General features: G+C 48.2%; 59 protein-coding genes and 1 riboswitch (2 of these 60 running past the window's edge). Of the genes, 44 read left to right on the top strand and 15 right to left on the bottom strand.

Annotation, left to right across the window (positions count from 1 at the left end):
• A protein-coding gene (locus tag QWY22_RS15950; protein ID WP_300981807.1) for an ABC-F family ATP-binding cassette domain-containing protein crosses the window boundary here: on the bottom strand, window positions 1-117 show its beginning. It extends 1,443 nt beyond the left edge of the window; 117 of the gene's 1,560 nt are visible here — the first part of the coding sequence; it begins with the start codon at window positions 115-117; the stop codon falls past the left edge of the window.
• A 404-nt stretch (window positions 118-521) separates the two neighbouring features.
• Complete coding sequence (locus tag QWY22_RS15945) at window positions 522-731, bottom strand: SE1832 family protein (RefSeq protein ID WP_051413680.1); 210 nt, start codon at window positions 729-731, stop codon at window positions 522-524.
• A gap of 166 nt (window positions 732-897) precedes the next feature.
• Between QWY22_RS15945 and QWY22_RS15940 the strand changes: the two genes are divergently transcribed.
• Together QWY22_RS15940 and QWY22_RS15935 are read left to right on the top strand one after the other, a co-directional pair.
• Window positions 898-2,715 carry a cation:proton antiporter gene (locus QWY22_RS15940; RefSeq protein ID WP_300984411.1) on the top strand — a complete coding sequence of 606 codons (1,818 nt, stop codon included), beginning with the start codon at window positions 898-900 and terminating at the stop codon, window positions 2,713-2,715.
• Between the two features lie 130 nt (window positions 2,716-2,845).
• Window positions 2,846-3,409 (top strand): NADPH-dependent FMN reductase, encoded by a 564-nt coding sequence (locus tag QWY22_RS15935; RefSeq protein ID WP_300981805.1) that lies wholly within the window; start codon window positions 2,846-2,848, stop codon window positions 3,407-3,409.
• A 150-nt stretch (window positions 3,410-3,559) separates the two neighbouring features.
• Here the strand turns inward: QWY22_RS15935 and QWY22_RS15930 are convergent, their stop codons facing one another.
• Window positions 3,560-4,546: a nuclease-related domain-containing protein gene (locus tag QWY22_RS15930; protein WP_300981803.1), complete on the bottom strand. Its 987-nt coding sequence runs from the start codon at window positions 4,544-4,546 to the stop codon at window positions 3,560-3,562.
• A 197-nt stretch (window positions 4,547-4,743) separates the two neighbouring features.
• Between QWY22_RS15930 and QWY22_RS15925 the strand changes: the two genes are divergently transcribed.
• The 9 genes from QWY22_RS15925 (at window position 4,744) to QWY22_RS15885 (ending at window position 15,500) form a co-directional block, all read left to right on the top strand.
• Window positions 4,744-6,918 carry a DNA topoisomerase III gene (locus QWY22_RS15925; protein WP_300981801.1) on the top strand — a complete coding sequence of 725 codons (2,175 nt, stop codon included), beginning with the start codon at window positions 4,744-4,746 and terminating at the stop codon, window positions 6,916-6,918.
• Between the two features lie 58 nt (window positions 6,919-6,976).
• Window positions 6,977-7,462 carry a Cys-tRNA(Pro) deacylase gene (gene ybaK / locus QWY22_RS15920; protein WP_300981800.1) on the top strand — a complete coding sequence of 162 codons (486 nt, stop codon included), beginning with the start codon at window positions 6,977-6,979 and terminating at the stop codon, window positions 7,460-7,462.
• 74 nt (window positions 7,463-7,536) lie between these two features.
• Window positions 7,537-8,178: a YczE/YyaS/YitT family protein gene (locus QWY22_RS15915; protein WP_300981798.1), complete on the top strand. Its 642-nt coding sequence runs from the start codon at window positions 7,537-7,539 to the stop codon at window positions 8,176-8,178.
• A 102-nt stretch (window positions 8,179-8,280) separates the two neighbouring features.
• Window positions 8,281-8,931 (top strand): class I SAM-dependent DNA methyltransferase, encoded by a 651-nt coding sequence (locus tag QWY22_RS15910; RefSeq protein ID WP_300981797.1) that lies wholly within the window; start codon window positions 8,281-8,283, stop codon window positions 8,929-8,931.
• 414 nt (window positions 8,932-9,345) lie between these two features.
• Window positions 9,346-9,819: an S-ribosylhomocysteine lyase gene (locus tag QWY22_RS15905; protein WP_300981795.1), complete on the top strand. Its 474-nt coding sequence runs from the start codon at window positions 9,346-9,348 to the stop codon at window positions 9,817-9,819.
• A gap of 11 nt (window positions 9,820-9,830) precedes the next feature.
• Window positions 9,831-10,751 (top strand): PLP-dependent cysteine synthase family protein, encoded by a 921-nt coding sequence (locus QWY22_RS15900; RefSeq protein WP_300981794.1) that lies wholly within the window; start codon window positions 9,831-9,833, stop codon window positions 10,749-10,751.
• An 11-nt stretch (window positions 10,752-10,762) separates the two neighbouring features.
• Window positions 10,763-11,896, top strand: a complete 1,134-nt coding sequence (locus QWY22_RS15895) for a bifunctional cystathionine gamma-lyase/homocysteine desulfhydrase (RefSeq protein ID WP_300981793.1) — start codon at window positions 10,763-10,765, stop codon at window positions 11,894-11,896.
• A gap of 217 nt (window positions 11,897-12,113) precedes the next feature.
• The gene (locus QWY22_RS15890) at window positions 12,114-14,216 is read left to right on the top strand and encodes a M6 family metallopeptidase (RefSeq protein WP_300981792.1); all 2,103 of its coding nucleotides are present in this window, start codon (window positions 12,114-12,116) and stop codon (window positions 14,214-14,216) included.
• A 93-nt stretch (window positions 14,217-14,309) separates the two neighbouring features.
• Window positions 14,310-15,500: a glycine C-acetyltransferase gene (locus QWY22_RS15885; protein WP_224076710.1), complete on the top strand. Its 1,191-nt coding sequence runs from the start codon at window positions 14,310-14,312 to the stop codon at window positions 15,498-15,500.
• 188 nt (window positions 15,501-15,688) lie between these two features.
• Here the strand turns inward: QWY22_RS15885 and QWY22_RS15880 are convergent, their stop codons facing one another.
• The 4 genes from QWY22_RS15880 to QWY22_RS15865 all read right to left on the bottom strand — a co-directional run bounded on the left by QWY22_RS15880 (window position 15,689) and on the right by QWY22_RS15865 (window position 19,320).
• On the bottom strand, window positions 15,689-16,864 hold the full coding sequence (locus tag QWY22_RS15880) for a M20 metallopeptidase family protein (protein WP_300981791.1): 1,176 nt from the start codon (window positions 16,862-16,864) through the stop codon (window positions 15,689-15,691).
• Between the two features lie 155 nt (window positions 16,865-17,019).
• Window positions 17,020-17,769 (bottom strand): amino acid ABC transporter ATP-binding protein, encoded by a 750-nt coding sequence (locus QWY22_RS15875; protein ID WP_074511666.1) that lies wholly within the window; start codon window positions 17,767-17,769, stop codon window positions 17,020-17,022.
• Window positions 17,770-17,804: 35 nt separating this feature from the next.
• The gene (locus tag QWY22_RS15870; RefSeq protein ID WP_300981790.1) at window positions 17,805-18,506 is read right to left on the bottom strand and encodes an amino acid ABC transporter permease; all 702 of its coding nucleotides are present in this window, start codon (window positions 18,504-18,506) and stop codon (window positions 17,805-17,807) included.
• Entirely contained in the window at window positions 18,493-19,320 is an 828-nt protein-coding gene (locus QWY22_RS15865) for an amino acid ABC transporter substrate-binding protein (RefSeq protein WP_300981789.1), read from the bottom strand. The genes QWY22_RS15870 and QWY22_RS15865 overlap by 14 nt, the downstream gene beginning before the upstream one ends.
• A 391-nt stretch (window positions 19,321-19,711) precedes the next feature.
• Here QWY22_RS15865 and QWY22_RS15860 point away from each other — a divergent pair, with 391 nt between their 5' ends.
• Complete coding sequence (locus QWY22_RS15860) at window positions 19,712-20,656, top strand: L-threonine 3-dehydrogenase (RefSeq protein WP_300981788.1); 945 nt, start codon at window positions 19,712-19,714, stop codon at window positions 20,654-20,656.
• Between the two features lie 101 nt (window positions 20,657-20,757).
• Here QWY22_RS15860 and QWY22_RS15855 read toward each other — a convergent pair whose 3' ends face one another.
• The 3 genes from QWY22_RS15855 to QWY22_RS15845 all read right to left on the bottom strand — a co-directional run bounded on the left by QWY22_RS15855 (window position 20,758) and on the right by QWY22_RS15845 (window position 23,325).
• Entirely contained in the window at window positions 20,758-22,113 is a 1,356-nt protein-coding gene (locus tag QWY22_RS15855; protein ID WP_300981787.1) for a YjiH family protein, read from the bottom strand.
• Between the two features lie 157 nt (window positions 22,114-22,270).
• Window positions 22,271-22,960, bottom strand: a complete 690-nt coding sequence (bshB2, locus tag QWY22_RS15850) for a bacillithiol biosynthesis deacetylase BshB2 (protein WP_300981785.1) — start codon at window positions 22,958-22,960, stop codon at window positions 22,271-22,273.
• Window positions 22,961-22,974: 14 nt separating this feature from the next.
• The gene (locus tag QWY22_RS15845; RefSeq protein ID WP_036802957.1) at window positions 22,975-23,325 is read right to left on the bottom strand and encodes a YojF family protein; all 351 of its coding nucleotides are present in this window, start codon (window positions 23,323-23,325) and stop codon (window positions 22,975-22,977) included.
• 146 nt (window positions 23,326-23,471) lie between these two features.
• Between QWY22_RS15845 and QWY22_RS15840 the strand changes: the two genes are divergently transcribed.
• The gene (locus QWY22_RS15840) at window positions 23,472-24,335 is read left to right on the top strand and encodes an ABC transporter permease subunit (RefSeq protein WP_436836764.1); all 864 of its coding nucleotides are present in this window, start codon (window positions 23,472-23,474) and stop codon (window positions 24,333-24,335) included.
• The gene (locus tag QWY22_RS15835; RefSeq protein ID WP_300981783.1) at window positions 24,336-25,346 is read left to right on the top strand and encodes an ABC transporter permease; all 1,011 of its coding nucleotides are present in this window, start codon (window positions 24,336-24,338) and stop codon (window positions 25,344-25,346) included. It begins immediately after the preceding gene.
• 46 nt (window positions 25,347-25,392) lie between these two features.
• Here the strand turns inward: QWY22_RS15835 and pdxK are convergent, their stop codons facing one another.
• Together pdxK and QWY22_RS15825 are read right to left on the bottom strand one after the other, a co-directional pair.
• Window positions 25,393-26,226: a pyridoxine/pyridoxal/pyridoxamine kinase gene (gene pdxK / locus QWY22_RS15830; RefSeq protein ID WP_300981782.1), complete on the bottom strand. Its 834-nt coding sequence runs from the start codon at window positions 26,224-26,226 to the stop codon at window positions 25,393-25,395.
• Window positions 26,227-26,286: 60 nt separating this feature from the next.
• Window positions 26,287-26,541 carry a hypothetical protein gene (locus tag QWY22_RS15825; protein ID WP_300981781.1) on the bottom strand — a complete coding sequence of 85 codons (255 nt, stop codon included), beginning with the start codon at window positions 26,539-26,541 and terminating at the stop codon, window positions 26,287-26,289.
• 71 nt (window positions 26,542-26,612) lie between these two features.
• On the opposite strand from QWY22_RS15825, the gene QWY22_RS15820 reads away from it, so the two are divergent.
• From QWY22_RS15820 to QWY22_RS15805, 4 genes are read left to right on the top strand one after another with little or no spacing between them, the layout of a single operon-like run.
• A complete protein-coding gene (locus QWY22_RS15820) occupies window positions 26,613-27,332 on the top strand; it encodes a DUF4230 domain-containing protein (RefSeq protein ID WP_300981780.1) in 720 nt (239 codons plus the stop codon).
• A gap of 12 nt (window positions 27,333-27,344) precedes the next feature.
• Window positions 27,345-28,019, top strand: coding sequence for a uracil-DNA glycosylase (locus QWY22_RS15815; protein WP_300981779.1), 675 nt, complete (start codon window positions 27,345-27,347; stop codon window positions 28,017-28,019).
• 58 nt (window positions 28,020-28,077) lie between these two features.
• Window positions 28,078-28,335, top strand: coding sequence for a YwdI family protein (locus tag QWY22_RS15810; protein WP_300981778.1), 258 nt, complete (start codon window positions 28,078-28,080; stop codon window positions 28,333-28,335).
• Window positions 28,336-28,353: 18 nt separating this feature from the next.
• A complete protein-coding gene (locus tag QWY22_RS15805) occupies window positions 28,354-28,731 on the top strand; it encodes a DUF423 domain-containing protein (RefSeq protein ID WP_300981777.1) in 378 nt (125 codons plus the stop codon).
• A 65-nt stretch (window positions 28,732-28,796) separates the two neighbouring features.
• Here QWY22_RS15805 and QWY22_RS15800 read toward each other — a convergent pair whose 3' ends face one another.
• Together QWY22_RS15800 and hemQ are read right to left on the bottom strand one after the other, a co-directional pair.
• Window positions 28,797-29,813, bottom strand: coding sequence for a beta-carotene 15,15'-monooxygenase (locus tag QWY22_RS15800; RefSeq protein WP_300981775.1), 1,017 nt, complete (start codon window positions 29,811-29,813; stop codon window positions 28,797-28,799).
• 340 nt (window positions 29,814-30,153) lie between these two features.
• Entirely contained in the window at window positions 30,154-30,903 is a 750-nt protein-coding gene (gene hemQ, locus QWY22_RS15795) for a hydrogen peroxide-dependent heme synthase (RefSeq protein WP_300981774.1), read from the bottom strand.
• Between the two features lie 173 nt (window positions 30,904-31,076).
• Between hemQ and lipL the strand changes: the two genes are divergently transcribed.
• Genes lipL through QWY22_RS15780 form a run of 3 tightly spaced genes read left to right on the top strand, consistent with a single transcriptional unit; the run spans window position 31,077 to window position 33,768 of the window.
• Entirely contained in the window at window positions 31,077-31,895 is an 819-nt protein-coding gene (gene lipL, locus QWY22_RS15790) for an octanoyl-[GcvH]:protein N-octanoyltransferase (protein WP_300981773.1), read from the top strand.
• A 58-nt stretch (window positions 31,896-31,953) separates the two neighbouring features.
• Window positions 31,954-33,258: an HD domain-containing protein gene (locus QWY22_RS15785; RefSeq protein WP_036802930.1), complete on the top strand. Its 1,305-nt coding sequence runs from the start codon at window positions 31,954-31,956 to the stop codon at window positions 33,256-33,258.
• A complete protein-coding gene (locus tag QWY22_RS15780; protein WP_300981772.1) occupies window positions 33,259-33,768 on the top strand; it encodes a YwgA family protein in 510 nt (169 codons plus the stop codon).
• A 28-nt stretch (window positions 33,769-33,796) separates the two neighbouring features.
• Here the strand turns inward: QWY22_RS15780 and thmT are convergent, their stop codons facing one another.
• Entirely contained in the window at window positions 33,797-33,985 is a 189-nt protein-coding gene (gene thmT, locus QWY22_RS15775) for a 2-hydroxymuconate tautomerase (RefSeq protein WP_036802926.1), read from the bottom strand.
• Between the two features lie 121 nt (window positions 33,986-34,106).
• On the opposite strand from thmT, the gene QWY22_RS15770 reads away from it, so the two are divergent.
• The 23 genes from QWY22_RS15770 to QWY22_RS15660 all read left to right on the top strand — a co-directional run.
• The gene (locus QWY22_RS15770) at window positions 34,107-34,622 is read left to right on the top strand and encodes a YwhD family protein (protein ID WP_074511640.1); all 516 of its coding nucleotides are present in this window, start codon (window positions 34,107-34,109) and stop codon (window positions 34,620-34,622) included.
• A gap of 458 nt (window positions 34,623-35,080) precedes the next feature.
• Window positions 35,081-35,914, top strand: a complete 834-nt coding sequence (speE, locus tag QWY22_RS15765; RefSeq protein WP_036802922.1) for a spermidine synthase — start codon at window positions 35,081-35,083, stop codon at window positions 35,912-35,914.
• A 1-nt stretch (window position 35,915) separates the two neighbouring features.
• Window positions 35,916-36,788, top strand: a complete 873-nt coding sequence (gene speB / locus QWY22_RS15760; protein WP_036802920.1) for an agmatinase — start codon at window positions 35,916-35,918, stop codon at window positions 36,786-36,788.
• A gap of 543 nt (window positions 36,789-37,331) precedes the next feature.
• Entirely contained in the window at window positions 37,332-37,829 is a 498-nt protein-coding gene (locus QWY22_RS15755; protein WP_036809666.1) for an antibiotic biosynthesis monooxygenase family protein, read from the top strand.
• Window positions 37,830-37,982: 153 nt separating this feature from the next.
• Window positions 37,983-38,393 carry a YwiB family protein gene (locus tag QWY22_RS15750; RefSeq protein ID WP_036809668.1) on the top strand — a complete coding sequence of 137 codons (411 nt, stop codon included), beginning with the start codon at window positions 37,983-37,985 and terminating at the stop codon, window positions 38,391-38,393.
• On the top strand, window positions 38,390-40,051 hold the full coding sequence (argS, locus tag QWY22_RS15745; RefSeq protein WP_300981771.1) for an arginine--tRNA ligase: 1,662 nt from the start codon (window positions 38,390-38,392) through the stop codon (window positions 40,049-40,051). Before QWY22_RS15750 ends, argS begins: the two co-directional genes overlap by 4 nt.
• A gap of 41 nt (window positions 40,052-40,092) precedes the next feature.
• Window positions 40,093-40,279, top strand: a riboswitch (cobalamin riboswitch).
• A 117-nt stretch (window positions 40,280-40,396) separates the two neighbouring features.
• Entirely contained in the window at window positions 40,397-41,371 is a 975-nt protein-coding gene (locus tag QWY22_RS15740; RefSeq protein ID WP_300981770.1) for an ABC transporter substrate-binding protein, read from the top strand.
• A gap of 34 nt (window positions 41,372-41,405) precedes the next feature.
• Window positions 41,406-42,356 (top strand): FecCD family ABC transporter permease, encoded by a 951-nt coding sequence (locus QWY22_RS15735; RefSeq protein ID WP_407072326.1) that lies wholly within the window; start codon window positions 41,406-41,408, stop codon window positions 42,354-42,356.
• Window position 42,357: 1 nt separating this feature from the next.
• Complete coding sequence (locus QWY22_RS15730) at window positions 42,358-43,821, top strand: adenosylcobinamide amidohydrolase (RefSeq protein WP_300981768.1); 1,464 nt, start codon at window positions 42,358-42,360, stop codon at window positions 43,819-43,821.
• A complete protein-coding gene (cbiB, locus tag QWY22_RS15725) occupies window positions 43,815-44,768 on the top strand; it encodes an adenosylcobinamide-phosphate synthase CbiB (RefSeq protein WP_300981767.1) in 954 nt (317 codons plus the stop codon). Before QWY22_RS15730 ends, cbiB begins: the two co-directional genes overlap by 7 nt.
• Entirely contained in the window at window positions 44,755-45,834 is a 1,080-nt protein-coding gene (gene cobD, locus QWY22_RS15720) for a threonine-phosphate decarboxylase CobD (protein WP_300981766.1), read from the top strand. The genes cbiB and cobD overlap by 14 nt, the downstream gene beginning before the upstream one ends.
• The gene (locus QWY22_RS15715; protein WP_300981765.1) at window positions 45,816-46,364 is read left to right on the top strand and encodes a bifunctional adenosylcobinamide kinase/adenosylcobinamide-phosphate guanylyltransferase; all 549 of its coding nucleotides are present in this window, start codon (window positions 45,816-45,818) and stop codon (window positions 46,362-46,364) included. Before cobD ends, QWY22_RS15715 begins: the two co-directional genes overlap by 19 nt.
• A gap of 4 nt (window positions 46,365-46,368) precedes the next feature.
• Complete coding sequence (locus QWY22_RS15710; protein ID WP_300984410.1) at window positions 46,369-47,823, top strand: cobyric acid synthase; 1,455 nt, start codon at window positions 46,369-46,371, stop codon at window positions 47,821-47,823.
• Window positions 47,820-48,590, top strand: coding sequence for an adenosylcobinamide-GDP ribazoletransferase (gene cobS / locus QWY22_RS15705; protein WP_300981764.1), 771 nt, complete (start codon window positions 47,820-47,822; stop codon window positions 48,588-48,590). The genes QWY22_RS15710 and cobS overlap by 4 nt, the downstream gene beginning before the upstream one ends.
• Window positions 48,563-49,147: a histidine phosphatase family protein gene (locus QWY22_RS15700; protein WP_300981763.1), complete on the top strand. Its 585-nt coding sequence runs from the start codon at window positions 48,563-48,565 to the stop codon at window positions 49,145-49,147. The genes cobS and QWY22_RS15700 overlap by 28 nt, the downstream gene beginning before the upstream one ends.
• The gene (locus QWY22_RS15695; RefSeq protein WP_300981762.1) at window positions 49,099-49,524 is read left to right on the top strand and encodes a bifunctional adenosylcobinamide kinase/adenosylcobinamide-phosphate guanylyltransferase; all 426 of its coding nucleotides are present in this window, start codon (window positions 49,099-49,101) and stop codon (window positions 49,522-49,524) included. Before QWY22_RS15700 ends, QWY22_RS15695 begins: the two co-directional genes overlap by 49 nt.
• A complete protein-coding gene (locus tag QWY22_RS15690; protein ID WP_300981760.1) occupies window positions 49,499-50,086 on the top strand; it encodes a cob(I)yrinic acid a,c-diamide adenosyltransferase in 588 nt (195 codons plus the stop codon). The genes QWY22_RS15695 and QWY22_RS15690 overlap by 26 nt, the downstream gene beginning before the upstream one ends.
• On the top strand, window positions 50,079-50,561 hold the full coding sequence (locus tag QWY22_RS15685; RefSeq protein ID WP_300981759.1) for an ECF transporter S component: 483 nt from the start codon (window positions 50,079-50,081) through the stop codon (window positions 50,559-50,561). The genes QWY22_RS15690 and QWY22_RS15685 overlap by 8 nt, the downstream gene beginning before the upstream one ends.
• On the top strand, window positions 50,561-51,244 hold the full coding sequence (locus tag QWY22_RS15680) for an alpha-ribazole-5-phosphate synthase (RefSeq protein WP_300981758.1): 684 nt from the start codon (window positions 50,561-50,563) through the stop codon (window positions 51,242-51,244). The genes QWY22_RS15685 and QWY22_RS15680 overlap by 1 nt, the downstream gene beginning before the upstream one ends.
• Window positions 51,245-51,492: 248 nt before the next feature.
• Window positions 51,493-53,631, top strand: a complete 2,139-nt coding sequence (locus QWY22_RS15675) for a (Fe-S)-binding protein (RefSeq protein ID WP_053167041.1) — start codon at window positions 51,493-51,495, stop codon at window positions 53,629-53,631.
• Between the two features lie 388 nt (window positions 53,632-54,019).
• Window positions 54,020-55,216 carry an acetyl-CoA C-acetyltransferase gene (locus QWY22_RS15670; protein ID WP_300981757.1) on the top strand — a complete coding sequence of 399 codons (1,197 nt, stop codon included), beginning with the start codon at window positions 54,020-54,022 and terminating at the stop codon, window positions 55,214-55,216.
• Between the two features lie 2 nt (window positions 55,217-55,218).
• A complete protein-coding gene (locus QWY22_RS15665) occupies window positions 55,219-56,070 on the top strand; it encodes a 3-hydroxybutyryl-CoA dehydrogenase (RefSeq protein ID WP_300981756.1) in 852 nt (283 codons plus the stop codon).
• Window positions 56,071-56,086: 16 nt separating this feature from the next.
• On the top strand, window positions 56,087-56,971 hold the 5' portion of the coding sequence (locus tag QWY22_RS15660; protein ID WP_300984409.1) for an acyl-CoA dehydrogenase. Its footprint extends 252 nt past the window's final position; the window shows 885 of its 1,137 coding nt (coding positions 1-885); it begins with the start codon at window positions 56,087-56,089; the stop codon falls past the right edge of the window.

The raw sequence follows: 56,971 nt of genomic DNA, 5'->3' as shown, positions 1-56,971 counted from the left end.
GCCATTTGCTCCGACAAGGCCGACGTGTTCGCCTTCAACCAAACGGAACGACACATCATTGAAAAGCGTGCGGTCGCCGAACGTGTGGCTTAAATTCTCTACTGTTAATAAACTCATTTATAGTATTCCTCCATATTTTAAAAAGTATAAGTGCCATAGAAAAGCGGAAGCGCCTGTTCAGCTCCGACCGGCGTAAGACGATTTGGCAAAGCGGCGTATTTCCAGCCGCACAGCCAAAGTGGCTTACGACCCGAGGAGCTAGGCGCTACAGCTAGACATCAAGAAAAGCGGAAGCGCCTGTTTAGCTCCGACCGGCGTAAGACGATTTGGCAAAGCGGCGTATTTCCAGCCGCACAGCCAAAGTGGCTTACGACCCGAGGAGCTAGGCGCTGCAGCTGGACATCAAGAAAAGCGGAAGCGCCTGTTCAGCTCCGGCAAGTACTAGAATCCAGACAGTGCAAACTAATTGGGGTCTTTGAGGGATAAGAGAAAAAGGGGATGCGCAAAAAAAAATTCGCGGGCTACAGTTCCGCGAGTTTCTTGTTCAATTCCGCAAGGCGTTGTTCCATTTTCTCCAAGCGCTCTTCCGCTTGTTCTACCATCCGTGCATGTCCAGTTGTTTCGAGTTTCTCGATATCGCCTTGGTGGCGTATATAGTCACTCTTCAAATCAGCAATTTCAAATTCAATTTCCTGTCTGTTCACTAGATTCACCCTTAGATTTTTTTCCATTGTAACATAAAAACCGATTTTTTAAATCCCTGGCGGCTCAGTTCTCGCTTTTCATATCACCGGCAAACCCTCTATAATGGTCAAATGAGTCTGGGACATAGAAAAAAATTCACCAAAAGTTGTGAAAAGGAGGGTCACTGTTATCGATTCTTTATTATTTGATGTCATGCTGGTGCTGTTCCTCGGCGTCTTGTCACAATGGATTGCGTGGCGCTTGCAGTTGCCGGCGATTGTCCTCATGTCGATTGCGGGCCTTCTTGTCGGTCCGCTGCTCGGCGTCATTTCGCCATCAGAAAGTTTTGGCGACTTATTCAGCCCGCTGATTTCCTTAGCGGTAGCGATTATTTTATTTGAAGGAAGCTTGAATTTAAACTTTAAGGAAATCAAAAGCTTCAGCAAGCCGGTTTTGCGGATTGTCACATTCGGCGCTTTCATCGCCTGGATTGCCGGGTCGCTTGCTGCCCATTATCTGGCAGGATTGTCCATTGCGGTTTCGTTCGTCATCGGCGGTTTGTTTATTGTGACCGGACCGACGGTGATTCTGCCTTTATTGCGGCAGGCAAAACTGAAAGCCCGCCCTGCGGCCATTTTAAAATGGGAAGGCATCGTGGTCGATCCGTTCGGCGCTTTGCTGGCCTTATTCGCTTTTCAATTTGTGCTGTTCGCCATGGGCGAAGAATCAGCGGCGGCATTCGGCTTGTTCTTTTTAGCGGCGCTGTTTGCAGTGCTGCTCGGAATGGGCGCCGGATGGGGAATGGGGCGGATGTTCGAAAAAGGGCAGATTCCCGAATACCTTAAATCGCCAATGGTGTTTGCCTTTGTGCTATTGGTGTTCACCATCTCAGATATGGTGATGCATGAAACCGGCTTGCTGGCCGTTACGGCAATGGGCATCATGATGGCCAATATGAACATTACGTCCATCAACGAAATGCGCCATTTTAAAGAAAATATTTCTGTCCTCCTGATTTCCAGCATTTTCGTCATGCTGACCGCCTCGCTCAGTTTGGATGTGCTGATTGAAATCTTTAATGTGCGCATCATCGCCTTTGTCCTGGCGATGCTCTTTGTGGTCCGGCCACTGTCGATATGGCTTTCGACGATCGGCACCGATTTGACAGTTCAGGAAAAGACCTTGATCGGCTGGATCGCGCCGCGCGGAATCGTCGCATTGACTGTGTCCGGTTATTTCGCCACTACGCTTCTTGACGCAGGCTTTGAAGATGCGGAGCTGTTAACGGCGCTGACTTTTGCTTTAGTCTTTTCAACCGTCATAGCGCATGGCTTTTCCATCAGCTGGCTCGGCAAAAAATTAGGCCTTACCTCCTCCGTGGAACCCGGCATTTTAATTGTCGGCAGCAGCCGGTTTGCGGTCCGGCTTGGAAGAATGCTTCAAAGCATGAATAAAAACGTGTTGATCATGGACTCGGCTTGGGGCAATCTGCAGCTCGCGCGCCAGGCAGGGGTGCCGAGCTTTGCCGGCGAAATCCTGTCGGAACATACCAAGTACGAGATTGATTTGACACCGTATGAAACGATGATTGTCGCCACCGATACGGACTCGTACAATTCGTTGGTAATCAATAATTTCGTGCCGGAACTCGGGCGGACGCACTTGTTCCAGACCGCGATTCATCAAAGCGATCCAAAGGATTTCCATTCCTCGCTCAGCGGCAGAACTTTGTTCGGGGCGGAATGGAATATCCATGCACTTGAAGCAAAAGCTGAAGAAGGGTACGCCATGCGGAAAACGCAATTGACCGAACAATACACATATACGGATTTTCGGGAGAGATCCGTGGACGGCACGATTCCTTTATTCGTGGAGCGGGCGCAAGGGAAAATCGAATTCTTTGCCACGGGCATGGCGGTAGAGCCGAAAATAGGTGACACCATCGTCAGTTTTTCCCCGCCGGCCCATCAGGAAATCCGGATTCAGGAGAAATTGGAAACGAGCCGGATGAAATCCGGAATTCAGCCTTAAGAATGAAATCTTTCCCGAATAAGCGTATCGATGCGTATTTAGCAGCCTGGTTTGCTATGATAAAGACAACAAGGCTATGAGTTGTTCGCTTTATAGCCAAGCAGATACGCATTTGAGGAGGATTCGTCTTATGAAGATTTTATTAGTGGACGGCACAATTATTGGAAGAAAAACAGGAGCCATTTTGGAACAGGTGCAAACCTATATCAAAGATTTTAATCCGGATATGGAGCTTGTAATGTTAAGCCTGGCTGATTACGAGCACCAGTTTGTCGACGGCCGCCCGCTCGGCGAATACAACAAAGACATGCAGGAAATCGTCCATCGCTTTGAAAACGCGGATGGCTACATCATCGCCACACCGATTTTCCAAGGCTCGATTCCGGGCGTCCTAAAAAACACGTTTGATATGCTGCACCCGCGCACGATGCGCTACAAACCAGTATCAATCGTCGCAAACGGCGGCACTTATCAGCACCATCTCGTCATCGAAAACCAGCTGAAGCCGATTCTCGACTACTTCCGCTGCCTGGTGACACCGAACTACGTCTACACGCACACGAGCCATTTCGATGATACGAACACCATCATCAACGAAGACGTCCACGACCGCCTGCGCGAATTGGCGCGCGTTTTCGTCCAATACGCTGAAATGAGCCAGAATTTATCGAAGGAAACGATTGATAATCCTTAAATAGCAGAAGAAAAACCTCCCGCGGGAGGTTTTTTTAGTTTCTATCTGGAAATAAAATCAAGTTTTCTTATTATTGTTTCTATTAAAAGGATTTACTTTCTGGTTTCTCTTCAATACTTTCTATTTGGCTCAGAATACTTTCTAAACTAGTTATATACTTTCAAAATCTATTGAATTACTTTCTGTACCTCTATTTTTTCCTGGAATAAGATAAACGCGATCTTTATAACTGCCTTCAAACGGCATTTTGGCATCTTTCAACAATTTCGAAGTAACTGCGGGATCTTTTAAATCAATAAAATCTCGAAATTGTCGGTTAGTAATAGTAGGACCGCATAAAACACGATATTGTTCAATTGCTGTGAGGTAAGCAGCAGGGTCAGAAAAAGAACAACTTTTACATGCCCATTTTCTCCAGTAGTAATGCAGTTGTCCCTTCTGGCATTTAGGACAAAAAACTCCTCTAAAATAGTCTGGCGGCAATATTAGTTCTGGCAATTGTTTTATCGAATGAAGTTTTAAAAGCTGGACTGCTAGTTTCTTGGTCAAGGCTTTGGAAAGTATATCCTGCTGGTAGGATGCTAGCAGCTCGTCCAGCAAATGGGGCAATCCCGATGATTGAATCACAATGCGATTGCCGGCTTTCGATTGGATAACCGCAGAAGGATAGGCAAAGACAATGGCCCCGATGACCGGCAGATCTAATTTCCGCTCGGTTAAAAATTGTTCTAGCCATTTCTCGTGGCGCCGTACTTGGTCATCGGGATTTCGCATGCCGTCGATGCTGCCGTCTTTATTGGTTCGGGAGAATTGCCGCGTTTGCTGGTCGAAATGAAGTAGCCCAGAAATACTTTTGATTTCAAGAACTAAAATAAAGCGGCTGGTCACAAGTATGGTATCCATTTGATGAGTGGAGTGCTTTTTTTTAATAAATAAATCATGGATAAGATAATGGGGGATGGGAAGGGTGATTTCTTGCCAAAAGGAATCAACTCGTTGTTCACCGTGAAAACCGGCAGTAATTCGACGAAGCTTTTCTGTCCAATGGGGGAATTGGGAGTGGTTAAAGGGTATTCTTTGCAACAAACTTTCGAGTTGAAAAATTTCGGGTGGTTCGCTGCGTTTTTTGAGAATCAATAAATCAACTCCTTTGACGTTATAAGCTGAATATAGCTTAACCGAAACGTGTCAGCAAGGCATTTTAGAAATTATTTTCTATTAAAAGACTTTACTTTCGTTTAGCAGCGAAATACTTTCTTTTTGCCACCAAATACTTTCCAACCCCCACGAAAAGCCAGCCAAACCGGAAGATGTTATAATATACGCTATACGAAATGAGGGTGAATAAATTGAAATCAGTAGTACTCGCAGAAAAACCGTCCGTGGCGCGCGATATTGCACGCGTACTCGGGTGTTCACAAAAAGGCAACGGATTTTTGGAAGGCAAACAGTATATCGTCACATGGGCGCTGGGCCATTTGGTGACGCAAGCGCAGCCGGAACAATACGACAACGACTTCAAGGAATGGAAAATGGAGAATCTGCCAATCATTCCGGAACCGTTCAAGCTCGTGCCAATCAAACAGTCGATGAAACAATACAATGCCGTAAAAGCGCAATTAGCGAGAGGCGACGTCAATGAAGTCATCATTGCAACCGATGCTGGACGCGAAGGGGAACTTGTCGCGCGCTGGATCTTGGAAAAAACGAAAACGCGTAAGCCGATCAAGCGTTTGTGGATTTCGTCTGTCACCGACAAAGCGATTAAAGACGGCTTCAATAACCTGAAAGACGGCAAAGCCTACGAGAATTTATTCCAGGCAGCGGTTGCCCGTGCGGAAGCGGACTGGGTCGTCGGCATCAATGCGACGCGTGCATTGACGGTGAAATACAATGCGCAATTGTCGACCGGGCGCGTGCAGACGCCGACGCTTGCGATGATTGCCGAACGCGAACAGCAGATCCGCAATTTCCAGCCGAAGCCGTATTACGGCATGCAGGCGATTACGGACCAGGCTGCATTCACTTGGACCGACGGCAATTCGACGCAGTCGTTTGACAAAGAAAAGATCGACAAGTTGTTCAGCAAGCTGAACAACACGCATGAAGGCACCATCACCGACGTGAAAGTTACACCCAAAAAACAGCCGGCGCCGCCTTTATTCGACTTGACGGAACTTCAAAAAGAAGCCTACAAGCGCTACAGCTGGTCGGCGAAAGAAACGCTCAACACGCTGCAGGGTTTGTACGAGCGCTATAAGATTGTCACATATCCGCGGACCGATTCGAAGCATTTGACGTCCGACATGAAAGATACGCTGAAAGACCGCATTAAAGCGGTGCAGGTCGGGCCTTACCGCGCGCTTGCAGCGACGATTCTGAAAACGCCGGTCGCTCCGCAAAAAGGGACGATCGATGACAATAAAGTAAGCGATCACCATGCGATCATCCCGACGGAAGAAACGCCGCAGCTCCATAATTTGTCGGACAAAGAGCATAAATTATACGACATGATCGTCAAACGCTTCCTCGCGGTATTTTACCCGATGTATGAATACGACCAGACAATGGTGAAAATCACAGCGGGCGGAGAAACCTTCCAGACCAAAGGCAATACGATCCGCAACGATGGCTGGAAACGCGTCTACAATGACGAAGAAGAAGATGGCGATACGACATTGCCGCCGTTTGAAAAAGGGCAGAAGCTCCATATCAAAGGCATCGCGCTGACAGACGGCAAAACGAAGCCGCCGGCATTCTTCAATGAAGGAACCCTTCTCGGTGCAATGGAAAACCCGGCGCAGTTTATGGCAGGCGAATCGAAAGAATTGATCCAGACCTTAGGTGAAACCGGAGGACTTGGCACCGTGGCGACGCGCGCCGACGTCATCGACAAATTATTCAACACCTTCCTGATTGAGAAAAAAGGCAAGGACTTGACGATTACATCAAAAGGCCGCCAATTGCTTGAACTCGTGCCGGAAGATTTGAAATCGCCGAAACTGACAGCCGACTGGGAGCAGCAGCTTAATAAAATCGCCAAAGGGCAGATGAAAAAAGAGCAGTTCATGAAAGAGATGATTGCGTTCGCCCAGAAATCGGTTTCGGATATCAAGAAAAGCGACAAGAAATTCAAGCACGACAACATCACCGGCAAAACGTGCCCGGATTGCGGCAAACCGCTTCTGGAAGTCAACGGCAAACGCGGGAAGATGTACGTCTGTCAGGACCGCGAATGCGGCTATAAAAAACAAGTGGCGGTTCAGACAAATGCCCGCTGCCCGGTCTGCCACAAGCGCATGGAAATGCGCGGCGAAGGGGAAGGCAAAATGTTCGCTTGCCAATGCGGCCATCGCGAGAAGCTGTCAGCTTTTGAAAAGCGCCGCAACGCCAGCCAATCGAAGGCGAACAAAAAAGATGTCAATAAATACTTGAAGCAGCAGGACGAGGCACCGGTGAATACAGCAATGGCCGATGCATTAAAGAAATTATTGGGGCAGAACGAATAGAAAGATTCTGAAAATGGTGCTATGCTAATGGCATGCAGATGAGACAGAGGTGTAGCCCATGGCGAAAAAAATTGCGAAAACCAATGCAGCACGTATACTCGATAAAGAGAAAATAACGCACGAAGTACTGCAATATGACCCGGAAGACGGCAAAATTGACGGCATTTCAGTGGCGGCTAAAATCGGCTATCCGCCGGAAACCGTCTACAAAACCTTGGTGGCTGCCGGCAGTTCAAAACAGAATTACGTCTTTGTGATTCCGGTGGCAGACGAACTTGATTTAAAAGCTGCTGCAAAAGCGGCCGGTGAAAAAAAGATTGAAATGGTGCCGGTAAAAGACATTTTGGCATTGACCGGCTATATCCGCGGCGGCTGTTCGCCGCTGGGGATGAAGAAGTTATTTCCAACGTTTGTTGCTGAACAAGCGCAAGGCTTGGGAGACATCATCGTCTCCGCGGGAAAAATCGGCATGCAGCTTAAACTGTCGCCTGCTGACTTGGTAGAAGTGGTCCGTGGACGCTATGCCGCTATTATAGTTGAATAAGCAGGAATAAAAGCCATCCGTTCATTTGGGAATGGATGGCTTTTTATTAGTACATAACAGAAAGAAGGATGGCAATGGGGCGTGCATTTTTTTACCGCTGGCTGTTTTTTATTAGCGGCCTGATTGTTTTGGCTTTAGGATTTACGATGATCATCAAAGCAGATAAGCTTGGAATCAGCCCCTGGGATGTATTGAATGTTGGCCTCTATAAAAACTTTGGCCTGACAATCGGCACATGGGCCATTATCGTGGGTTTGGCAGTAATCGTCTCGACGATGCTGTTTACCCGGAAACTCCCTCAGATCGGTACATTCCTGAATATGCTGCTGGTGGGGATTTTCATCGACATTTTCAACTGGATGATTCCGGACATTGAAACGCTGATTGGCCAAGTTCTGATTTTCCTTGTCGGCATTACCATATCCGGTTATGGCGTCGGCCTTTATGTATCTCCAAGGATTGGCGCTGGCCCGCGTGACAGCTTGATGCTGATCCTCGTCGAAAAGACCGGTTTCAGCATAACCATCGTCCGGGCAGGAATTGAAATTACGGTCGCCTTTATCGGCTGGCTGCTCGGTGGACCGGTCGGCATTGGCACAGTCGCAGTCGCTTTGCTGACTGGCAGAATCGTTCAAGTTTCATTGCCTCAATTTGAACGGCTGCTTAAGAAAATCATTGATAAAAAAGACAATATCCCGCCCGTTCTAAAAATTTAAGGAGGCGTTTCAGAAAGTTGAAACGCCTTCTTAAATATGGTATAAATAAAACCTAGTAAGGCTATTGGTTTTATAAAATAAGCATTCAAAGGGGCAACTAGAATGGGACGCGAATTCGTAGAAATATTTGATGATTGGGTTCACACATACGACGATTCAGTATATGGAAAAGATAAAGAATACGAAGATGTTTTCGTGAAATACGATGAAATATTGCAAGCGGTAGCTGATTTAGCCGTCAGTCCGGTAGTTGAATTTGGAGTTGGCACAGGCAATCTAACGGAGAAATTGCTGTCACGCGGACTTCAAGTGACAGGCATCGAGCCGAACGAAGCCATGCGTGAAGTAACGTCAGAAAAATTGCCGGATTTAACATTAGTAGACGGGGATTTTCTTCAATTTGATGATAAAATTGAAGCGAAGACCTTTGTCAGCACCTATGCTTTCCACCATTTAACAGATGAAGAAAAAGCCCAAGCTTTCCGTTTGTACGCGGAAAAACTGCCAACCGGCGGGAAAGTGGTATTCGCTGATACGGTATTCGAGTCACTCCAAGCCAAACAGCAGAAAGTGGATTTTGAAGCATCGCGCGGATATGTTAACCTGGTGGAAGATTTGAACCGGGAATACTACACCACATTGCCGGCCATGAAAGAATTAATCGAGGCAGCAGGCTTTTCAGTTGAGTTCACCCAACTGAACGGGTATGTTTGGTTAATAGACGCGACTAAGAAAAGCGAAAGCGGCCGTTAAGATTCGGCAGGCATAAGCCAGATTGGCGAAGCGGCGCTCTTTGCCGCACAGCCGAGTTGGCTTATGTCCCGAGAATCTGGCCGGTGGAGCCTAGACAAAGAAAGGTTGAGGCGCCTGTCCAGCTCCGAAAAGCGCTGGAAGACTGGCCGGTGATGGCGCTTTTTGCCATCGCGGGACGGTCTGAAGCGACTCCAGGAGCTAGGTGCCGAAACTGGACACTAGAAAAGCGGAAGCGGCCGTTAAGATTCGAAAGGCATAAGCCAGATTGGCGAAGCGGCGCTCTTTGCCGCACAGCCAAGTTGGCTTATGTCCCGAGAATCTGGCCGATGGAGTCTGGACACTAGAAAAGCGAAAGCGGCCGCTAAGCCGGCTACTTTTGGAACATAAAAATCAACTTATAAGGAGTCGAGATTCATGAAAAAAATGAATGTAGAAAGCTTCAACCTGGACCATACGAAAGTGGTAGCACCATATGTACGTTTAGCTGGGGAAAAAACAGGATCTAACGGCGACACGATCCGCAAATACGATATCCGTTTCAAACAGCCGAACAAAGAGCATATGGATATGCCGGCGCTGCACTCGCTTGAGCACATGATGGCGGAACACAGCCGCAACCATTCAGACCAAATCGTTGATATCGGGCCAATGGGTTGCCAGACAGGGTATTACTTGTCCGTCATCAACCACGATGATTTTGAAGACATTTTGCGCATTTTGGAAAACACGTTGAACGATGTGATTGCAGCGGACGAAGTGCCGGCTTGCAACGAAGTGCAATGCGGCTGGGCAGCCAGCCATAGCTTAGAAGGCGCAAAAGAATTGGCGCGTGAAATGCTGGCGAAAAAAGATGAGTGGCGCCAAGTATTTGCCGAAGAAACTGTTTAAGGAGAATGGGCATGAAATTTGCAACCGAAATCCAACAGTTGATTGGCAATACACCTTTATTGGAATTGACGCATGTCGATATTCCGAACAATTGCCGCATCTTTGCTAAATTAGAATTTTTCAATCCAGGCGGCAGCGTGAAAGACCGCCTGGGTGTTTCTTTGATTGAGGATGCGGAACGCCGGGGAGTCTTGAAACCGGGCGGGACGATGATCGAACCGACGGCCGGCAATACCGGCATCGGCTTGGCGCTTGCAGCAATCGGCAAAGGCTACCAGGTGAAGTTTGTGGTACCGGAAAAATTCAGCCAGGAAAAACAATCCTTAATGCGCGCGCTTGGCGCTGAAGTGATCAATACACCAACTGAACTGGGCATGAAAGGCGCCATTGCGAAAGCCAATGAACTGGCCGAGCAGCAAAATGCCTTTTCACCGTCGCAATTTTCCAATCCGGCGAATCCGGATACGTATGTCCGCACGCTTGGCCCGGAACTGTGGGAAGCGCTTGATGGCAATATCGATGTCTTTGTGGCAGGAGCAGGGTCCGGCGGCACGTTTGCCGGAACATCCAAATTTCTGAAAGCCAAAAACGAAGCGATTAAAACCGTTATTGTGGAACCGGAAGGCTCAACCATCAACGGCGGCGAATCAGGGCCGCATTTGACCGAAGGCATCGGCATGGAGTTTTTGCCGGATTACATGGACCAAACGCATTTCAATTCCATCCATACGATTTTAGATAAAGAAGCGTTTGCAGCAGTTGGAGAGTTGGCGAGAAAAGAAGGATTGCTTGTTGGCAGTTCATCGGGTGCTGCATTTGTAGCCGCAATGAGAGAAGCGGAAACGGCAAAGCCCGGAAGCCATATCGTGACCGTTTTTGCTGATTCGAGCGAACGTTATATGAGCCAGAACATTTACGGAAGAACATTTTAGGAGGATCATTCATGAAACCAAAAACAAGATTAATTCATGGCGGAATTTTTGGAGACGAAGCGACTGGAGCAGTCTCCACACCGATTTATCAAGTAAGTACGTACAAGCAGGAAGCAGTCGGCAAGTTCAAAGGCTATGAATACTCCCGCACCGGGAACCCGACGCGCCACGCACTGGAAGAATTGATTGCAGACGTAGAATACGGCCATGCCGGCTTTGCATTCGGTTCAGGGATGGCAGCTATTTCTTCGGTGATGATGCTGTTTTCAGCGGGCGACCATATCATTTTGACGGACGACGTTTACGGCGGTACATACCGTGTAGTCAATAAAGTCCTAAACCGCTTCGGCCTCGAATTCACGTTTGTGGATACAGGCGACTTAGAGGCAGTAAAAGCAGCAGTCAAAGAAAACACAAAAGCGATTTTCATTGAAACACCGACAAATCCTTTATTGAAAGTAACGGATATCGAACAAGTTTCAGCTTTTGCGAAATCGAAGAATATGCTGACGATTGTCGACAACACGTTCATGACGCCTTATTTGCAAAGCCCGATCAAACTCGGCGCAGATATCGTCCTGCATAGCGCGACGAAATACATCGGCGGGCACAGTGATGTTGTAGCCGGACTCGTTGTTGTCAATTCAGCCGAATTGGCACAGGACCTTCATTTTGTTCAGAACTCTGTTGGGGCCATCTTAGGGCCGCAGGATTCATGGCTATTGATCCGCGGTTTGAAAACGCTTGGCATCCGCATGGAAGAAGCGGTTTCGAACGCTCAGAAAATCGCCGAATTCCTGGATCAGCATGAAGCAGTAAATGCCGTAATCTATCCAGGCCTGCCTACACATACCGGCCACGAATTAATGAAAAAACAGGCAGCCGGTTTTGGTGCCATGATTTCATTTGATGTGGGCAGCAAAGAAAAAGCGGATGAATTATTGGCGAAACTGAAATACTTCACGCTTGCTGAAAGCTTAGGCGCTGTAGAAAGCCTGATTTCCGTTCCGGCACAAATGACGCATGCGTCGATTCCAGTCGAACGCCGCGGTGAGCTTGGCATTCTGGAAGGCTTGGTACGTATTTCTGTTGGGATTGAAGATGTAGAAGACTTGATTGAAGACTTAACCAATGCATTGAAATAAGTTTAAAAAACCGCCTTTTTGGCGGTTTTTTTCTTTCTTCAAAACGGTATTTTATTATTAATATCAAATAATTTTATTAATTGGATATTTTTGTAGATAACATTTCCTTATATTTCGATTTTCGAAATATAACAATCGGCATATTCTTCTGAATTGTCAAACATGTTAATATCTTATTTAGTGATAAGATTCTGACAATTCATAGGAGGCAAACAACATGAAAATGAGTAAATGGGCTTCGGTCCTTTCAGCTAGTGCACTAACATTGTCCTTATTGGTACCGGCAGCAGCGGCGGCACCTGTAGAACCGGTTCCATCCGCATCCAACTGGAACACGGCAAAATACGATAACAAAATTGACATAGATCAGCAATTAAACAAGTTAACACTAGATCCTGAATTCCAAAAGGAAGCAGATAAAAAGATTAAAGCACAAGCAGATGAAGTGAATGCAGCAGCAACCGATTCGAAAGATGACAGCACGTTCACAGAAGACCATGGAACAAAGCTTTTCCTTGACCGCAACCTTGCGTTCAAAGAATTTACGCTTCGCAGCATTGGCGACAATGTTGAAATCTGGGTAGCCAAAGATTTGGCATACGGACCGAACAATCCAAAACCGGCTGATGTAGTAACGCAAGCGCAAGTTGATAAATTGCGTGATGAGTTCGACAGCAATATCTATCCGAAAGCGACTGACTTCTTCGGAACACCGGATAGTTTAGATGGTTCAAAATCACCTCTTCCAGGAATGGTAGGACTTCCTGAGAATTATTACGAAGGCTCCGACAAAGTGATCATGCTTGTCGACAACGTACAGGATGAAGGCTGGAACAATCCTTCATATCCATTCTTTGTAGCCGGCTTCTTCTGGCAGACGCTTGAAAACTACACAGACCGCAACATTATTACAATCGATACCAACTCATGGGAAACTCGTCTGGAAAGCACGTTCTTTGGAACGACTATCCATGAATTGCAGCATTTGATCCACGCGGACAATGACGGCGCGGAAGAAACATGGTTGAACGAAGGGATGTCCACATTCTCTGAATACCTTGGCGGTTATGGCCATAGCGATGGATCCATCAACTTCTACCTGGATCATCCTGAAAACTCCCTAGTCAACTGGGATGAGCACGGAACAGCAGCGACTGGCCCGGAAACCATTGCAGACTATGGCCAAGTTTACTTGTTCACACTTTATATGTACGATAAATTCGGCCAAGAATTTATCCGTGAATTGGCGGTAAATGGCGATGCCCAGGGCATGACAAGTGTCAACGAAACATTGAAGCGATACGGTTCTGACAAAACATTCACGGAAGTTTACCAGGACTTCATGACCGCGTTGACGTTGGATGATTCCAAAGTGAGCAGCGACTACAACTTCGACAGCATCAACTTGCGCGAACTTCCAGTTGGTGCTGGCGTCCGCGGCAAAACAGTCGATTTTGAAAAAGCGAAAACATTTGAAAAAGAAGGCGTTCCGGCTTGGGGCGGCGACTTTAAAGAATTTAACTTCGGCAAAGATGTCCGCGGATTGGAATTTGACGGCGTTGATTTCCTTCCATTGCAATGGGGAACAGTAGCAGATCCGAAAGGCTCCGGCGCTCAAGTATTGCACGCGAATAATGGAGACGAAGCGGATCAGGCATTGATCTTCGGCGCAACAGTTCCTGCGACGGATGCAAAACTGACGTTTGATCATTTCTACGACATTGAAGAGCAGTGGGATTTCGGAATGGTGCAAGTTTCAACAGATAACGGCCAAACATGGACATCTCTTAAGAATGAAAACACACGCAGCGATGTAGTGGAAGAAGGCTATCCGACAATTAAAGAAAATGTGCCAGGATTCACAGGCACGAATAGCGATTGGACTACGGAAACATTTGACCTTTCAGCATATGCCGGCAAAGACGTTCTGGTTTCATTCCGCAACTTAACGGACTGGGGTTCAAATAATGCAGGCTGGTTCGTGAAAAATGTGAAATTGGGCAACTTCTCGAATGCTGGAACTTCAACAGATGCGTTCCAGTCACTTGGCCAATTGAAAGGTGAATACGTCGACTTCACGACTACATTCATCCAAACGAAGAAAAACGGCCAGCAGCGCGTCTTCCATGTTGATCCATTCAATGTAACGAACAAGCAAGCGTTGGATCTTCAGCAAGTGCTCCGCGAAGGCAATGTGAAAATGATCACTTCCTACGCAGCAGCAGAAGGACAAAAGGAAGCGAAAGAATTTACTTATGAAGTAAAATACAAAACAGCTAACCCGAACAAAGGGAAAGGCAAAAATAGCAGCAATAAATAAAAGGAAAGCGGACTTCGGTCCGCTTTTTCTTTTGGGAAAAATTTGCGTTATGATAAGATGGAAAGTGAAATTGGTTGCGAAAGGAAGAGGACATTGTCAAAAAAATTGGATGCATTTTTAGAAACAAACCTGAACGAACTGAAAGAACAGGGCTTATATAACGAAGTCGATACAGTAGAAGGACCGAATGGCCCGATTATCAAAGTGCGCGGCAAAGAATTGATCAATTTGTCTTCAAACAACTATTTGGGGCTTGCGACGAACGAAGACTTGAAGCAAGTAGCCAAAGACGCTATTGATGCATACGGCGTAGGCGCCGGTGCGGTTCGTTCAATTAACGGGACGCTTGATTTGCACATCAAACTGGAAGAGAAATTGGCGGAGTTCAAAGGTACAGAAGCTGCAATTTCATACCAGTCGGGCTTTAACTGCAATATGGCCGCCATTTCTGCAGTCATGGATAAAAACGATGCAATTTTGTCCGATCAATTGAACCATGCATCGATCATAGACGGCTGCCGTTTGTCAAAAGCGAAAATCATTGCCTTCAAACACTCGGATATGGAAGACCTTCGCGCGAAAGCAAAAGAAGCGACTGAATCCGGACTGTACAATAAAGTCATGGTAATCACAGACGGCGTGTTCTCAATGGACGGCGACATTGCCAAACTTCCGGAAATCGTGGAAATCGCAAAAGAATTCGACTTGATCACTTATGTTGACGATGCGCACGGATCGGGCGTCACTGGCAAAGGGAAAGGGACTGTGAAACATTTCGGCCTTGAAAAAGAAATCGATATGCAAATGGGTACTTTGTCGAAAGCAGTCGGTGTTGTCGGCGGTTATGTAGCTGGCAAACAAAACCTGATTGACTGGCTGAGAGTCCGTTCGCGTCCTTTCTTGTTCTCGACTGCGGTAACTCCAGGCGACGTAGCAGCCATCATTTCTGCTTTGCAGATGATCATCGATTCCACAGAACTGCATGACAAGCTTTGGGATAACGGCGATTATTTGAAAAAAGGCTTGAAAGAGCTTGGATTCAATATCGGCGATTCCGAAACGCCAATCACGCCATGCATTATCGGCGATGAAAAACTGACACAGCAATTTTCGAAGCGTTTGTTTGAAGAAGGCGTTTACGCGAAATCAATCGTCTTCCCGACAGTTGCCAAAGGCACTGGACGTGTCCGCAACATGCCGACAGCGGCGCATTCAAAAGAAATGCTCGACAATGCAATCGAAGTGTACGCAAGAGTCGGAAAAGAACTCGGCGTCATCAATTAAACAGACGAAAACCCGCCATCCCGGCGGGTTTTTTTATTGGTTTGGCGGAGAATACGACCGGTAACCTGAAAAATGCGACCAGTAAAGGTTAAAATACGACCGGTAACGCGAAAAATACGACCAGTAACCGAGAAAATACGCTCGGTTAACAAAAAAAACGGATGCACGAGGCATCCGCTTTAGCTAGTTTACATCGCTTGTGCTTTGAAATAAGTTGACGCAAATACTTTCGCAGCTACGAGCATCGCTTCTTCATGAAAATCAAAGTTTTCGTGGTGATGCGGGAAGCTCAAGCGATTGTCTTTCATTTTCGCCCCGACAAAAAAGTAAGCGCCGGGTTTTACTTGGGTATAGTAAGCAAAGTCCTCAACTGGCATGACCGGACTGGTTTCGATGACATTTTCTTTACCGAGTGTTTCAATCGCAGCGCTGCGTACGATGTCCATCGCCTCAGGATCGTTCCAGAGTGCGTCATAGCCGGTTTCGATGATTACTTCCGCACTGGCGCCCATCGCACGTGCCACGTTCTCAGCAATGGCTGTTACGCGCTCTCCGGCAAGCTTGCGGAGCACCGGATCGAACACGCGGATAGTGCCTTCCATAACGGCTTCGCTTGGAATCACATTGTCCGCATCGCCGGCATGAAATTTGCCGATGGAAACGACGAGTTCCTTGAGCGGGTCGGCATTGCGGCTGACGATGGACTGTAAGGCCACCATGATATGGCTGGCTGCCAAGATCGGGTCAACGCCTGTATGAGGCTCAGCGCCATGCGTTCCGTATCCTTTGACGATTATCTTAAGGGCGTCTTCAGAGGCCTGCAAAAAGCCGTCGCGCACAAAGACGCGGCCGTTTTCCATCTTGCTTTGGATATGCGCACCGTAAACGAGGTCGACGCCATCCAGGCAGCCGTCTTCGATCATACCGCGTGCGCCGCCGGGAGACAATTCTTCGCCGAACTGGTGAATCAGCACAATGGTTCCAGGCAGTTCGTCTTTCATAGCGACCATCGCTTTGGCAAAGCCCAACAGGCCTGCGGTATGGCCGTCATGCCCGCACGCATGCATCACTCCGGGCACTGTAGATTTATAAGCTACATCTTTTTTATCATCGATTGGCAGCGCATCAAAATCCGCGCGAAAAGCGATCGTCTTGCCGGGTTTGGCGCCGCGGATCGTACCGACGACACCGCGTCCGCCTACATTGCGCCGGACTTCGACACCCATTTCTTCGAGCTGGTCCGCAATAAATGCAGGCGTCTCGACTTCCTGATGAGACAGTTCAGGGTGCATATGGAGGTGGCGTCGTATGGCCACCATTTCTTCGTAAAGCGACTCGATTTTGATCATTGCAGCTGGTTGCATAGATTTAATTCCCCTTACTTTTAGAATAAATACATTGCTACCAGTATACAGCCTGCAAAAAGAGGAAGGCAATCAATTAGGTATAAAAAAAGAGATAGAAGAATAATTATTCATCAGCCAACTAAAAAACGCTGCCCAATAAAGGCAGCGCTGCTTTAAATTACATCTGTTTTCTCGATCAAATTCAAAAATTGTTGGGTGCGTTCTTCTTTTGGATTGTTGAAAATATCTTCCGGTTTTCCGCGTTCCACAATTTTGCCGCCGTCCATAAAGAGTACTTCATCGGCAACACCTTTAGCGAAGCGCATTTCGTGCGTGACGACGACCATCGTCATGCCTTCAGAAGCAAGGTCTTTCATGACCTGCAGCACTTCGCCGACCAATTCAGGATCAAGTGCTGACGTTGGCTCATCAAACAGCATCACTTTCGGTTCCAAAGCGAGCGCCCGGGCAATGCCGACGCGCTGCTGCTGGCCGCCTGACAATTGAAACGGATAATAATCCATCTTGTCGCTGAGGCCAACTTTTGTTAAGATTGCTTCCGCTTTTTTGCGTGCCGCCGCTTTGTCTTTTTTCTGGACGATGATAGGCCCTTCCATGACGTTTTCAAGCGCCGTCATGTGAGGGAACAAATTGTAATGCTGGAATACCATGGCCGATTGTTTTCGGAAAGCTGTAATCTGGCGTTTAGAAAATGGCTTCGAAAAATCAGCAGTCTGATCGTCAATCGTAACCGATCCGGCAGTAGGGACTTCCAGGATATTCAAACATCTTAAAAAAGTGGTTTTGCCGGATCCGGAAGGGCCGATGACGACGATCGCTTGTCCTTTTTGGACGTCGACATCAATGCCTTTCAACACTTCCAAATCGCCAAACTTCTTGTGTAAATTTCTGATGGATATCATAATTCGCTCCTTACTGCAATCTTACCTTGCCTTTATTATCGGGAAACATAACGGTCAAAACGATTTTCTAGTCTGCCTTGGCCGATTGACAATAAGAAACAGACGACCCAGTATATTAAGGCTGCTTGGCCATATAACAAAAGGAATTCATAGTTTGTTGCGGCAATCTGCTGAGCGATGCGGAACATTTCCGTCACGAGAATCAGCGATGCCAGCGACGTATCTTTTACCAAACTGATAAAGGTATTGGAAAGGGGTGGGATGGACACACGTGCCGCCTGCGGCAATATGACGCGGCGAAGGGATTGGACATATGTCATGCCAATTGTATCCGCTGCTTCCCATTGGCCTTTCGGGATGGACAAAATGGACGCCCGGATCACTTCGGAAGCATAGGCTCCGACATTCAATGAAAATCCGAGAATCGCAGCCGGAAATGGATCGATGACCACTCCGATTGTCGGCAGTCCGTAAAATAGAATAAATAACTGAACAAGCAACGGCGTCCCACGGATAATCGAAACGTATACGCGGGCGATCCATTGCAGAATTTTTACTGTAGAAATACGGGCAAGTGCTGTTAATACAGCTAAAATCAGCCCAAGTACAAAAGCGATCAACGTTAAAGGAATCGTATACTGGACCAGCCCTTCCAGCAACGGCAGCCAGGCGGATTGGGAAATGTCCGAAAGACGCTCCAGCCTAACCGGATCAGAGAAAATATTATTCAAGTACATTTTCGCCGAACCATTTTTCAGAGATTTTGTCGTATGTGCCGTCTTCAATCATTTCAGCTAGGGCTGTGTTTGCTTCTTCAACAATAGCACCGCTGCCTTTACGGAATAACAATGCACTTTTCGCAACATCTGAAGCTTCGTCCACGATTTCAATATTGGCATCCGGACGCTGTTTCAAAAAGTCCAGAACGGTTAAATTGTCATTTACAGTTGCATCAACGCGCCCCGAATTCAATAATTCAATGGCTTGGTTAAAACCTTCGACGCCTTCGATTTCAGCACCGAACGAACGGGCAGTTTCAGCATAGTTGCTTGTTAGGGACTGGGCAGAGAGTTTTCCTTCAAGGTCTTCAAAGCTTTTAATTTCTTCATTGCCTTTTGCCACTACCAATACGGCAGTAGAAGAAATATACGGATCCGAAAATTCATAGCTTTCTTCACGTTCAGGGTTAATGCCGACTTGGTTGGCTACCATATCAAAGCGGCCCGAATCCAGTCCTGCAAACATGGCATCCCATTGCGTTTCCAAAAATTCAACTTCAACGCCAAGGCGTTTGCCGACTTCCTGTGCAATTTCAACATCAAAACCGGTCAACTTTCCGGAGTCGTCATGGAAAGTGAAAGGAGGATATGTTCCTTCCGTACCGACAACCAATTTGCCTTCTTCTTTCACTTTAGCCAAAACATCTTCTTCTGTACCGCCCGATCCTGTTGCGTCGTCTGTTGTTGGATCTTCTTCTGTCGAGCCGCCTCCGCATGCTGCCAAAATGATTGCAGCAAACAGGAGCACTAACAATAAACTAAATTTCTTCATCATAAATCCCCTCTATTTCTTATATATTTTATTAGTTAAGCTATTGGAGTTCTAATGCGTACAAGTTCATGTCGCTTTTTATACCCTTTTTTTTATAAATAGAAACTATGAAAACAAAACACAGCGGAATACTTGGTTTACGGGGCGAAAAAAGCGCATCAGAAATGCAAAAGCTCAGCTATTCACGAACTGTCTCATTATAGCACCAAGAATCTGGCCATACAAATGAACAGTTTGGCATATTTCTTGGAGTAGAATCGGAAAAATATTGTTTTTTTAAAGAGAACAATTTATAATGACTACAAGATAAAGCTTACTAAGACAACGAATTTATAAATTATTTTGTGTTTTTGCAGAGGACAATTGTTTTGGTTGAGAGGAGACTATTAAAATGAAGCGTATTATGATTACAGGGGCACTAGGACAAATTGGATCAGAATTGGTGGAGAAATTGCGGAATATCTACGGACAGGACAATGTCTTGGCTACCGATATCCGCGCTGCACAGGATGCGAAGGGGCCGTTTGAATTGCTGGATGTGACAGATGCACAAAGAATGCATGATTTAGCGAAAGATTTCGGAGCCGACACGATGATGCACATGGCAGCTTTATTGTCTGCCACAGCGGAAGAAAAACCATTGCTTGCCTGGAATTTGAATATGGGCGGCTTGGTGAACGCGCTGGAAGCTTCAAGAGAACTCGATATGCAATTTTTTACGCCAAGTTCCATCGGGGCATTCGGGCCTTCTACACCGAAAAAGAACACGCCGCAAGACACGCTTCAGCGACCGACGACGATGTACGGCGTCAACAAAGTTGCCGGAGAGCTGCTGTGCGATTATTACTTCCAAAAATTCGGCCTGGATACCCGAGGCGTCCGTTTCCCGGGGTTGATTTCCTATGTGGCACAGCCGGGCGGCGGAACGACCGATTATGCAGTGGACATCTATTACAAAGCGATTGAACAGAAGAGCTATACGTCGTACATCGCAAAAGGCACCTACATGGATATGATGTACATGCCGGATGCGCTTCAGTCGATTGTTGACTTGATGGAAGCAGATCCATCAAAACTGGAGCACCGCAATGCGTTTAACGTAACGGCCATGAGTTTTGAGCCGGATGAAATTGCAGCTTCTATCCGCAAGCACATTCCGGACTTTCAAATGTCTTACGACGTAGACCCGATCAGACAAGGAATTGCCGACAGCTGGCCGGACAGCATTGATGCATCCGCAGCCGAAAAGGAATGGGGCTTTAAAGCTGCCTACGACCTCGATTCCATGACTGCTGACATGCTGGAAAAACTAAAAAAAAAATTAGTGACCATTTAATCAAAGAAGGGGAAACGATGTGATCATCGTTTCCTTTTTTTGATAGGATACGCAATGAAAAAAAGGCCATTCGCATTTCGCGAATGGCCTTTCAGCTTGGTTTAAAATAACAGATGTCCAATGCCGGCAACAATCGGCAAAGCGATAATTGTGCGAAGCAGGAAAATGACAATCAGGTCTAAGATGTTGACGGGAATTCTCGAGCCGAGCAGCAAGCCGCCGACTTCTGACATGTAAATGAGTTGCGTAACCGACATCGTAGCAACGACGAATAGTGTCAATTCGGATTCGATCATGCCATCAGCAAGTATGACCGGCAAGAACATATCAGCAAATCCGACAACCATCAGCTGTGCTGCTTCTGCTGCTTCGGGAATACCCAGCAACATTAAATAAGGTTCGAATGGTTTTCCAAGAATAGTAAAAATAGGTGTATAGGTAGCCAGCATTAATGCGATCGTACCGAACGCCATAACAACTGGTGCTACACCGATCCACATATCCAAAACGTTTTTAAAGCCGTCCTTGAAGAATTCAGCTACTGATTTGTTTTCATCAGCTTTTGACAAGGCATTTTCAACGCCGTGAGAAACAACATTGTATCCTTCCGGCACTTCTTCAGACATCGATTCCTGCGGCTTGCCGTTCATGAACGTTGTCGGCTTTTGGGCCAAGGGGAAAATACGCGGCATGATAAGCGCAAGCACAAGGCTCGCTAAAATAACGGTTCCGTAATACGGCAGGAAATATTCCCCAAGTCCGACCCGCTGAATAACAACAATGGCAAACGTAATCGAAACAACCGAAAAAGTGGTCCCGATTATCGCAGCTTCGCGCTGCGTATATTTATTTTGAATATATTGCGTGTTGGTTAAAAGAACTCCAATTGTTCCATCGCCAACAAATGACGCAAGCGCATCAACTGATGAGCGCCCAGGCAAGCGAAACAGCGGGCGCATGATTTTTACCATCATCGTTCCAAATAACTCCAAAAGACCGAAATTCATTAAGAGCGGCAAGAATAAGCCAGCAAATAAGAAAATGGTAAAGAGGAAGGACAGCAATCCGTCAGGAGATAGCAGGAGACCGCCTGTATCGGCACTCCAAACCGCTTCCGGCCCCACTTGGAATAAAACCATGACTGCAAAAACGGCGCCAACGATTCGGACGATTGTCCAGAATAAATTAACATTGAATAATCTATCGAAAAATGAGACCTTATGTCCTTCTTTCACTTTGCGGGTGATCACGACAAGCGAGCCGACAGCCGCAATTATTAAAATGACTAACATAATCCACGGTGCAATAGGTTCAATAAACCCAGCTACCCAATTCGCTAGCAAAGCGATTGGCACAACCCATCCTTCTTCTGTTGGTACCGGCACGATGAATAAAAACACGCCCAGAATAGACGGGATCAAAAACAATAGCCAGGTCGAAACTGTAAACTTTTTCACAAATAAACCCCTTTTCCTTGTGCATGAAAACACGTGATGAATAGTAATTATACAGCATTTTTCTCCCCTGAAAATGCTTACAACCAAAGTTTATATTATCTGAAAACCGCACAAAAAAACACCCCTATTCTCAAAAAGAAAATAGGGGTGGTTGGGCTTAGAAAGATTCTTCGAAATCCTGGTCCCAGCGGTAATTGTAAAACCGTTCTTTTGTCAGCCAGTTTTCCGTTTCGGTGTCGCCTTGCGCCAGTTTATGTTCCATTTCTTCAAGCATCCAGGCGGTTTGGGAAATGTGGGCTTTCATGGCACCCATTTTCTGATCGCGCACCGGTGAAATGTCGTATATGACATCCGGATTTCCGAGAACATCCAGTGTATTATTGGCAAACGCCACACAATGCAATTTCGGGCGGTCTTCCATGCGGCGGACAGCACGCACTACGGCACGGGCTGTTGCTTCGTGGTCCGGATGCACCGAAAGATTCGGATAAAAAGTGATGATCAAAGAAGGATTCAATTCCGTAATCAAATCAGCCATCATGCCAACCATCTTTTCATCGTCTTCAAATTCCACCGTTTTATCGCGCAAGCCCATCATCCGCAAGTCGGTAAGGCCCATGGCTTCAGCCGAAGCGATCAATTCTTTTTTGCGGATCTGCGGCAGCGATTCGCGGGTAGCGAACGGCGGATTGCCAAGATTGCGTCCCATTTCGCCGAGTGTCAGGCACGCGTATGTAACGGGTGTCCCATGTTTGATATGCGTAGAAATTGTTCCTGAAACGCCGAATGCTTCATCGTCCGGGTGAGGGAAGACGACGAGTACATGCCGTTCTTTTGGAATTGTCATCGTTTGTTCCCTCCTTAATAACTGAACGGTGTTTCGCTGATTTGCAGCGCTACCGCCAATTTTCCTGATCCGTCATGTCCTGCAAGCAAGAGCCGGCCTTGCTCATCGAGTTCGTAATGGGTAATTCCCTGGGCGTAAACCCAGCCATGCGGCAACTTCAAGCCGACGCGGTGCGGGCTTTCACCGACCACTTTCCCCAATTCGTAATTGATCACGACATTGCGGATAAAAGCCCCGGCGTTGAAAAATCCTTCATTGAAATGGGTGGCATATGAGCCATTGGTTGTTTCCAAGTGCAGGTAAACGTCTCTGTTTGCGAAAGCATCCAGCTCCACTTGCAGTTTTTTAACTTCTACTAATTCCATTTTGTTCACTCCTCCGGCAGTCCGTATTCTATTAGTATAGGGAATTTTATAGAAGAATGCGATTAGGTTGCTTTACGGAAACCGAAATAATGCTATTATATGGAAGAAAGAATTTTTTGATAATTCAAGGTAGAGGAATGAAGACGGTGAATTTATTGATCAGATTTGTTTTTTCAATAGCAGGGATTGTGCTCATCAGCGGGTTGCCGGAATTGGTGAAAGGCTTGCTCGCCGGAGAGCTGCAGCTTAAGGGATATGCGGCTTCCATCCAGTCCGTTTTAAGCAATATATGGCCGATTCAGGATTTCGCGGTATTCAATATACGGACGCAGCGCGATATCTTGCTGTTTCCAACCATTGCGGAATACATAAGCTATTCGCTTCAAATTTTATTTTTGGCTTTTGCAGCAGCTGTTTTTTTCGCGATGCTGTTTACAGTCGTGACGATGCTGTTGCCGGAACCGGCTCGTGAACGGATTAAAAGCGTGCTGTATATTTTGGAGTCGGTTCCGGATCTGCTGGTCATTATGCTGGCACAACTCGGGGTTATCCTGATTTATCAGCAGACAGACGTCTTGATTTCAAAAATCGCGGTTGTCGGAGGGGACCGGATTTACTGGCTGCCGATTCTTTGTTTAATGCTGTTGCCGGCAATCCAATTATACCGGCTGAGCATGTTGACCTTCCAGGAGGAAGAGCGCCAAATGTATGTGGAGCTGGCCCGTTCGCTCGGATTTTCTAAAGCTTTCATTGTCTTGGTCCACATGTTCCGAAACGCTGTCATCAGCGTCTTTTTCCAATCGAAAAAAACCTTATGGTTCATGCTGTCGAATTTGTTTGTGCTGGAACTGATGTTCAATATGCCAGGCATCATGCTCTTTATGAAAGACAATATCTCACCGGAAGTTTTTCTGGTAGCAGTGTTCAGTTTTTTTATCCCAATGTTCCTTGTTTACAGCCTAGGAGAATGGTTCTTTCTCCGGCATTACCGCGGAAAGGAAGTGGGGTAAATGTGGAAACGCCCTTATTTCATCCTCGGCTTTGGCATTCTGGCATTTTTCCTTGTTGGCAGTTTTGTTTATGAAGGCTTGTATGGCAATGTGCCCAAGCAAACTTTATTTATTACAGAAAACGGCAGGGCAACCGAAAGCCCGCCACTTTCGCCGCAATGGGGCCATCCTCTTGGGACGGACCAGTACGGCTATGATTTATTCGGAAAACTGATGTTGGGGGCCAAGTACACCATTCTCTCCGCTCTGGCAATTGCCGCACTGCGGATGCTGATAGCGGTGCCGCTTGGCTATCTGCTGGGAACTTATTTGCAGCGCCAGCGCACCTGGATCAGCGGGCTGGCCGATTCGCTGCATTACGTTCCATTGACGCTTTTCGCCTCATTTGTCCTGTACTCAGTGCTTTGGATGCCGGCAGAAGGCTTTACGACCGGAATGTGGGAACGCATCGGCATCCAGATTGTCTTGATGGCGCTCTTGACCGTCCCGATTGTTGCGGTGCTGGTCAGCAATGAAGCAGCACTCTTAAGCCGCCAGGAATACATACTGGCTTCAAAAGTGCTGGGAGCCGGACGGTGGCGCATCATCCGCAAGCATATGTATCCGCAAATGAGAGAGAAGCTGGCTGTTTTGTACGGCCAGCAAGTGATCGAAACGTTTATCATCTTGGCGCATTTGAGCTTGTTTGACTTATTCCTCGGCGGCACCAAAGTGAGCTACGACCCGATGTTCGGCGATCCGCCGATGTCCATTTCCTATGAATGGGCAGGTTTGTTCGGCTCGACGTTCCGCTACTTGCAAGGTGCGCCTTGGCTGCCTTTGTTCCCGGTCCTGTTTATCGCATTGTCGATTCTTGCCGTGTCACTGATGCTGGAAGGGTATTTGCAATCCAAAAACCCGAAAGTGAAAAAGAAACGGAAAACGGCGGCTGCAGAAGACAAGGTCGTGGAATGGAACCGTGAACAGCTGCGGGAGCAGATGGTGAGATTGAAGGAAAAAGAACTGCTTTAAGAAAAAGGGAAACCCTCACGGATTGTGAGGGTTTTGTTTTGGGATATTAAACTTCTGTCACTTGGACTTCAGGCTTTTCAAACTGATTCGCCGCTCCGTGCATGACTGGGCCAACATATTCATTCAGCTTCCAGCCGTGCTGGATGGCAGCGGAAACGAAAGTTTTGGCATTCAGCACTGCATCGCTCACTGATTGGCCGTTTGCCAGGTTAGCTGTAATAGCTGCCGCAAATGTGCAGCCGGCACCATGGTTATAAGTCGTGTCGGTTTTTTCAGCGGTCAACAGGTAATGCGTTTTGCCGTCATATAAAAGATCAGCCGCTTTTTCATGCTGCAATTGCTTGCCGCCTTTAATGACAACGTACTGCGCGCCGTGTGCATGGATTTTTTCGGCCGCCGCTTTCAAATCATCTACTGTGCGAAGTGTGCCAAGGCCGGAAAGCTGCCCGGCTTCCACCAAATTAGGCGTTACGACTTTCGCGACTGGCAGCAAATGCTTGATCATCGCGTCGACGTTTTCAGGGAACAGCACTTCGTCTTCGCCTTTGCATGCCATAACCGGGTCAATGACGACATCTTCCAAACCGGATTTTTGGATGGCTTTGCCGGCCATTTCGATAATTTCGACAGTCGGCAACATGCCCGTTTTCAGCGCATCCACACCCGTAGAGAAAGCCGTCTGCAATTGTGCGTGAAGCGTTTCAACCGGAATCGGATGGATGCCGTGGCTCCAGCCGTTTTCAGGGTCCATTGTGACGATGACGGTTAAGGCGTTCATCCCGTAAGTCCCATGTTCCTGGAACGTTTTCAAATCTGCTTGTATGCCAGCTCCGCCGGATGTATCTGATCCAGCGATCGTTAAGGTTTTTTTCAATGTCATCGCTAAAACTCCTTTTGATAGTTTATATGCATCACTTTATTTTAACAAAAATCGGAACATTTACAATGAATCAATCTTCTGCGGGAACAAGAGAACCGCGGCGGTTAAAGTGCTCAAAGCAAAAAACAGCAGCACAACCAAAGCCAGTATCCAATTGCCGCTTAGGAAAAGACCGATGGCCAGGAAAAATGTTAATATGGAAACAGCCAGCACCACCATCAGCAAACATCCCATGCCAAGCCGCTTGGCGGTTTCTGGTGCACTGGAGCCTTTAGTTGAAGAAATCGTTTTTATTTTTTCGCGAAAGTCCGCCATCAGCATCTCCCCTTTGTTCCATCCTATCACGGGGCAATGCTGAAATGAAATAGAAGAAAGAGGGTTTACCTGTGGCAAAAGATCCGAAGTTGACAGAAATTGAACGCTTATTAAATGAAGTAAAAGGGAAAGAAGATACAAAAGAATCGGGGTTTTGGAAAACCTTGAAATTGATGATGGGTGTGTTTCGCAATTCTTTCCTCGCACTGATTGTGGTGTTGTTATTGCTGCTCGTGGCGCTGCCGCTCGGCACGTTCTGGATGATTAAAGGCAGTACGGCGACAGAAAGTAAAGGGGTCTTCCTCGAACAGATTCGGGATTTAAATCAATTGACGACGGCGGAAGCTTATTCGAAAGTGGTCATCAAACGTGAGGACAATAAAGTGTTCGGCCAGGAAATCGGCCTTGACTTGCCGGGAACGAAACGCCAATTGCTTGTCGTTATTCCGGGATCCGTCAAAGCAGGCATTGATTTGTCCAAAGTGACAGAAGAAGACATCGAACTGGACGAAAGTGCTAAAACTGCCACGCTGACGTTGCCAAAAGCTGACTTTTTAGGCGGGCCGGAACTCTTTATGGACCAAGTGGAAGTTTATTCTTATGAGGGTCTGCTTCGGAGGGATGCCGATATTTCCGAAGCGTTTGACTTGGCAGAAGAAGCACAAGAGACGATGCTTAAGGAAATGGAAGGGCAAGGTTTACTGGAACAGGCAGAAGAAAACGGAGCCCGTTCCGTCCAACAAATGTTTAACCTCGTAGATTACGATGTAAAAGTCGAATTCAAAGAATAAGGAGCGATGTGCATGCCGAAGGAAATTTTTCAAAATGACTGGCAGGAAATCATTGGAGAAGAATTCAATAAACCCTACTATTTGAAACTGCGCGAGTTTTTAAAAGAGCAATACGCCAATGAAACGGTATATCCGGCAAAAGAAAATATCTGGAATGCATTCAAGCATACCCCTTACAGCGAAGTGAAAGTCGTTATTTTAGGCCAAGATCCCTACCACGGCCCGGGGCAGGCGCACGGACTCAGTTTTTCCGTTCAGCCAGGCGTCACGCACCCACCGAGCCTCCGCAATATGTTCAAGGAATTGAAAGAAGATATTGGCTGTGAAAAACCGAAAGACGGCACTTTGACGAAATGGGCGGATCAAGGCGTGCTGATGCTCAACACGGTGCTAACCGTTAGAGCAGGCGAAGCCAATTCCCATCGCAATCAAGGCTGGGAAACATTCACCGATGAAGTGATCCGCAAATTGTCAGAACGCGAAGAGCCAGTCATTTTTGTGCTATGGGGCCGGCCGGCGCAAAAGAAAAAGCCGCTTATTGATTTGGAGCGCCATTCGATCATAGAAGCTGCTCATCCGAGTCCGCTGAGCGCCAGCCGCGGCTTTTTCGGCAGCAAGCCGTATTCAAAAGTGAACGAACTGTTACAGGCACGCGGAGAAGAGCCGATTGATTTCTGTTTGGACTGACGCTCGGCTCCAAGCGTGCTAAAATAGGGAAGAATGTAAACGGAAAGGGGGATTTTTCATGGCAATCGATGCACAGCGCATTTTGCGTGAAATCGAAAAGCATACTGCACAGGCGCGTAAAGGCAATCCGGCAAAAGTGCGCGAGTCGATCGCAGCGATTCGGGCATTGTGTGATCTTTTATTGGAAGATGACCAATCGCCGATGGATGCACCGCGTGCCATTCCGCCCGCCTCCCCTCAGGTACAGCCCATTTCTTCTGCCAGCAAATTGCGGGAAGAAGACGGCGCAAACGGTGATTCACTGTTTGAATTTTAATCGGAAAGAGGAATAGAAATGAAGTTTTTCTTGATAGCTGGAGCCATTAACGCATTATTATCAGTCGCTTTCGGCGCTTTCGGTGCACATATGCTTGAAGGGCGCGTTGCAGATAAATATTTGGATACGTGGCAAACTGCTGTCCAGTACCAGATGTTCCATGCCGTTGGACTCATCGTAGTGGGGATTTTGATGAGCTCTTCGTTGATTGGCACGCTTGGATCTTTATCTTGGGCCGGCTATTTAATGCTTGCCGGGATCATTGTTTTCTCCGGAAGCCTGTACGTATTAAGTTTGACCGGCATCTCAATTTTGGGCGCCATCACGCCGATCGGCGGCGTAGCCTTTATCGCCGGCTGGATCATGTTGATCGTGGCAGCTTCAAAAGCTCTATAAAAATATGAAAGGCCTTCGCTGCGGCGAAGGCCTTTTTTTATTTCCCGGGAAATAGGGAGATTTTATTATTGTTCAAGCAGGGCTTTCAGTTTGGCAGGATCATCGACAGTCAGGGCAATTCGGGAAACCTGTTTTGTGCGGCCGAAGAAGAGGACCGCTTCTTGTGGTTCTTTGAATTCGAGAATGACTTGCGGTTCTGGTTCCACAAAGTCCTGGGCGATGAAGGTGAGCGTTTCTTTGTCTGCTGCTCCGCCCCACTGAATGGCTTTAATTGCCTCAAGCGGAACTTCCATCCGCTTGCTCAGCCCAAGCGAAACATACAGTTTGCCGTTGCTTATTTTCAAGGGGTTCAAGCGCATTGCCTGGATTTCGCCGAGGAAATAGACGACCGAATAGACATTCAGAATCAGCAGGACAACGGACAGCACGAGCGATTTATCGTGCAGCCACCAGTGGATGCCGATAGTTTCGATGACGATTGCATGGATCAGCATAATGTAAAAAGCGATGGCGCTTGAATTTTTATGGAGCGAAATCAGATGGGGGCCTTCAGGCGCTTCTTTTTTCCAGGAGCAGAACGCGTAATAGAAGATAAGTGATTCGGATAAAATGACGGTGATGAGCGGATTTGGTTTGATTCGCGCGTAAGCGGTCGGCAGCAAAGCAAACAACGGGCTTTCCGGCTGGCTTCTAATTGTACGGACAATGGCCGGAACATGGTACAGAAGCAAACCGAGAAAAGCGATTTCGGCGAATAAAACCAGGGCTTCCAAGCCGATGCCTATGTAGAACAAAGCAGTGAACGGTTCAAAATAAAGGGAAGGTATGATGAAGCGGGCAAGCACAAAGCCTCCGGCAATCAGTGCGAGAAAATGTTTAAGTGATAAACGGAACGCAGCGAGCATTAATAGCGGCGTGACAAAAGCGAAGTCAACAAGCGAACCGGCGACCACCCAGAAAGTGTCTTCCGGAATCACCAGTGAGGAAAGCGGCGAGCGGTACAACAGAAAATTGCTGGTCAGTACGAGCAGAAGCAGAGCAAGAGCCCATTTAGCAAAGTTTGTCTGGCGCATCACGAACATACAAACACCCCATTTTTCTTTTATTATATCGTGTAAAGGAAGGGTGCTTAAAAGGAGGATGTGTCAGAATTTTGAAAACATAGGGGTGAGGTGCGGAAAAGCAGCAGCGAGGTGCAGTCAAGGGGAGTTGAGGTGCGGAATTATCGCTTTGAGGTGCGTTTACTACTTAAAAAGTCAGCAAGCGGCCGAAGTTTTACGTCGAGGACAGTAAAACACGAACGCGGACAGTATTTCAAACATCCCGGACAGTATTTGTCCTTAAGCGGACAGTAAACGCACCGTCTCAAGAACTAAACCGGCCCACAAACGAAAAAAACCGCCCGAGGGCGGTTTTTGCAACTTACACTTCCAGGAATTTCGCTGTGCGTTCTGCGTTCAGGCGTGTGCCGACGTAGAAAGAACCGAATTCTGCATAGCGTGCGCTGACTTCATCAAAGCGCATTTCGTAGATCAATTTCTTGAATTGGAGAACGTCGTCTGCGAACAAAGTAACGCCCCATTCGTAGTCGTCAAAGCCGACAGAACCGGAAATGATCTGTTTTACTTTGCCGGCATAGCTGCGGCCGATTTTCCCGTGGGACAGCATCAATTCTTTGCGTGTGTCCATTGGCAGCATGTACCAGTTGTCATCGCCTTCGCGCCGTTTGTCCATCGGGTAGAAGCAGATGTACTGCGAACGCTGAAGTTCAGGATACAGTCGCGCGCGGACATGCGGGTTCTGGTATGGATCTTCGTCTGATTTTCCAGCCAGGTAGTTGGAAAGTTCGACAACCGATACATACGAATAGGTCGGAACTGTATAAGCGATCAATGTCAGCTTATTGTATTCCGTTTCAAGTTCACGCAGTTCGTCCATCGTTTCGCGAAGTAACATCAACATCAAGTCGGCTTTTTGGCCAACGATTGAATACAATGCGTGTGCACCTGTTTTATTTTCATCAGCTTGGTTCACTTTGTCCATAAATGCCTGGAATTCGTCGATCGCGAATTGGCGTTCTTCATCCGTCAGCATTTTCCACGATACCCAGTCCATGGACCGGAAATCATGCAGCACGTACCAGCCGTCTAATGTAATTGCAGCTTCATTCATTATTCAAACACTCCTTTGATCTGAATCTCACAGAATCAGTTTATCACATTGGCCATGCAAGTTCCTGCAAAACAAATGGCTGTCACCAATTTGCCACCGCTGCCGCGCCTTTTCAGGGGAGCGGGAGTCGGGTAAACTAAAGGTACGCAAAATGCCCGTGAGGAGAAGTGAACATGACTTTATTTACACAACAACCAACTTGGCGTTTCTGGGACCAGTCCTTGAGCGCAAAAAACCGTTCTGCCCTGGAATCGTTTGCGGCGGATGATACGCTTTGCGAACTGGTCGGGTCCGGCAAAAGTCCGGCCACGGTAAGGACGTGGGTCCATGATGATACGGTCGTGCTCGGCATCCAGGACCACCGTTTGCCGCATGTCGGAGCGGGTATGGAATATCTACAGTCACAAGGATACCACCCGATTGTGCGGAATTCCGGCGGCCTCGCTGTCGTGCTGGACGCCGGGGTGCTGAACATTTCCTTGGTGGTGTCAGAAAAAGAAAGTGCCATCGACATTCCAGCCGGCTACGACATGATGCTGGAGCTGGTACAGGCCCTGTTCCCGGAAGCACCGATTGATGCCTATGAAATCGTCGGCTCTTATTGCCCTGGATCCTACGATTTAAGCATCGGCGGGAAAAAATTCGCCGGCATTTCCCAGCGCCGCATCCGCAAAGGCATTGCAGTTCAGGTGTACCTGTGCGTCGAGGGCTCCGGCGCGGAACGGGCGGAATTGATCCGCAATTTCTACGAAAAAGGAATCGGCGGAGAAGAAACGAAATTTGCCTATCCAGAAATAAAACCGCAAGTGATGGCGTCGCTCAGCGAATTGCTCGGCAAAGAAATCACCGTCCAGGAAGTTGTGCTGAATTTGTACGAATTGATCGGCGCACCGATTCCGCAGCCGCTCACCGCCGAGGAGACGGAGCTTTACGCTTTTTACCTTAACCGCGTCGTTGAACGCAACCAGAAAATGCTTCCGGGGACCTCTTGAATGAGAGGTTCCGGAAGGTGTAGAATACTTGTTACGCAGAAAAAATGGAGGTGCGCCTGTGAGCTATGCAACACAAAAACTAGCTGAAGAAAAAGTTTTCAAAGATCCGGTTCACCGATACATACACGTGCGCGACCAAGTGATTTGGGACCTGGTAAATTCCCGTGAATTCCAGCGTCTTCGGCGCATCAAGCAGCTTGGCACCTCCTATTTGGTATTCCACGGAGCCGAACACAGCCGCTTTAGCCATTCGCTGGGGGTTTACGAAATCGTCCGAAGAATTTCAGACGATATTTTTCATGGCCGTCCGGAATGGGATGAAGACGAACGGCTCGTCGTGTTATGCGCTGCGCTTCTTCACGATTTAGGCCATGGCCCTTTTTCGCATTCGTTCGAAAAAGTGTTCCATGTCGATCATGAGGAATTTACCCGGGAAATCTTGCTTGGCGACACAGAGGTCAATCAAATCCTCTTGAAAGTCGGCGAGGAGTTTCCAAAGAAAGTGGCAGAAGTCATTGCCAAAACCTATGCCAACAAGCAGGTTGTTTCCTTAATATCGAGCCAGATTGACGCGGACCGCATGGATTACCTGCAGCGGGATGCTTACTATACCGGGGTTTCGTACGGGCATTTTGACATGGAGCGGATTCTCCGCGTCATGCGCCCGGTGGACGACCAGGTGGTCATCAAATCCAGCGGCATGCACGCCGTCGAAGATTACATCATGAGCCGCTACCAGATGTACTGGCAAGTGTATTTCCATCCAGTTGCCCGGAGCGCGGAAGTAATTTTGCGGAAAATCTTGCAGCGGGCCAAGGAGCTGAGTGAAAACGGCTATAAATTCAAACAGCCGCCCACACATTTTATGGCGTTTTTCGACCGCTCGTTCACGTTGAAGGATTATTTGGCGCTTGATGAAGGCGTCTTGATGACGTATTTCCAGCTGTGGATGACGGAACGCGATCCGATTCTGTCGGATTTGAGCGACCGCTTTGTCAATCGCCGGCTGTTCCAATACGTCGATTTTGATCCCGGCAAAGACTACCGGAAACTTGGGGAACTGGCCCAGCTGTTCCGGGAAGCGGGCATCGATCCGGAATATTATTTGATCGACGACTCGACGTCCGATTTGCCGTACGATTTCTATCGCCCCGGCGAGGAAGAAGAACGTTTGCCGATCCATTTGCTGATGCCTTCAGGGGAAATCAAAGAATTGTCCCGGCAGTCGCAAATCGTGGATGCGATCTCAGGCAAACGAAGAACCGATTACAAATTGTATTTCCCCGCGGAATTATTAATAGATGGCAAAAAGAAAGCATCCAAACAAAAGATATTGGAATTGCTTAGAAAAGGAGGGGTCTAGTTGCTGCAGGAACACGCAAAAATCGTGGATTTTATTGCCACGGCAGACGGGATTACCGGACGAAAGAAATTGCAGAAGATGATTTTTATTTTAAAGAAGATGGGTGTGCCGTTTCAGGAGAAATACGAATTCCACATCTACGGCCCGTATTCGGAAGAATTGACCGCCCGCATTGAAGAATTGTGCGATATGGGGTTTTTATCCGAGGAGCTCGAAGACAAAGGATCGTATGTCCGCTATAAATACAATGTGACCCAGGAAGGGAAAGACTTTCGCGGCACCTTGAAAGAATCGGTGATTGACAACCCGCAAATCGCTGCAAAGCTGAATGAAAAAAGCAGCCGCTTTTTGGAGTTGACGTCGACGCTTTTGTACTTCGACCATTTGGAGCGCACGGAACAAATCGAGAAACTGCATGTCGTCAAAGCGAAGCTGCATTTCACGGCAGAAGAAATTGAAGAGGCGTTCGGTTTTATTGACGAATTGAGCCAAATGAAAAAACTCCCATGATGGGAGTTTTTGTTTACAAAAGGATGTTTTATTGGATATCCGAGAAAAGTTTTCCTTTAACGCCGTAATCGGTTTTTTTCATATCTTCGATAAAGACCGTGACGTTTTCGATCGGTGCTCCAGTTGTTTCGGAAACAACGGCACTGACTTTTTCAACTAAAGCGCGTTTTTGATCTTCTGTGCGCCCTTCGAGCATTTTGACAGTTACGTATGGCATAATAGGTACAGCTCCTTTTTTAAATTAGGCTTGGTTAGAATTGATTGCGGAATATCCTTAACAATAAATACAAGCCTTGATGAAGATATCTCAATCATATCAGAACGGAGGGAATGTACACATGGCTAATGAAGAAAAACCAAAACAAAAAGTAGGATTCACCATTATAAAAAACGACCCGACAGACGGCCACAAAGGCTACGGCATCGGCTCCTTATCGCTTGAAAACGTATCCCCGCTTTTCATTGACATCGAAGAGCAGTCGGCATTTATCGACATCGGTGCCATGCATGCACGCAGCCAAGTCGAAAAGGGCATCAAGTTTACGACGAACCGCGAAGATTCAGCGGGCGGCAAACCGTATTGGCTGATTTGGATCACCATCGATTTCAATCCGGCCGGCCCTTATTATGCCGGTGTAACGGCTTGCGAAATGGTCGTGAACCGGGAAAAACGGCGTGGCTACAAAATTTTGGCGGAGCATGTCAACTTGATGGACAAATCGATGAAACGCAAAATTATCGTTGACCACATGGACGATTCTTCAAAGCAGGTACTGGCGGAATACTTGAAAAGCCATAATGCTGAAATGTGGGAACGCAGTGAACCGAAGCTTCGTCAAGAGCTAACTGTATAAAAAAACCAATTTAATGTACGAATTGTGACATTTTGGATTGCTTCTGTTCGGCGGTTGAAGTCGGCCAATAAACGCAGTAAACTATAGTTACAGCTTTTAAATAGAAAGCTAGGACACCTGTGAAGCGGACAAGTGCCGTGAGCCATTGCGACAAACCCAAGCCCAATGCCTCATGTCTCTTTCTCCGTGCCATCAGGCTTAAAAAGGTTTTCTGTGAAGAGATGCATTCTCTCTGCAGAAAACCTTTTTATTTTGCGCATATTGGCAAGCGCAGTGGGTAAAGAGGACTGTGCAAAGAGAAACTCAATCAGGGGGGCCTTGCCTCCCTGATTGTTAGTTGATCCAGTCGGGCTTTTACGGACCGTATAAAGTGGGACAAAAACTTATTGCACTTTTGTTGAAAAGAATTATACTTTTTTAAGTAGTTTTAATTTGACTGAAAAGGAGTTTGATTATAGATGGCAGGAATTTGGTACACAGAAAAACAAACCGAGAACTTCGGGATTACGATGAAAATCAATAAAACGCTTCACACCGAACAAACGGATTTCCAATACTTGGAGATGGCAGAAACGGCTGAATGGGGCAATATGCTATTCCTTGACGGCATGGTCATGACGTCTGAAAAAGACGAATTCGTTTATCACGAAATGGTGGCGCACGTTCCATTGTTCACCCATCCAAACCCGGAGAACGTTCTGGTTGTCGGGGGCGGCGACGGCGGGGTTATCCGTGAAGTGCTCAAGCACCCATCTGTTAAAAAAGCGACGCTTGTCGACATTGACGGCAAAGTGATCGAGTACTCGAAAAAATTCTTGCCTTCAATCGCGTCGGGTCTTGAAGATTCACGCGTTGACGTAATCGTAGGTGACGGCTTCATGCACATCGCAGAATCCGAAAATAAATACGACGTCATCATGGTGGATTCCACTGAACCGGTTGGCCCGGCAGTGAACTTGTTCACAAAAGGCTTCTATGCAGGAATTTCAAAAGCCTTGAAAGAAGACGGCATTTTTGTTGCGCAGTCGGACAACCCATGGTTCAAAGCCGATTTGATCGAGCAAGTGCAAAAAGACGTGAAGGAAATCTTCCCGATCACAAAATTGTACTTGGCGAACATCCCGACTTACCCATCAGGCCTTTGGGCATTCACGATCGGTTCGAAAAAATACAACCCGCTGGAAGTGCCGGCTGAACGTTTCCACGATATCGAAACGAAGTACTACACAAAAGAATTGCACAACGCGGCATTCGTATTGCCGAAATTCGTGAAAGATCTGGCAGGCGAATAAGATGCGCTTTGACGAAACGTATTCAGGAAAAGTATTTATCAAAAGCCACCCGAACTACGAAGAATCGAAAGCGGTCCTTTACGGCATGCCGATGGACTGGACTGTCAGCTATCGTCCAGGCTCCCGTTTCGGCCCGAATAAAATCCGTGAAGTGTCGATCGGTTTGGAAGAATACAGCCCGTATCTTGACCGCGAACTGGAAGATGTGAAATTTTTCGACGCAGGCGACATTCCATTGCCGTTCGGCAACCCGGAAAAATCGCTGCTTGAAATCGAGACCTATGTCCACACGCTTTTAGCGGACAATAAAATTCCGATGGGCATGGGCGGCGAGCACTTGGTGTCTCTGCCGGTCATGAAAGCTGTTGCGAGCAAATACGACGATTTGGCGATTATCCATTTTGATGCGCATACCGATCTTCGCGAAAACTACGAAGGCGAAGAATATTCGCATTCCACGCCGATCCGCAAAATCGCGGACCATATCGGACCGACAAATGTCTACTCGTTCGGCATCCGTTCCGGCATGAAAGAAGAATTCCAATGGGCAAAAGAAAACGGCATGCACATCTCGAAATTCGAAGTGCTGGAGCCGTTGAAGGAAATTCTGCCAACGCTCCAAGGCCGCAACGTCTATGTCACAATCGATATGGACGTATTGGACCCTGCGCATGCGCCAGGCACCGGAACAGTCGACGCAGGCGGCATCACATCACGCGAACTATTGGCATCGATCCATGCCATTGCAGCGTCCGGCGTGAACGTTGTCGGATTTGATCTTGTAGAACTGGCACCGGTCTATGACCATTCCGACCAGACAGCTAACACAGCAAGCAAACTCATCCGAGAAATGATTCTTGGGTGGGTTAAATAAGAAAAGTGGAAGCACCTGTCCAGTCCCGATAAGCGCTGGAGGACTTACAGTAAATGGCGTCCTTTGCCATTTGCAGGAAGGCCGAAGCGACTCGAGGGACTAGGTGCTGGAGCTGGACAATAAGAAAAGTGGAGGAGGCTGGTCAGCTCCGACCGGCGTAAGACGATTTGGCGAAGCGGCATGTTTTCAGCCGCACAGCCGAAGTGGCTTACGACCCAAGGAGCTAGCCACCGAAGCTGGACAATAAGAAATGTGGAAGCACCTTATGCGTCCGCTAATAATCAGACCGGCCTGGAATTTTCCAGGCCGGTTTTTTGCAGTGAAAAAGCTTAGTTGATCATAAAAGGGTTCTAGTTGCTCGTAAAATCCTGAAAGTTGCTCATTGGAATATGAAAGTCGCTCGTAAAGCCGATCTGGTCGCTCATAAAATTGCCACGGCTACTCATAAGCCAACAAAAAGCTGCCACAAACCTCCCAAAATAGAATCTTTCATTGAAAAACGGTAAGATAAAAAAGACGATTAATCTGGAAGAGGTGCTGACAATGGAATTGTATAAATGGACAGGCCAGCGCGACCAAGGGGTAGCGCTTCTCGCAGCGACGCCAAATGCGCGGCTGATTTATTTGGTGGACGGCGAAGAATCGACTGTACTTTTTGAATCCGAAGGCGGAGCGGCTCCGCAAGGATTTGAAGCATACCAAGTATTGAATGCAGTCGGCGACATCAACGACGGCTTTTACGCAGTATTCAACAACATTCCGGTGACAGAAGAAGGACGCGAACTGTTTGAGTCGCGCTTTCAAAACAGAGCGGGCATGGTGGAAAAAGAACCGGGATTCGCAGCGATCCGTGTCTTGCGTCCCGTCAATTCGGATACTTACATCATCCTGACCTTATGGAAAGACGAAAAATCGTTTACCGATTGGCAAGAGTCGCAGGCTTATAATCATGCACATGCGAAACGCGGAACTTCAGAAGGCATTGACAAAAAGCCGAACATTTTCCCGCGCCCTTCATTTGTCAAAACCTATATTCGATGATCCGCAGCAGCAGATCGGAGAAGCAGCGATTGAAAACCACTCACCCGAGTGGTTTTTTATGTCATGACGGTAAATCCGACGGGCAAACGTGATTGAAATAGAACATCAAATCGGGCTATAATGGAAAGGCTATTACATAAAGGAGGCGGCGGCATGCAAAAAGCAGTGAAAATTAAGCTCACGACAATCATCCGCCAGCCGGACGTGGAAGATCAGCAGATGGAATTGTGGTCGCAGGGAACGCTGACGGTGAAAAATAACCGGCGCTACTTGCAATACGAAGAACAGTTGGAAGAACTGTCGATTCGGACCACGGTGAAAATCAGCGAAAACGAAGCAGTCATCATGAGAAGCGGCGGCCTGCAGATGCGGCTACCGTTTTTATTACATAAAGAGCAAACGGGAAACTTAACGAATGAGCAAGGTTCCTTTATGCTGACGACAAAAGCTCATGAGCTGTCGATCAGCGATACACGCTTTAAAGTCCGGTACGACTTGGCGATGGGGTCCGCTCATGTCGGAGAATACGAAATGGAAATTCAATTTTTGGAGGGAAACCAATGAATGCAGTAGAAAAAGTGCAGCACGACATTAAAATGGCCATCAGCGAAGCGGTTCAAAAAGCGGAGCTATCGCCGGAACCGATTGAAGTTCACCTGGAGTCGCCTAAAGACAAAGCGAACGGCGATTACGCCACCAATATTGCCATGCAATTGACGCGTGTGGCGAAAAAAGCACCGCGTGTGATTGCGGAAGCGATTGTTGGAAACATTGACAAAGATTCGGCGAACATTGAAACCGTCGACATCGCAGGGCCTGGCTTCATCAACATCACCATCAAAAAAGACTACTTATTGGATGTTGTAAAAACAGTACTGGAGCAAAAAGAAGATTACGGTCGCACCAATTCAGGCGGCGGCGAACGCATCCAAGTGGAATTCGTTTCGGCTAACCCGACAGGCGACTTGCACCTTGGCCATGCCCGCGGTTCATCCGTCGGCGATTCGCTGTGCAACCTATTGGACCTTGCCGGATACGACGTATCGCGTGAATACTACATCAACGATGCCGGAAACCAGATTAACAATTTGGCGTTGTCCATCGAAGCCCGTTATTTCGAAGCGCTTGGCGAAGAATTGAACATGCCGGAAGACGGCTACCGCGGTCAGGACATCAAAGACATCGCTGGAGAACTTGTGAAAGAGCACGGCGATAAATTCGTTCATATGACAAAAGAAGAACGTTTCGATGCATTCCGCAAGCACGGCTTGAAAGTGGAACTTGCGAAGCTGCAGAAAGACTTGGCGGATTTCCGTGTTGAGTTTGACGTCTGGTTCTCTGAAACTTCTTTGTACGAAAAAGGCGAAATTGACGTTGCATTGAATAAGCTTCGCGAAAACGGCCATATTTTTGAAGAAGACGGCGCTACTTGGTTCCGTTCGACAACATTTGGCGACGACAAAGACCGCGTTTTGATCAAAAATGACGGTTCGTACACTTACCTGTTGCCGGACATTGCCTACCATGAAGACAAACTATCCCGCGGCTTTGATAAATTGATTAATATTTGGGGGGCTGACCACCACGGCTATATTCCGCGTATGAAAGCGGCAATTGAAGCGCTTGGCTATGACCGCGATACGCTAGAAGTCAGCATCATCCAAATGGTCCAATTGTACAAAGACGGCGAGAAAATGAAGATGAGCAAACGTACCGGCAAAGCGGTAACAATGCGTGAATTGGTTGAGTTGGTCGGCCTTGATGCAGTCCGTTATTTCTTCGCGATGCGTTCAGGCGATACACATATGGACTTTGATTTGGATCTTGCGGTATCGCAGTCCAACGAAAACCCGGTTTACTATTCACAATATGCACATGCCCGCATCTGCTCGATCTTGCGTCAGGGAGAAGAACAGGGGCTGACCCCATCAACAGATCACCTGGAGTTATTGACTTCTGAAAAAGAAATCGATGTCTTGAAGAAAATCGGCGATTTCCCGCAAGTGGTGGCAGATGCTGCAAAACAGCGTGCGCCCCACCGCATCACAACTTATATCCATGAATTGGCGGCGCATTTCCATAGCTTCTATAACGCCAATAAAGTCCTGGATGCGTCCAATGCTGAACTGACAGGCGCGCGCCTTGCTTTGATTACAGGCGTTAAAACCACTTTGGCAAATGCCTTAAGAGTTGTCGGTGTTTCTGCTCCCGACAAAATGTAAGATGCACCAATAAATTTGGTGTATAATATGATTAATTAACTGAATACTTTATTCATAAAGGTGCTTATGTCTAAGAACATGAGTTAAAAGGGAAGCCGGTTCGATTCCGGCGCGGTCCCGCCACTGTAAGTGAGAGCAAACTGCAAACGGCCACTGAAGCAACGCTTTGGGAAGGTGCAGTTCGCCATGAACACGAGCCAGGAGACCTGCCTTTATGACAACGCCCATTAAGCCTGCGAGGACCGGCTTGGATGCACACGCTTTTTATGTCGTCCTTTTAGACCTCCCGCAGCATTGCGAGAGGTCTTTTCTTTTTTTACAACTACACAATTGGAGGAATACATCATGAAGAAGTACTGGAAGTTTGGGGCAAGTGCAGGATTGGCGGCTATGCTGCTCGCTGGATGCGGAGGGCAAGATGCACCGACAGGAGAAAATGAAGAAACCCCGGTGGATACGCCGAAAGAAGTGACAGAAGCAGAATTTCCGGTGACCATGAAGGATGCAACGGGAGAAGAAGTTGTCATCGAAGCGGAACCGGAAGCCGTCGTGTCGATGGTGCCATCCAATACAGAAATCGTATATGAACTCGGCTTGGGCGAAAAGATTGTTGGCGTATCCGATTTTGACAATTATCCGGAAGAAGCGGCGAGTGTTGAGAAAATCGGTGGACAGGAATTCAATGTTGAAAAAATCATCAGCCTGCAGCCAGACTTGGTGTTGGCCCATGAAAGCGGCCTAGGTGTCGGTGAAGCAGGAATTCAGCAACTGCGTGATGCGGGCCTTGCGGTCTACGTGGTTTCAGAGGCGCAAAGTTTCGATGAAGTATATGAAACAATGACCGTCATTGGACAGGCAACCGGTACCATGAAAGAAGCAGATGCCCTTGTGTCGGAAATGGAAGCCCAAGTGGATGAAATCGAAGAACAGGCAAATACGATTACAGAACCGAAAAAAGTATTCGTCGAAGTGGGAAGCAGCCCGGAAATTTATACAACCGGCAGCGGCACATTCATGGACGAGATGCTGGATATCCTAAACGCTGAAAATGCGGCCGGGGAATTAGAAGGCTGGGTCAGCATGGACCCGGAAGCCATTGTTGAGAAAAATCCCGACGTGATCATTTCGACAGAAGGTGCTTATGTGCCGGATGCAGTAGAAAAAATCAAAACCCGCAACGGTTTTGCAGAAGTGGCTGCCGTTAAAGAAGATGCGGTATACAACGTGGATTCTGATAAAGTCACTCGTTCCGGCCCGAGATTGACAGAAGGCTTGATGGAAATGGCACAAGCGATTTACCCGGAGGTTTTCAGTGAATAAAAACAGCCTTGCGTACATCGTCTCTTTCATTCTTTTGGGAGGGGCTGTACTGCTGGGAGTAACGGTCGGAACAGTGGCGATTTCACCGGAAGTACTGTGGAATCCGAAATCGGATGAAACAGCTGCCAATATTTTATGGAACATCCGAATGCCCCGCGTGGTGTTGGCTGGCCTTGTAGGAGCTTCGCTGGCAATTGCCGGAGCGGCTTTCCAAGGCTTGCTGAAAAATCCATTGGCCGACCCTTACACTTTAGGAGTGTCATCCGGCGCCTCAGTCGGCGCTGTCATGACGCTCTTTTTCGGTATTTCAGTCCCGTTTTTAGGAAACTATACATTGCCGGTCATGAGCATGCTTGGAGCTTTGGCGACCATGTTTGCTGTCATGTCATTTGCGAAACTGGTCGACCGGTCGATGAAAATGGAAACGGTCATCTTGACGGGAATCATTTTCAGCTCTTTTCTCGGTTCAGTCATTTCATTGATGATTGCATTGACAGGAGAAGAGCTTCGCCAAATCATCGGCTGGCTGCTTGGCAGCGTGTCGATGCGCGGCTGGCCCTATGTCCAGATGTCTCTGCCATTTATGCTGATCGGCTCGTTTTTATTGTGGCTTCAGCGCCGTGAACTGAATGCGATGCTGTTCGGGGAAGAACGCGCCCAGCATTTAGGGGTGGATGTGAAAAAGAGCAAACTGATGATTTTAATCAGCGGCTCCCTGCTGACCGGGTCGGCAGTGGCCGTTTCGGGCACGATCGGCTTTGTTGGATTGGTGGTGCCGCATATGACGCGCCTCGTCTGGGGCTCGGACCACCGCCACGTATTGCCGCTGTCTTTTATTAACGGAGCGGCCTTACTGATCATCTGCGATTTGGTATCGCGCACCATCATTTCGCCGACAGAATTGCCGATCGGCGTCATTACCGCATTTATCGGAGCACCGGTCTTTGCATTCATCTTTTTCCGGCAACGCAAAGGAGGGAAATAACATGCTCAGCATTACAGAACTGGTTGGCGGCTATGGAGAAAAAAATATCGTCAATAACATTTCATTCCAAGTCGAAAAAGGGTCGATTCTTGGCATTTTAGGGCCAAACGGCAGCGGAAAATCCACGTTGATGAAATTGATGAGCGGCATCTTGCCGGCAAGGGGCGGCAAGATTGAAATCGAAGGGAAATCACTTGCGGACTTCGGCGCTAAGGAACTGGCTAAGCAAATGGCGGTGCTCCCGCAGCTCCATGCCCATGCTTTTTCGCATACCGTCCGTGAAACCGTGTCACTCGGACGCTATCCTCATCAAAGCGGCTGGTTTTCCTCCTGGTCGGATGAAGACGAACAAGCAGTTCTAGAAGCGATGCGCTTGATGAATATCACGCATTACGAAAATACATTGATTGACCAATTGTCCGGCGGGGAACAGCAGCGCGTGTTTGTCGCGCAGGCCTTGGCCCAAAACGCGAACATCCTCTTGCTGGATGAACCGACCAACCATTTGGACATCAACCACCAAAAGGAATTGCTCGATACCATCAAAAAGCAGGCAATCGAAAAAGAGCTGACGATCGTCTCGATCTTCCATGACATCAATATTGCTTCTATCTACTGCGACCAGCTGCTGCTGCTCGATGAAGGGCGCATTGTCCGGATGGGCGAGCCGCATGAAGTGGTACGGGAAGAAGATATTGAAGCGGTTTACCAGACGCGCATCAGCAACTATCCGCATCCGGAATTGCCGAAGCCGCAAGTGACTTTGTTGCCGGGAGTCAGCCGGCAAGCGGCGGAAACGACGATACGTGCCAGCGACTTTATCTTATCGCCTCAGATGGTGCTGTTTCAAAGCCAGGCGCCGCTCAAGACGGTTTCTTCAGCGGTAATCAATGCAGGTGCTGGCTGGTTCCGCACCTTTATCAACCGGCATGTCGACATGACCTATAATATCGACAACAGCTTCTTAGAAATGACGGGATTTATTGAAGAACTGGGATTTAAAACGACAGATACGGTCGGCATGATGACGGCTGTCCGGACAGAAGATGCCATTGTAAAAGAATACGAAGCACTATTTGGTTCGGTTGTCATTGCTGTAACGGCCGGAGTGGGAAATGCAGTGGACGTTTCCAAAGCGCTCGAACGTGAGGTACGGGTTGGAACCATCAATACCTGGATTATGGTCAACGGCAATTTATCGGATGAAGCCTTTATCCAGGCGATGATCACGGCTACAGAAGCAAAAACGAAAGCGCTCCACGAAGAGCAAGTGACAGATCCCTTGACCGGCACTTTGGCCACAGGGACATCGACAGACAGCATCCTCGTTGCCGCCACCCAGCAAGGCGAATACCTGCCGTATGCTGGGCCGATTACGGAACTTGGCAAACTGATCGGTTCAGGTGTGTTCGAATGCACAGTCGAAGCAATTGAACTGTACCGGGAGAGAAAAGGAGCATGGTAAGCCATATTCTGGCCATTGGCTGTGGCTTGCTCCTCGACCGCATTATCGGAGATCCGCCAAATTGGCCGCATCCGGTGCGCTGGTTCGGGACAATCATTTCAAAACTAACGAAAAAATGGAATCATGGACCCCATGCTTTTCGAAACGGTTTTGGGCTTGTTGCCATTGTTGCTGCTAGCGCTTTCGCGGCCAGCTATTTGCTGATTGCCGGAGCGGCTGCCATTCACTGGGGCTTTGGTTTTCTTGTGGAGACGGTTTTAATCGCTGCGGGTCTGGCGCAAAAAAGCCTGCGCGATGCAGCGGAAGAGGTCTACCGGCCTTTGCTCCATAAAAACTGGGACCAGGCAAGAGAAAAACTGTCCTGGATCGTCGGCCGGGATACGGTGCATCTGGATGAAAGTGAAATTACCCGCGGCGTGGTGGAAACCGTTTCGGAAAACACAAGCGACGGCGTCACAGCACCGCTGTTTTGGGCTTTTTTGCTCGGCGCGCCAGGGCTTTGGCTGTATAAAGCTGTCAACACCTGCGACTCGATGGTAGGCTATAAAAACGAGGAATTTTCACAGTTTGGCTTTGCCTCGGCGCGCCTGGATGATGTCTTAAATTTCATCCCAAGCCGGATAACGGGTGCGATTATCCTGCTGGCAACACGCAACAAAAGAAGACTGACCTTGCGGCAGCGTTTTGGGGAATGGGCGCAGGATGCTCGAAAACACCCAAGCCCGAACAGCGGCTGGCTCGAAGCAGCTACGGCTGTCCAATTGGGCATTCAATTGGGCGGCGTCAATACATACAAAGGGATCCAATCGGTCCGTGCCCGTATGGGAACACCGGTTTACGCACTGCAGGCACGGCATATTAAAGACGCCGTTCGCCATATGCATATCGCAACAATTTGGTTTTTCATTCTTTTTGCTATAGGAGGGCTGATCATTGAACTTGCCTGACCACGGGGCGAACCCGCAGCGTTTATATGAAAAAATGGGAATGGAGCGTCCTCCGAGGATTCTGGATTTCAGCGAAAATGTCCATCCGTTCGGACCGCCGGCCTTTATCAAGGAAAGCTGGCAGTCGATGCAACACCTCATCACTTCTTATCCGGACCCGGACGGCGAGCCGTTCCGTAGTGCGGCAGCCCATTACCATGAAGTGGAGCCGGACCGGGTGATTGCCGGAAACGGCGCAGCGGAGATTTTCACCTGGCTGGCACGCCGCTACCGCGGAAAGTGCGTGGTACTGATTGAACCCGCTTTTTCCGAATACCGCAAAACACTGGAAGCGGAAGGCGCGGAAATCAAAGCGATCCAACTAACCGCTGCAAACGGCTGGCGCCTTGAAATTGAACAGGTCGCACAAGCCGCCAAAGAGAGCGCTGCTGTTTACATCTGCAATCCGCACAATCCGACTGGCCGGCTTCTGCAGCGATCTGAACTGTTGAAAATAGCTGAAATGTGTTCCAAAGCGGGCTGTGAACTGGTGCTTGATGAAGCGTTTATCGATTTTGTAGGAGAAGAATTTTCGCTGATTCCACTACAAAAAAACCTGGAACACGTCATCATTGTCCGCTCGATGACAAAAATGTACGCCGTTCCGGGACTGCGTCTCGGCTATGCACTCGGGAAACCGGAAATGCTGGATGAATTAAAACAAGGCGCTGCCCACTGGAACGTCAATGCAATTTCAGCCCATATCGGGGCCGGCTGTTTGAAAGAACAGGCTTACCGGGAGCAGGTCGTAAAAGAAGCTATCGAGGAACAAAACAAAATGGTTTGTTTTTTAACCGGAAACGGTTGTGAAACAACTGATTCTTCGGCAAACTTTCTGGCATTCCGGCTGCCGCATGGAAAAGATGCAGACCGCTTTTTCGAGGAGCTGTTAGCTAAAGGGATTGTGCTCCGCCATACGAAATCATTCCGCGGCATGGACGGCCAATGGTTCCGCATCGGCATGAAATCGGCCGGTCAGATGGAAGAACTGAGAGGAGCGATTACGCAGTGGCTGCAGGACAACTAATTTTCGTCAGCGGCGGGGTTAGAAGCGGGAAAAGTGCCTGGGCAGAAGGGCTAATCCGTGAAACGCCTGCCCAGAGAAAAGTGTACCTTGCCAGCGGACGGGCAAATGACGCAGAAATGGCAGAGCGGATTCAGCGCCACCGCGACGACAGGAAAGAACACGGCTGGCATACGATTGAACGACCGCTCCAGTTGGAACAAGCGATTCCGGAAATCGCTCCGGAAGATGCGGTTTTATGGGATTGCGTCACCACTTGGCTCGCCAATGAGTTATACGAAGGCTGGGAGCGGGGGAATCCTTGTGTGGACCGTCAAGACTGTATGGAACAAAAATGGGCGGAATTGCAAAAGACCGTCGAGCAAATCCGGAATCGGTCAGCGCTGCTCGTCATCGTATCGAATGAAGTGCTGGATGATTTTATCCGCGACCGGACGTATCAGCAATGGCTCGGAAGAATTCATCTCTGGCTCGTGGCCCAATCGAACCGGGCATATGAAGTGGAAAATGGAGTGGCTTACAGAAGGAAGTGATGAAATGCAGGGAATCATGGTTCAAGGAACTTCATCCGACGTTGGAAAAAGCATGATTTGTACGGCTTTTTGCCGCATCATGGCTGAAGGGGGCTATCGGGTCGCACCGTTCAAATCCCAGAACATGTCAAACAACTCTTACGTTACAGTATGGGGAGAAGAAATCGGACGGGCTCAAGGTATACAGGCTGAAGCGGCTGGAATTATTGCGACCGTCAACATGAATCCGATCCTATTGAAGCCTGAAAGTGATATGAAATCGCAAGTCGTGCTGTTCGGCAAAGAAATGGCCGCTATGGATGGCATGGATTACCGTCAGCACTTTTATAAGCAAGGTTTGGAAGCGATTGATCAGGCGCTTTTGAATCTGTCGCAAGACTTCACCCATCTTGTCATCGAAGGCGCCGGCAGCCCTTCTGAAGTGAACCTGAACGACCGGGAATTGGTCAATATGGCGGTTGCCGAGCGTGCAGACGTTCCCGTGATTCTGGTGGCGGATATTGAGCGCGGCGGCGTTTTCGCTTCCATTGTCGGTACATTGGCGTTGATGCCCCATCCTGAACGCGTAAAAGGGCTGCTGATCAATAAATTCCGCGGAGACCTTCGGCTCTTTGAAGACGGTGTCGCTTTTTTAGAATCGTATACAGGCATTCCGGTTCTTGGGGTGATTCCGTATTTGCCTGAGCATGGCATCGAACAGGAAGATTCGCTCGGGGTCCGTGAACTGGCCAAAGCGGCTTCGCAGCGGCCGATTGATATTGTGGTCTTAAAGCATCCCTATTTATCGAATTTTACGGATATTGAAGCTTTCTTAAAAGAACCCGATGTGTCGGTGCGCTGGGTCGAGCTGGTGAGTGAAATTGGCCAACCAGATGTGGTCATTCTTCCGGGAACGAAAAGCACCATTGCGGATCTGCGCTTTTGGAAGAGCCAACAGCTTGAAGAAGCGCTTAAAGCGCTGCCGGATGAAACGCGGATTGTCGGTTTATGCGGCGGCTTTCAAATGCTCGGGGACTATTTGTCGGACCCCTTTGGACATGACGGGCTTAAAGTGGAAGCAGAACAGGGATTGTCAATTGTGCCGGGCATGGAGACATATTTTTCAGAAGAGAAGTTTGTGCAGCGCCGAAAAGGGATGGTCAGGTTAGAAAAAGCCGATGTCCCGGTAGAAGGCTATGAGATTCACACGGGCCGTTCCACAAGTATATTTCCGCCATTGATCCAGTACGGAAAAGACAGTGAAGGATACCTCGAAGGAAGGATAATCGGCACGCATCTGCACGGCCTATTTGATGGACCGGAATTCCGGCGTGCTTTTCTTGCGCCGCTGCGGAAAGCGAAAAATCTTCCGGAGCCAGCCGTTTCGAAGGAAATCGACCGATACGCTGCTTGGGCGCAGCATGTAAAGCGGCATATCAACTGGCAAGCGGTCGAAGAGCTGATGGAGGCGAAAACATGATGCAGCACCTTGGCAATGGAATCGCCTTGGCTTTTCAATTTTTCTCGGTGTTGCCGGTAAGGAAAGAATTGCCGCTTGAAAAGAAAGACGTTACCGCCATGTATGCAAGCTTGCCTTTATTAGGGGCCTTGCTGGGCTGCACTTCTATGATTATCGCTTCCGTGTTGAGAGACTATACGGAAGCGAGCCCGCTGCTTGCGGCTTTTCTGATTGTATTCTTTTTAGCGGCAGCGACAGGCGGTTTGCATTTGGACGGCCTTGCCGATGTGGGCGATGCCTATTTCTCTTATCAGGACAGAGAGCAGCGCCTGGAAATCATGGGCGATCCGCGAATTGGGGCTTTCGGAACAATGGTCCTGCTATTCGCAGTTCTCGGCAAAATCATTGTTGCGGCCGAACTGATTGATGAATTGCCGCTTGTTGTGCTCATTCTCACACCTGTGCTGTCGAGAACAGGCCTGCTATTGCTGTTTAGTACGACCCAAAGCGCCAAAAACAACGGACTCGCTTCTTTTTTCCGCCAGCGTGCGGATGTTAAGTGGCTGCTGTTCGCTGCTTGCCTGTATTTATTCATTAGCGGAGGCCTGCTGATTTATTGGATAGGGCTTGTGCCGACTGCTGTTATTCTTTTGAGTTTCCTGTTCGTACTCTGGGTTTACCGGAAATGGTGCTTGCGCCAATTTGGTGGTGTGACCGGCGACTTGTTTGGTACTTATATAGAAGGGGCTGAACTGCTTTTATGGACCGTGCTTTTATTCTTCATCTGATCCGCCACGCACCGACAAAAGGCAATGGCTTAAAACAATACATCGGCTGGACGGATGAAGCTGTGCTGCCTTTTTCGACAAATGGAAGCCCTGACGTCCAAAACGTCTGGGGCAGCGACTTGCTGCGCTGCCGGCAAACCGCCGAACATCTTTTTCCAAATGCTGATTATCATGCGGATCCGGGCTTTCGGGAATGCCATTTCGGCGAATGGGAAAAGAGAACGTATGATGAATTGAACAGGGACCAGCGCTACCGGGACTGGATTGACAATCCGATCGATTTAGCGCCGCCTGGAGGGGAAAGCCTTGCTGACGTTATGAGTCGGGTGGACCGGGCAGTCCAGGGTCTTCCGAAAGGAAATGAGTTTTATATTGTCGCCCACGGCGGACCGATCCGGTATTTATTAGCAAAAGCCAGCGGGCAGAATTTCAGGCAGCAAACCGCGCTTCATGGGCATTGCTACACGCTGGTTTGGCAAAACCGTAAAGCATACGAGGAGGGAGCCCGATGCACATCGTGTTCGGTGGAGCCTTTAATGGCAAACGCCAATGGGTAAAAGAATTGGTTGGAAATCGTGAACACGTCTGGCTGGAAGGCGAATTGCCGGACGAAACGGCTCCATTTGTTGTTGTTGCTGGACTGGAAGAATGGGTAAGAGCCCAGCTCGAAAACGGGATGGACGAACAAAAAATCCGGAACCTGGTGGACGGAGCGGTTTGCAAACAGCCGTTTAACCGCCAGCTCTGGATTTTGACCGATATGAACCGGGGCATCGTTCCGGTGGATCCACTGGAACGGCAGCTGCGCGACGTCATCGGGCGGCTGTATCAAGAGCTTTTCAAAAGAGCCGAACAGGTAATACGGATTTGGTACGGCATACCACAAACAATCAAAGGAGCGGATGGACATGAAAATTTACACGAAAACCGGTGACAAAGGGCAAACAAGTTTAATTGGGGCACGCACGGACAAAGATGCACCGCGCGTTGAAGCATACGGCACCATTGATGAAGTCAATTCGTTCATTGGCAAAGCGATGACAGAACTCGATCCGGAGAAGTTTCCCGATTTGCTGGCCGACCTGGAAGCGATTCAAAATGAGTTGTTTGATTGCGGAGGCGATTTGGCAGATGTCCGCAAAGAACCTCAGTATAAAATGACCGAAGAGCCGGTTGAAGTGCTGGAATCGCGCATTGACGATTTGATGGAAGAACCGCCGCTATTGGAACGCTTTATTTTGCCAGGCGGCTCGCCGGCAGCAGCGACGCTCCATATCGCCCGCACGATTACGCGCCGGGCAGAGCGCCAGACGGTAACTTTGGCCAAAGCGGGAGAAGAGTTCCCTGTGGTCGTCCAGCGCTACTTAAACCGCTTATCGGATTATTTATTTGCCGCTGCCCGCGTCGCGAATTCACGGGTCGGCGTTCCGGACAACGAATATGTGCGCAGCGCAAAAGTGTTCAAAAATGGCGGACGTGCGAAGAAGCATGACTAAGTTATCGACACATAAAATCACGTTGGCCGCTTTGTTCATCAGCTTAGCGGCTGTCGGCGGCATGATCAAAATTCCGCTCGGGATCGCTTCGATTGCACTCGATTCCTTGCCGGCATTGGTGGCAGTGCTGTTCCTGTCTGCGCCGCTTGCGGGAACGGTCGCGGCACTCGGCCATTTGATCTCTGCTTTGTTCGGCGGCATGCCGCTCGGGCCTTTCCATCTCATTATCGCGCTTGAAATGTGGGCGGCAGTCTGGATTTTTGCCAAATTGCACACCGGCGGCAAAAACGTCTTGAAATGGCCGGTGTTTGTTCTATGCAATGGCTTACTGGCAGCTCTCCCGTTTTACATCTTGTTGTCTCCCGCCTTTTTCTACGCATCCGTGCCAGGCTTGCTGATAGCCGCGTCAATCAATGCAGCAGGAGCGGCCATTGTTATGCCGTTTATGAATAAAGTCGGAGAGAAGGTCTGGTAATGCGCCATGAACTGAAAATCGGTGAATGGGTGATCACATCCGATAATTCCGCCGCTATTGGAGAAAAACCGCAGGACGCTGTGGCTGCGCCCGACCGAGTAACAGCTAAATTTGCTGCGCGTGTCGCGCTGCTTGAACAATGGGCCGCCGGAAGCGAACCGGAAGTGATTCTCCTTCATAACTTCAGCGGTGAGGCTCAGTGGGGGCGCTACGTCGAAGGCATCAATGAGCAGTTCAAGGAAATCGGCATCAAAACACCGCAGCTAACCGGAAGTTCTGAAACGAATATGCCAACTTTGCAATCAGGGGTAGCGGTAACGATGCTTGGCCGGCAAAAAAGAGAACTTCCTGCTGAAGGCCTGCAGTGGTTTATTTATGGGAAACCTTTGGTGGGGCCGGATGTGCTGAATAAAAGAGAGCAGATTGCAGACGTCAGGAAAATCTATGATGCGCTGAACAAAGGCATCATTGAAAGGGTCTGGCCAGTCGGTTCAAAAGGAATCGCCAGCGAGGCAGAACGGCTGCTGAAACGAAAGCTGGATTTGTCGGAAGAAGTCGACTCGGAACTTTCCGGAGGGCCGGCAAGCTGCGTGCTGATCGGCGTCCGGCCGGAGCAGATTAGAGCGATGAAGCAGCATTTTGGTGCATATGTATATTCATTAGAGACTGAAACACCACGCTGAGTGGTGTTTTTTTTAGGCCATTTATTCTATGAGCAGATATTTGGTGGCTATGATCACTCTCGCCGATTGCAGGGTTTATTTTGATTCGATTTTGTATATAATAAGAAATTGTAAACCCTTTCATATTATCTATTGACTGAATGCTCATTCATATTTAATATAGAACATAGTATCGACAATCTTTTAACAGTCACGTAGACTTTGTATAAGGAATTTTTGGAATTTACAAACACAAGGGGGATATCATAATGGAGCCATTGCTCATAGCAAACTGGGTATTGTTTCTTGCAATCACGTTTTATGCAGTGTACCTGTTTCTGTATTTGCTGAAAACCAGGTATGATTTCATAAAGCTCGGCAAGAAAGTGGAGTTTGAAGAAAACTTCAAAGAACGTTTCCGTAAAGTCATGGTCAACGTCTTTGGCCAGAAAAAGTTAATGAAAGACAAGAAGAGCGGGACGATCCATGTGATGTTCTTCTACGGGTTCTTGCTGGTACAGGCAAGTGCCATCGATTTTATCATCAAAGGCTTGGTTCCAGGAGCGCATTTGCCGCTTGGACCGCTCTACCCGGCCTTCACGTTTTTCCAGGAAATTGTGACATTGACAATCCTAGTTGCTGTTGTCTGGGCATTTTACAGACGCTACATTGAAAAGCTTGTCCGCTTGAAGCGCGGCTGGAAATCCGGTCTAGTGCTGATTTTCATCGGCGGCTTGATGGTTTCCGTTCTTGTCGGAAATGGTGCAGGCATGATTTGGCAAGGGCATGAAACCGCTTGGACTGAGCCGGTTGCATCGGTATTTGCCACATTGTTCTCTGGGCTTCCTGCAACTGCAGCAGCCGCTATTTTCTACGTTATGTGGTGGGCGCATCTTTTGTTCCTATTGACATTCTTGGTTTACGTGCCGCAATCAAAGCACGCCCACTTGATTTTCGGACCGGTCAATACATGGTTCCACCGAGTGGACCATGTCGGCCGCTTAAAGCCGATCAACTTTGAAGAGATGGAAGACGAAGAAGATGAAGATGCCATGCCGTCATTCGGCGTCGGCAAAATCACGGATTTCAGCCAGTCTCAAATGATCGATTTCTACGCTTGCGTGGAATGCGGACGCTGTACGAATATGTGTCCGGCAACCGGCACAGGAAAAATGCTGTCGCCGATGGATTTGATTACCAAACTTCGCGATAACTTAACGAATACCGGAGCGGTAATGACCCGCCAAAAACCTTGGGTGCCTGCAATGGCCTTCAACAATACAAAAGGCAACCAGTTGGCGATGGCTGCCGGTGCTGAAGGAATCAGCATCGATGAACTCTACAGCCCGAGCCTGATCGGAGACGTCATCACAGAAGAAGAAATCTGGGCGTGTACAACTTGCCGCAACTGTGAAGACCAATGTCCAGTAATGAACGAACACGTCGATAAAATCATCGACCTTCGCCGTTACTTAGTTATGACGGAAGGGAAAATGGATAAAGATGCTCAGCGTGCGATGACCAACATCGAAAAGCAGGGCAACCCATGGGGCCTTAACCGCAAAGAAAAAGAAAACTGGAGAGATGCAGCGCCTGACGTCAGCATCCCGACAGTAAAAGAAATGAACAAAGCCGGCGAAGAATTCGAATTCCTGTTCTGGGTTGGGTCAATGGGTTCATTCGACAGCCGTTCACAAAAAATTGCCATCTCGTTCGCACGCTTGATGAACGAAGCTGGTGTGAAATTCGCGATTCTTGGAAACAAAGAAAAGAACTCCGGAGATACACCGCGCCGCCTAGGAAACGAATTCCTGTTCCAGGAGCTGGCAACGGCGAATATCAAAGAATTTGAAAAAGCGGAAGTCAAGAAAATCGTAACGATCGATCCGCATGCATACAATATCTTCAAAAACGAGTATCCGGACTTCGGATTTAAAGCGGAAGTTTACCACCACACCGAAATGCTGTTTGAATTGGTGCAGGAAGGCCGTTTGAAACCGCAATTCCCGGTAAATGAAAAAATCACGTTCCATGATTCCTGCTACCTCGGCCGCTACAATGACGTTTACGATGCGCCTCGGGAAATCCTGAAAGCGATCGAAGGCGTCGAATTGGTCGAGATGGTCCGTAACCGCCAGGACGGCATGTGCTGTGGAGCCGGCGGCGGATTGATGTGGATGGAAGAAGATGCAGGCCACCGCGTCAACGTTGCCCGTACCGAACAAGCGCTTGAAGTGAACCCGACGATGATTTCTTCCGGCTGTCCGTACTGCCTGACAATGTTGTCAGATGGAACAAAAGCGAAAGAAGTCGAAGACAAAGTCGGCACATACGATGTCGCAGAATTGCTTGAAATGGCAGTTATCGGCAACCGTACTGCCCAATTAGAACCGGCAACGATTCAATAATAATTGCCAAAAGAGAGAAAATTCTATAAGATGGAACTATAAAGCAAGAAAATGAAAGGGAGTCCAAAGCTCCCTTTTGTTTTGAATTAAAACCGAGCGAGCGTTCAGTCAATTTTATTGGCCGAACAGCATTCGGCCAATAAAATTTGCGACGAAGCAACGGAGCGAAGCGAAGTGATGCAACGCTCTTTCATGTTTCGAAGCAGCGAAGCGATGCAGAAACAGAGGCAATAGTGTTAAGCGATGCCTAAAATTTTTGAACAGGCACTTTATCTGCGTTCGGGAAATCTTATCTGCGATAAGACAATACTCGACATCAGCAGCAAGGAAAGACTCATATATTTTTTAGACAAACATGAAACCGTTTACAAAGGGAGGAAGAAATATCATGGCAAAAACAGTAATTATCGATGGAGCACGTACAGCATTCGGGAAATTTGGCGGCAACTTAAGCACATTATCCGCAAGTGAACTTGGCGGCGTGGCGATCAAAGAAGCAATGAATCGTGCAGGCATCCAGCCGGAAGACGTGCAGGAAGTTATCATGGGCAATGTTCTTCAAGCAGGCCAAGGCCAGATTCCATCACGCCAGGCTGCGAAAAAAGCAGGAATCCCGTATAACGTCAAATCAGAAACGATCAATAAAGTATGTGCATCCGGCATGCGCAGCATTACGCTTGCCGACCAAATCATCCGTCTCGGCGACGAAGAAGTTATCGTGGCAGGCGGCATGGAATCGATGTCAAATGCACCGTACATTATGCCTAAAGCGCGCTGGGGACTCCGCATGGGCGACGCTCCGATCATTGACTCGATGGTTCACGACGGACTGTCTTGCTCGTTCCACCCGGACCGCGTCCACATGGGGACTTATGGCAACTCGACGGCAGAAGCATTCAGCTTAACGCGCGAAGCACAGGATGAATGGTCTGCCCGTTCACACGAGCGTGCGGTCAAAGCAAAAGAATTATTCGCAGAAGAAATCGTCGCAATTGAAATTCCACAGAAAAAAGGCGAGCCGATCACGGTCGATTTTGATGAAGCCCCGCGTGCCAATTCAACCATTGAAGCGCTGGCAAAATTAAAACCGGCATTCGGAAAAGACGGTACAATCACAGCCGGCAACGCACCTGGCATCAACGACGGGGCGGTTGCTCTAGTCTTGATGAATGAAGAACGGGCGCAAAAAGAGGGTAAACCCGCTTTAGCGACAATTTTGGCGCATACCGAAGTGGCGATTGAACCGCATCGATTCCCGGAAACGCCAGGAATTGTCATCAACGAATTGCTGAAGAAAACAGGCAAGACGCTTGATGACATCGATTTGGTGGAAATCAATGAAGCGTTCGCAGCGGTAGCACTGGCAAGTTCTCAAATCGCCAACCTGGACGCTGAAAAAGTAAACGTCAACGGCGGTTCGGTTGCTTTAGGGCACCCAATCGGCGCAAGTGGAGCCCGCATTATTTTGACGCTCGCTTATGAATTGAAACGCCGCGGAGGCGGCATCGGCATCGCAGCCATCTGCTCAGGCGGAGGCCAAGGCGACGCAATCATGATTGAAGTTCCAAAACAGGAGGCTAACTGACAATGATGATTCAAAACGTAATGGTGATTGGAGCCGGCCAAATGGGCTCCGGCATTGCACAAGTTTGTGCACAATCCGGCTTTAATGTGAAATTGAATGATATGAAACAAGAAGCATACGATCGCGGCATCGCGACAATTACGAAAAACCTGTCACGCAATGTGGAAAAAGGGCGCATGACGGAAGAAGAAAAAACGGCTGTTCTTGGCCGTATTTCTTCTTCCCTCGATTTGAAAGATGCCCACGACGCCGATATCGTCATCGAAGCGGCAGTCGAGAACATGGAAATCAAACATAGCATTTTTAAAACTTTAGATGAAGTAGCTCCAAAACATGCCATCCTGGCTTCGAACACGTCTTCGCTGCCAATTACAGAAATTGCAGCAGCTACAAACCGTCCGGAACAAGTAATCGGCATGCATTTCATGAACCCGGTGCCGGTGATGAAACTGGTGGAAATCATCCGTGGCCTCGCCACAACAGATGAAGTTTACAAAACGGTTGAAGAAATGACAGTGAAATTGTCGAAAACACCAGTAGAGTGCAACGATTTCCCCGGCTTTGTCTCAAACCGGATTTTGATGCCGATGATCAACGAAGCAATTTTCACGCTCCAAGAAGGCGTAGCAACCAAAGAAGCGATTGACGACATTATGCGCCTCGGCATGAACCACCCGATGGGGCCGCTCCAATTAGCTGATTTTATCGGGCTTGATACATGCCTCTACATTATGGAAGTGCTGCACGATGGATTTGGCGACAGCAAATACCGGCCAAGCCCGCTGCTTCGCCAGTATGTAAAAGCTGGATGGCTTGGCAAAAAGACGGGACGCGGATTCTATGAATACAGTTAAAATGGGAGGCACCACGATGGATTTGCGTTTTACAGAAGAACAGTCAATGATGCGAAATATGGTCCGTGATTTTGCCAAAGAAGAAATCACCCCTTTTATTGAACGAATGGAAGAAGGCGAATTTCCGCGGGAAATCTTGAAAAAGATGGCAGGCCTTGGATTGATGGGAATCACCGCGCCTGAAAAATACGGCGGTTCGGAAATGGATTTCACTTCTTATATCATCGCCATTCATGAATTGTCAAAAGCAAGTGCCGTGATCGGCGTAATTTTGTCCGTGCATACCTCAGTTGGGACCAACCCGATTTTGAACTTCGGCAATGAAGAACAGATTCAAAAATACATTCCAAAACTGGCATCCGGGGAATACTTAGGGGCATTTGCCTTGACTGAACCTTCAGCGGGATCGGACGCAGGAAGCTTGAAAACAAAAGCGGTCCTGAACGGCGACCATTACGTATTGAACGGTTCGAAAGTATTTATTACCAATGGCGGTGAAGCGGATACATATATTGTGTTCGCATCTACAAAACCGGAAGCCGGAACGCGCGGCATCTCTGCGTTTATCGTAGAGAAAGATTCTCCGGGGCTGATCATCGGGAAAGACGAAGTGAAAATGGGGCTTCACGGTTCCAGAACGGTCCAACTGACGTTCGACAACATGAAAGTGCCTGCTGAAAACTTGTTGGGTGAAGAAAACAAAGGCTTCAGCATCGCGATGGCCAACTTGAATGTCGGCCGTATCGGCATTGCCGCGCAAGCTCTTGGAATTGCAGAAGCGGCTTACGAATACGCTGTCGCTTACGCAAAAGAACGCGAACAATTCGGCAAACCGATTTCCGCTAACCAAGGCATCGCCTTTAAACTGGCTGACATGGCAACACAAGTTGAAGCGGCTAAA

The organism is Planococcus liqunii (assembly GCF_030413595.1).
Taxonomy (GTDB): Bacteria; Bacillota; Bacilli; order Bacillales_A; family Planococcaceae; genus Planococcus; species Planococcus liqunii.
Note: the sequence above shows the minus strand (reverse complement) of the source record. Positions and strands in the feature narration are given on the sequence as shown.

What these genes read in the sequence shown, in the direction of transcription:
- ybaK (WP_300981800.1), top strand. Translation starts at nt 6,977, where the DNA reads ATGGCGAAAAAAATTGCGAAAACCAATGCAGCACGTATACTCGATAAA.
- argS (WP_300981771.1), top strand. Translation starts at nt 38,390, where the DNA reads ATGAATGCAGTAGAAAAAGTGCAGCACGACATTAAAATGGCCATCAGC.
- QWY22_RS15875 (WP_074511666.1), bottom strand. Translation starts at nt 17,769, where the DNA reads ATGATATCCATCAGAAATTTACACAAGAAGTTTGGCGATTTGGAAGTG.
- QWY22_RS15770 (WP_074511640.1), top strand. Translation starts at nt 34,107, where the DNA reads ATGGCTAATGAAGAAAAACCAAAACAAAAAGTAGGATTCACCATTATA.
- bshB2 (WP_300981785.1), bottom strand. Translation starts at nt 22,960, where the DNA reads ATGACAATTCCAAAAGAACGGCATGTACTCGTCGTCTTCCCTCACCCG.
- QWY22_RS15890 (WP_300981792.1), top strand. Translation starts at nt 12,114, where the DNA reads ATGAAAATGAGTAAATGGGCTTCGGTCCTTTCAGCTAGTGCACTAACA.
- cbiB (WP_300981767.1), top strand. Translation starts at nt 43,815, where the DNA reads ATGGTAAGCCATATTCTGGCCATTGGCTGTGGCTTGCTCCTCGACCGC.
- QWY22_RS15685 (WP_300981759.1), top strand. Translation starts at nt 50,079, where the DNA reads ATGACTAAGTTATCGACACATAAAATCACGTTGGCCGCTTTGTTCATC.
- QWY22_RS15710 (WP_300984410.1), top strand. Translation starts at nt 46,369, where the DNA reads ATGCAGGGAATCATGGTTCAAGGAACTTCATCCGACGTTGGAAAAAGC.
- QWY22_RS15870 (WP_300981790.1), bottom strand. Translation starts at nt 18,506, where the DNA reads ATGTACTTGAATAATATTTTCTCTGATCCGGTTAGGCTGGAGCGTCTT.
- QWY22_RS15845 (WP_036802957.1), bottom strand. Translation starts at nt 23,325, where the DNA reads ATGGAATTAGTAGAAGTTAAAAAACTGCAAGTGGAGCTGGATGCTTTC.
- QWY22_RS15680 (WP_300981758.1), top strand. Translation starts at nt 50,561, where the DNA reads ATGCGCCATGAACTGAAAATCGGTGAATGGGTGATCACATCCGATAAT.
- cobS (WP_300981764.1), top strand. Translation starts at nt 47,820, where the DNA reads ATGATGCAGCACCTTGGCAATGGAATCGCCTTGGCTTTTCAATTTTTC.
- hemQ (WP_300981774.1), bottom strand. Translation starts at nt 30,903, where the DNA reads ATGAATGAAGCTGCAATTACATTAGACGGCTGGTACGTGCTGCATGAT.
- QWY22_RS15810 (WP_300981778.1), top strand. Translation starts at nt 28,078, where the DNA reads ATGGCAATCGATGCACAGCGCATTTTGCGTGAAATCGAAAAGCATACT.
- QWY22_RS15755 (WP_036809666.1), top strand. Translation starts at nt 37,332, where the DNA reads ATGGAATTGTATAAATGGACAGGCCAGCGCGACCAAGGGGTAGCGCTT.
- QWY22_RS15865 (WP_300981789.1), bottom strand. Translation starts at nt 19,320, where the DNA reads ATGAAGAAATTTAGTTTATTGTTAGTGCTCCTGTTTGCTGCAATCATT.
- pdxK (WP_300981782.1), bottom strand. Translation starts at nt 26,226, where the DNA reads ATGACATTGAAAAAAACCTTAACGATCGCTGGATCAGATACATCCGGC.
- QWY22_RS15935 (WP_300981805.1), top strand. Translation starts at nt 2,846, where the DNA reads ATGAAGATTTTATTAGTGGACGGCACAATTATTGGAAGAAAAACAGGA.
- thmT (WP_036802926.1), bottom strand. Translation starts at nt 33,985, where the DNA reads ATGCCATACGTAACTGTCAAAATGCTCGAAGGGCGCACAGAAGATCAA.
- QWY22_RS15805 (WP_300981777.1), top strand. Translation starts at nt 28,354, where the DNA reads ATGAAGTTTTTCTTGATAGCTGGAGCCATTAACGCATTATTATCAGTC.
- QWY22_RS15675 (WP_053167041.1), top strand. Translation starts at nt 51,493, where the DNA reads ATGGAGCCATTGCTCATAGCAAACTGGGTATTGTTTCTTGCAATCACG.
- QWY22_RS15800 (WP_300981775.1), bottom strand. Translation starts at nt 29,813, where the DNA reads ATGTTCGTGATGCGCCAGACAAACTTTGCTAAATGGGCTCTTGCTCTG.
- QWY22_RS15895 (WP_300981793.1), top strand. Translation starts at nt 10,763, where the DNA reads ATGAAACCAAAAACAAGATTAATTCATGGCGGAATTTTTGGAGACGAA.
- speE (WP_036802922.1), top strand. Translation starts at nt 35,081, where the DNA reads ATGGCAGGAATTTGGTACACAGAAAAACAAACCGAGAACTTCGGGATT.
- QWY22_RS15835 (WP_300981783.1), top strand. Translation starts at nt 24,336, where the DNA reads ATGTGGAAACGCCCTTATTTCATCCTCGGCTTTGGCATTCTGGCATTT.
- QWY22_RS15925 (WP_300981801.1), top strand. Translation starts at nt 4,744, where the DNA reads ATGAGGGTGAATAAATTGAAATCAGTAGTACTCGCAGAAAAACCGTCC.
- QWY22_RS15945 (WP_051413680.1), bottom strand. Translation starts at nt 731, where the DNA reads ATGGAAAAAAATCTAAGGGTGAATCTAGTGAACAGACAGGAAATTGAA.
- QWY22_RS15695 (WP_300981762.1), top strand. Translation starts at nt 49,099, where the DNA reads ATGCACATCGTGTTCGGTGGAGCCTTTAATGGCAAACGCCAATGGGTA.
- QWY22_RS15665 (WP_300981756.1), top strand. Translation starts at nt 55,219, where the DNA reads ATGATGATTCAAAACGTAATGGTGATTGGAGCCGGCCAAATGGGCTCC.
- QWY22_RS15915 (WP_300981798.1), top strand. Translation starts at nt 7,537, where the DNA reads ATGGGGCGTGCATTTTTTTACCGCTGGCTGTTTTTTATTAGCGGCCTG.
- lipL (WP_300981773.1), top strand. Translation starts at nt 31,077, where the DNA reads ATGACTTTATTTACACAACAACCAACTTGGCGTTTCTGGGACCAGTCC.
- QWY22_RS15825 (WP_300981781.1), bottom strand. Translation starts at nt 26,541, where the DNA reads ATGGCGGACTTTCGCGAAAAAATAAAAACGATTTCTTCAACTAAAGGC.
- speB (WP_036802920.1), top strand. Translation starts at nt 35,916, where the DNA reads ATGCGCTTTGACGAAACGTATTCAGGAAAAGTATTTATCAAAAGCCAC.
- QWY22_RS15910 (WP_300981797.1), top strand. Translation starts at nt 8,281, where the DNA reads ATGGGACGCGAATTCGTAGAAATATTTGATGATTGGGTTCACACATAC.
- QWY22_RS15740 (WP_300981770.1), top strand. Translation starts at nt 40,397, where the DNA reads ATGAAGAAGTACTGGAAGTTTGGGGCAAGTGCAGGATTGGCGGCTATG.
- QWY22_RS15730 (WP_300981768.1), top strand. Translation starts at nt 42,358, where the DNA reads ATGCTCAGCATTACAGAACTGGTTGGCGGCTATGGAGAAAAAAATATC.
- QWY22_RS15860 (WP_300981788.1), top strand. Translation starts at nt 19,712, where the DNA reads ATGAAGCGTATTATGATTACAGGGGCACTAGGACAAATTGGATCAGAA.
- QWY22_RS15670 (WP_300981757.1), top strand. Translation starts at nt 54,020, where the DNA reads ATGGCAAAAACAGTAATTATCGATGGAGCACGTACAGCATTCGGGAAA.
- QWY22_RS15905 (WP_300981795.1), top strand. Translation starts at nt 9,346, where the DNA reads ATGAAAAAAATGAATGTAGAAAGCTTCAACCTGGACCATACGAAAGTG.
- QWY22_RS15750 (WP_036809668.1), top strand. Translation starts at nt 37,983, where the DNA reads ATGCAAAAAGCAGTGAAAATTAAGCTCACGACAATCATCCGCCAGCCG.
- QWY22_RS15940 (WP_300984411.1), top strand. Translation starts at nt 898, where the DNA reads ATGCTGGTGCTGTTCCTCGGCGTCTTGTCACAATGGATTGCGTGGCGC.
- QWY22_RS15690 (WP_300981760.1), top strand. Translation starts at nt 49,499, where the DNA reads ATGAAAATTTACACGAAAACCGGTGACAAAGGGCAAACAAGTTTAATT.
- QWY22_RS15900 (WP_300981794.1), top strand. Translation starts at nt 9,831, where the DNA reads ATGAAATTTGCAACCGAAATCCAACAGTTGATTGGCAATACACCTTTA.
- QWY22_RS15815 (WP_300981779.1), top strand. Translation starts at nt 27,345, where the DNA reads ATGCCGAAGGAAATTTTTCAAAATGACTGGCAGGAAATCATTGGAGAA.
- QWY22_RS15700 (WP_300981763.1), top strand. Translation starts at nt 48,563, where the DNA reads ATGGACCGTGCTTTTATTCTTCATCTGATCCGCCACGCACCGACAAAA.
- QWY22_RS15880 (WP_300981791.1), bottom strand. Translation starts at nt 16,864, where the DNA reads ATGCAACCAGCTGCAATGATCAAAATCGAGTCGCTTTACGAAGAAATG.